Source organism: Kribbella sp. NPDC020701 (assembly GCF_055562215.1).
The window spans coordinates 109,602-167,070 of the sequence record NZ_JBVHFT010000015.1 but is presented as its reverse complement, the minus strand read 5'-3'; the positions used below and the strand labels follow the sequence as shown (position 1 = coordinate 167,070).

Genomic DNA, 57,469 nt, shown 5'->3' with positions numbered 1-57,469 from the left:
CGACAGCCACTAGCGGCCTGAGATCGGCTCAACCTGTGGCGGTTCCCTGGTCGCACGAGCAATGGCTGGGGTCGTCTTCGTCGTGTGTGGTGGTTGGTGGCACGGGGTGGGTGCCTTTGTGGCCGACGTGGAATCGGAATCCGTGTGGGCTGGTCCATTCGATGGCGCCGGTGGGCAGGCGTCGGCATCGCCAGCCGCCGAAGGTTTTGGCGCGGTGGTGGAGCCGTCCTTGCGGTATGAGGTTGTCGGGGCGGGTCTGCCCCGGTGGGTCCGGTTCGCCCGGTGAGCCTGGTACGTCGGGTGGGCGGGATGGTTCTGGTGGGTTTGTGTGGTCGAAGGGGGTGATGTGGTCTTGGTCCATGCCGGTGGTGGCCTCGCCGGCGCCGTAGGGGAACGTGTCGACGGGGTGGCGGAGCCGGACCCGTTCGCGGATCCGGTCGGGGATCTCGTAGCTGTGGACGCTGACCTGGTCGTGCAGGTCGATCACGGGCTTGACGACGATGTGGTCGTGGCCGAGCAGTTCGGTCAGCTGGCTCGCCAGTTGTGGTCCGAGTTCTTCGACCCGCACGACGCCGTTGCCGGTGAACAGTGTCTTGTCGGTGAGGTGCACGTACAGGGTATGGCGGTTGCGGCGGCCGCTGTCTGCGCCGATGCCGTTGCGGTAGGCCTGCTGCTTGATCGCGGCGAGCCGGGCCGGCAGCGCGCCGGCCAGCATCCGCCGCGTGAACGCGTCCTCGCCAGCTCCCCGATCACCCATGGTCCGCTCGCTGGGACCGGTGGGGCGGTTCGCCTCGCTGGACTCGCTGGGCTGACCTGAGTCGGCGGGCTCGCCGCAGTCGCCGGGCTCTCCGGGCTCGGCGGTGTCGGACGCCGGTGCGTGCTGCTCGTCCCGGTCGGCCGAGTCATCGTGGCCGCCGCGGTTGTCTGCGGCCGGGCCGTCGTCGGCATGGACATCGTCAGCAGCATCATCGGCGGCGGACGCGCCGTCAATGGACGTACCGTCAGCGGGTGTGCGGTTGTCCGGGCTCGGGGTGTCTGGTGTGTCTGGGTCGCGGTGGGGTGGTTGGGTGCGGGCCAGGTAGCGGGCGACCTCGAGGAGTTGGTGTGCTGCGGCTGGGTCGGAGATCCAGCCGATCGCCTTCGCGCGGCGCTCATCCAGGCTGTCGGTGTCGCCGAGGGTCTTCAACGCGCGTGCCAGGTCGTCGATCGTTGCATCGAACCGGATCACGTCGCCGGCTGCGGCGCGGACCCAGAACCTTTTGGTGCCATGGTCGTCGGACTGCGCGACGAACACTCCCCGCGCCCGGGCTGCCGCCTCGGCCTGGGCCCTGGCCAGCTCGGGGTTGGCCTCCCAGACGGATGCTGTCACGATGGTCGCCAGCTTGCCCGGTGTCACGGTGTTGACGATCCCGGCCACACGTCGGTCGACGATCGTGCATGCCTCCAGTGACAGCGACAGGCAGGCGTGGGCGACCTTGCAGGCCCGCCACGCGACCGCGTTCCCGGCCAGGACCGCTGCCCAGAGCCTGGGCAGCCGGTGCCGCAACGCCAGCGCCTCCCCGATCAGTGAGGCGGCCGCACCAGTCGACATCCCCATGACCGCACCGAACTCGATCGGCGCGAACTCCGCGACACCGGGACAGCCGTCGCCGCCGTACACATGGATCCGCTCGCTGCCCGGCAGCGGCTCGCTCAAGATGACCGCGTTGCGGTCCGCGAAGGCCAGCGCCGCCTCCAGCGTGCGCACCGCGGCCCGTTCCTGGGTCTGGCCGAAGCCCGACGCCGCAGCCAGCAGGTCTGCGGTAGAGAGCTCTTCCAGATCGCCTTCGAACATGTGTTTGATTCTACGCCAGAGGTCAGTCTGGCTCAAATCGGTAGCACCCCAGAACCCCTTGTCCATAAGGGAAAACCCACCAGAGTTGTCCACGGCGTCTGCAAGTTCCGGGCAGCGATCAAGTGCCTGCGAACGGGTGCCAAGCGCACGCCAGTCGCTACAGGGAACAATGCGGGGCTGGAGTACCGTCTGGGCCTGTGTCACCGCGGCGTCGCTCGAAGCGTGAACGGAATCGTCGGAACCAGTCTCGTCGGCGTACGAAATCAGTCGACGATGTCGGGTTCGCTGAGCCCGACTGGGTCTGGGTGGCCGAGCGGAGGATGTTCGTCGTCGATTTCACGCCGGGCGGTGCTCCGATCGGCTACTTCGAGGACGAGATCGACGGCTGGCCGGCGGCCGGCGTGACTTCGCGGTCCGTCAGTCGATAACCTCTTGCCCGCGCGCCATGAAGGGGACGTCAATGCTGGTTCTGCACGGATTCTGGTCGGCTTCGAAGTCCCTCTGCCTGTGGGCCGAGGATTCCGAGCTCACCGTGAAGAGCCCCAGCCAGGCGTTGCGTGCCGCGCGCCCGCATCCGTTCGCTGCTCGCGCGGAGGTGCTCGCCGGGATCCACGCAGGCAAGCAGGACACTGCGGTGCTCCTCTTGCCGTCGTTGCGCAGCGCACCGCTGGACTCGCCGGAGCTGATCCGGATCATGCCGCGACCGGCACGACAGACGGAACCGGTTCTGCTGCCGTGGACGGTCCCCGTGGTGGTCCTCGACGCGGCGTCAGCGCTGTCCCTGCTCGACCAGCAGGATCCGGTCGTTCGGTACGGCGCGTCGATCGGGTACCTCGCTGATCTGGCGAGGTTCGCGCGCAGCCTGGTCGATCGCGGTCGGGTGCTGCCGGCGATCGCGCGGGACACGCACGGGGCGGTGGCGCTTTGGCGCCCGGTTCTGCGGGGTTCGGATGTGGTCACGATGCACTCGCTGATTGCTGCGATGCCGCCGATCTGCCGGTCTCAGCCGGGCGAGCACAACGCCCACGACATCGCGACGTCGGCGCTGCACGCGATGGTCGATGCTGCTGTCCGTACGGCGATGCCGGCCGGGATCGCCGTACTGCCGCCGCGCCGCGGCCGCCGGCCGGCACGCCTGCCGGCTACGGAAGCATGGCTGACCGCGTTGACGACCGGGGACGGCAGATTCGATGCGGACCCGGCTGACGTCGACGTACTGGTCGAATCGTTGCGACCCTGGGAGGACGTCGGTCGGGGCGAGACGGGGACCGCCAGGGCGAGTTTTCGGCTGACCGCGATCGAGACCGAGGACACGCCGTATGACGCGGCCGGCTGGCGTCTGGAATTCCTCCTGCAGTCGACAGCCGATCCCAGCCTGTTGGTGCCGGCCTCAGGGGCGTGGCAGGACGCCGGTGGTTTGAGCCGGTGGATCCAGCGCCCGCAGGAGCTTCTGCTGGCCGAGCTTGGCAGGGCGAGCCGGATCTATCCCGAGCTCGTCGCCGGTCTGCGTACGGCGCGTCCGTCCGAGCTGCAGCTGGACACCGAGGGTGCCTACCACTTCCTGTCCACTGCCGCTCCACGATTGGACGAGGCCGGATTCGGCGTCATGCTGCCGTCGTGGTGGGACCGTCGCCGCAAGATCGGGCTCGCGTTGTCGGCGTCCACCCCGGTCGACGGCGTCGTGGCGAAGCAGAGCAAGTTCGGCCGCGACCAGTTGGTCGAGTTCCGCTGGGATCTGGCCGTCGGTGACGACACACTGACCGAGGAAGAGGTCGCCGCTCTTGCCGCGGCGAAGGCGCCACTGGTCAGGCTGCGCGGCCTGTGGGTCGCGGTTGACTCCGAGCAGTTGCGCCGGGGACTGGAGTTCCTGGCGCGCGAACGTACCGGACAGAAGACCGCGGCCGAGATTCTCGCGCTCGCGGCCAGTCATCCCGACGACCTCGACACCCCGCTGGAGGTCTCCACCGTGCGGGCCGATGGATGGTTGGGCGATCTGCTCAGCGGCGCCGCGGCACAGTCGCTGCAACCCGTGCAACCACCCGAAGGCTTCACGGCCACCCTTCGTCCCTACCAGCAGCGCGGGTTGTCGTGGCTCGCTTTCCTGTCGTCGCTGGGACTGGGCAGTTGCCTGGCCGACGACATGGGTCTGGGGAAAACGGTGCAACTGTTGGCGATCGAAGCCCTGCAGCGCGACAAGGGCCCGGCAACCGGACCGACACTGCTGATCTGTCCGATGTCTCTGGTGGGCAACTGGCAGCGGGAGGCGGCCAGGTTCGCCCCGCGTCTACGGGTCTACGCTCACCATGGAGCCGCACGGCTGCGTGGCGATGCACTGCGTGAACGGCTCTCGGACATCGACCTGGTCGTCACGACCTATGCCACCGCAACCCGGGACATCGACGAACTGGCCGGATACCAGTGGCATCGGGTGGTTCTGGACGAGGCACAGGCCGTCAAGAACAGCCTGTCTCAGGGCGCGAAGGCGGTACGGCGGCTCGAGGCCGGGCAGCGGGTCGCGTTGACCGGGACCCCAGTCGAGAACCGGCTCGCCGAGTTGTGGTCCATCATGGATTTCCTCAATCCTGGGCTGCTGGGATCGTCGGAGGTGTTCCGCACCAGGTATGCGATCCCGGTCGAGCGGTACGGTCAGACCGAGCCGGCCGAGCGGCTGCGAGCGATCACCCGGCCCTATGTGCTGCGGCGGCTCAAGACCGACCCGGCGATCATCGACGACCTGCCCGAGAAGATCGAGATCAAGCAGTACTGCCAACTCACGGCCGAACAGGCATCGCTGTACCAGTCGGTCGTGGACGACATGATGGAGAAGATCGAGAATACCGACGGTATCGCGCGGCGCGGCAATGTCCTCGCCGCGATGGCGAAGCTCAAGCAGGTCTGCAACCATCCGGCCCAGTTGTTGCACGACCGGTCGCCGGTCGGCGTCAGGTCCGGGAAGGTCATCCGGCTCGAGGAAATCCTGGAGGAGATCCTCGCCGAGGGAGACCGGGTGCTGTGCTTCACACAGTTCACAGAGTTCGCCGAGATGCTGGTGCCGCACCTGGCGGCGCGATTCGGTCAGGATGTGCTGTACCTGCACGGCGGTACGCCGAAGAAGCGGCGCGACGAGATGGTGGCCAGTTTCCAGTCCGGGGACGGACCGTCGATCTTCCTGCTGTCGTTGAAGGCAGGCGGCACCGGCCTGAATCTCACCGCCGCCAACCATGTCGTGCATCTGGATCGATGGTGGAACCCCGCGGTGGAGAACCAGGCCACCGACCGTGCGTTCCGGATCGGGCAGAAGCGGAACGTGCAGGTGCGCAAGTTCATCTGCACGGGCACCCTCGAGGAGAAGATCGACGACATGATCGAGGAGAAGAAGCGGCTGGCCGATCTCGCCGTCAGCGACGGCGAGGGATGGCTGACCGAGCTGTCCACGCACGACCTCCGCGAGGTCTTCGAACTGTCCGCGGAGGCTGTCGGTGACTGACTGGTATCCGCCGCCTTCCCGGCCGCGTCCGGTGGAGGGCGGGCTGAAGGCCAAGAGCCGCCGTGGAGCGATCGGCCAACGGTGGTGGTCGGAGCGGTTCATCGAGGTGCTCGAGAACATCGGGCTGGGTAACCGGCTCCAGCGCGGACGAAACTACGCCCGTAGGGGTCAGGTGATCTCGATGGATGTTGCTCCGGGGTCGGTGAGCGGCCAAGTGCAGGGCAGCAGGGCCCGGCCGTACCGCGTCCGGATCGGCATCTCCGCCTTCGGTAAGGCGGAGTGGTCACACGCCGAACGTGCGCTGGCGGGCAACGCCTGGTTCGCGGCCAAGTTGCTCGCCGGCGAGATGCCGGAAGACATCGAGGACATGTTCGCCGAACTCGGGCTGTCGCTGTTCCCGGCGAACGCCGAAGAGCTCTCGCTCGATTGCTCGTGCCCTGATCAGGCGGTGCCATGCAAGCATCTGGCCGCGACGTTCTACCTCCTCGCCGAATCCTTTGACGACGACCCGTTCGCGATCCTCGCCTGGCGAGGGCGGGATCGTGAGGATCTGCTGGCCAACATCCAGGCGGCCCGCGCCGACGGACCACCGGCCGCCGACCGCGGTGAAGACCCGGGCCGGGCACTCGCGGAGTGCCTCGACACGTACTTCGACCGGCAGGCCGACGCACCCGCCTCCAGCCCACCGGTCACCACGGGCGCGCTGCTCGAACAGTTGCCTGAGGTCGATGTCGCCGTACGCGGACGGCCACTGACGGACCTGCTACGCCCCGCATACCTCGCACTCGGTAGTCGCAGCGACTACGGGACAGCCACCGATTGAAGCCGCATCGGGCGGACCTTGTTCCTGGCAGGTGCGCGTGTCAGGCTGGCGGGGTTTAGCGGTCCGCTGGAAGGGGTCTGCCATGCGGTTTCATCATGATCGGGAGGCTGCGGGGGATCTGACCTTCAGTGACGTGTTCCTGGTGCCGAATCGGTCCGGGGTCGCGTCGCGGCTGGACGTGGATCTGTCGACGACTGACGGCACTGGGACGTCGATTCCCGTCGTCGCGGCGAATATGACAGCGGTGTCGGGGCGCCGGATGGCGGAGACGATCGCGCGGTGTGGCGGGCTGGCGGTGATTCCGCAGGACATCCCGGTCGACGTGGTGGCCGAGGTGGTTGCCTGGATCAAGGAACGGCATCCGGTGCACGACACCGCGCTCGTGCTGCCGCCGACCGGGACCGTCGGTGAAGCGCTGAACCTGTTGCCCAAGCGCGGTCATGGTGCGGTGATCGTGGTGGATCATGGCCGGCCGGTCGGCGTGGTGACCGAGGCGGACTGCTCCGGTGTCGATCGGTTCACCCAGCTGGACGGGATCATGTCCCGCGAGCTGCTGACGTTACCGGCCGGCATGGACGCGGAGGCGGCGTTCGACCTGCTGCACGACGGCCGGCATCGGCTCGCGCCCGTGGTGGATGCGGACGGCACGATCGTCGGCATCCTGACCCGCCAGCGCGCGCTCCGGGCCACCCTCTACGAGCCTGCCCTCGATGCGAACGGCAAGCTCCGGGTCGCGGCCGCGATCGGGATCAACGGGGACGCCGCGCAGAAGGCGAAGGCGCTGCTCGATGTCGGCATCGACACCCTCGTGATCGACACCGCGCACGGGCACCAGGAGCGGATGCTCGAGGTCCTCGGGCAGGTCCGCGGTCTCGAGCCCGACGTGCCGATCGTGGCTGGCAACGTCGTCACCGCCGAAGGCGTCAGCGACCTGATCGCGGCCGGCGCGGACATCGTGAAGGTCGGCGTCGGGCCAGGGGCGATGTGCACGACGCGGATGCAGACCGCGGTCGGTCGTCCGCAGTTCTCCGCGGTGCTGGAATGTGCCACCCGGGCGCATGAGCTCGGCAAGCACGTCTGGGCGGACGGCGGCGTGCGGCATCCGCGGGATGTGGCGCTGGCGCTGGCCGCGGGCGCGTCCAGCGTGATGATCGGGTCCTGGTTCGCGGGGACGTACGAGTCGCCGGGGGATCCGCACCGCGACAGCAACGGGCGGATCTACAAGGAGAGTTTCGGGATGGCATCGGCGCGGGCGGTCCGGTCGCGGACGACCGACGACACGCCGTTCCAGCGGGCCCGGAAGAGTTTCTTCGGCGAGGGCATCTCGACTGCGCGGATGTATCTCGACCCCGAACGCCCGAGTGTCGAGGACCTGCTGGACTCGATCGTCTCCGGGATCCGGAGCTCCTGCACGTACGTCGGCGCCGCGAACCTGGCCGAGTTCCACGAACGCGCTGTAATCGGCCTGCAGACCGCCGCGGGGTACGCCGAGGGCAAGCCGCTCGACACGAGTTGGTGACCGAATAGCCCGTCGTACAACGAATTCCGTGCCGAAACGCTTGCGAAAACGACTACATCGTCTCTCATCCCCGGGGTGAGATTGAGGACACAACAATCTCATACGGCGGGCGATAGGCATGCTCCGTGATCGGTGGCACGGTGTAGTCAGCGGGGTGGAGGGGCAGGACGTCCGGAGGAACAGTCGGGGGGTCGAGGATCTCGCAGGGGGCGTGGGATCGATCGACGCGGGGGCTCTCAATCAGACGTCCTGATCGTGGTCGCGGGTGGTGGTGCGGAGTTCGACCGAGGCTTGGGAGGGCGACTCGGGAACTCCGAACCCACCACCCGCGACTGCTGTGCGCCGACGGCTGAGGCGCGTTGGTGCTTGGCAATCCAGGGGGCCTGGCGGCATAGTCGAATGATCGACGAAAAGCTGGGTTTTCTGGGAGCCGGCGTTGTGGAAGGAGACAGGGGTGCCCCGCTGAGGGTCGACGCGGAGACCGCGATCATCCTGCGCGAGGCCTACCACAAGATCGAGGCGCTGTTCCGTGCCGACCACTACGGCCTGTACGACTACGTACGGGTGGTGGCCGGCAAGATTGCACGTGTCGACGCGTTCTTCGTCGGCTTCCTGCAGGGCAGCAACCGGGTCCGCTACCCCTACGCGTACGACGACGGCCGGTACGTCGACCCGGATACGCACATCTTCGGCCCGAACGGCCAGACCTCCTGGCTGATCAAGCGCCGGCAGACGTACCGCTTCGCCTACGACGGCGGTACCGCTTTGCACGCCGGCATCCCGCTCGGTGATGCCGTCCGGCGGTCGGAGGACGTGGTGACGGTACCGATCTTCCGGCCGACGAAGGACGGGCCGGATCAGCTGTTCGGCATGCTGTCGATGCAGAGCTACGCGTCGAACAGCTACGACGACAACGCCATCCGCGCGTTCGAGTGGCTGTGCAGCCTGGTCGAACGGGTGCTGACCCGCGAGGGCGAGGACCGGGAAGCGCTGCGGCGGCTGCCGGCCGGCGACATCGGGCCGAACCTGCTGACGTCGGACCACGTGATGGAGTACCTGTCCCACCGGGTCGCGTCGATCCGGGAGATGGTCGAGGAGGCGATGGACGAGCCGGACGTGGGCGCGTCCGTACAGACTCACCTGGCTCGGATCGTCGACGCCACCGAGCACATCCAGTCCGAGCTGATCGAGATGCTGATGGACACCGACGAGGCTCCGGAGCGCCGGTACACGAGCCTGACCAAGGCCCAGCAGGGCGTCGCGGTCCTGCTCGTCGACGGCCTCGAGAACGACCAGCTCGCCGCCGAGCTCGGCGTCAGCCTGAACACGGTCAAGACCCACCTCAGCGCGATCCTGCGCAAGTACGGCATGGCCAACCGGGCCCAGGTCGCCGACGACATCCGCAGGTACTTGGCGCGGTGATCTCTCGACATACTTAAAACTATGAAGTAACTTCCCGGGTGGCTGTTAATTCCGAATTATCCCACCGCCCCGAGAGTGCAACGGTCTGCAACACAGGGAAGTCGGTGGCGGCGATGGTCCGGTTGTCGCTGCGAGACCGGGCCGGCGAGCGGGTGCTCCCGGCGCTCTACTCGGACAACTACTTCTGGTTGCTACCGGGCGAGAGCCGCTCTGTCACCGTCACGACGCCGAGCTCGGCCTCCGGTCTGAAGCTGGAGGCCGAGCCCTACAACAGCTAGTAGGAGCGGGCCACAAAGGCGGTTAGGCCGCGTTCGTCGTCCTCGGCCGGGAGGGCGCCGTCGGGGCGTTGGAGGCAGCGGACTGAGATGCCTGCTGCGGCCAGGCGGTCCTCGCCTTCCTCGCCGACGACGTCGTACGGCAGGCTGGCCCAGCCGGACGTGGCTGCCTCCTGCGCTTCCTCCACGCTGGCGACGGCTGTGGTCCGCGCAGTCTGCCGCTTCGTCGCTTCCTCGAGCAGGTGCGTCTGGTCCGCCTCGATCGCGGCTACCACGGTCGAGGTCAGGTCAGCCAGGTTCACGGTCGACTTGCCCGAGTCGTGGAGCCGGCGGACCACGGTCGCGACGTTCTGCTCCAGGTCGCGGGGCCCGAGCTCGATCCGGATCGGGGCGCCCTTCAGCTCCCAGTTCACCGCCCGCCGGCCGAACGGCTGGTCGGTCCGGTCGTCGAGCGTGACGCGCAGACCGGCCGCCGTGAGGTCCGCGGCGATCCGTCCGGCCGCCTCGAGCGCCTCGTCCCTGATCGCGAGTACGACGACCTGCGAGGGAGCAACGGCAGGCGGGACCCGTAGGCCGGCATCGTCTCCGTGCACCATGATCAGGCCGCCGACCATGCGCGTGGTGCTGCCCCAGGAGGTGGTCCAGGCGAGCTCGCGCTGTCCGTCGCGAGACAGATAGCCGATGTCGAAAACGCGGGCGAAGTTCTGCCCGAGCTCATGCGACGTACCCATCTGCAGGGCCTTGCCGTCACCGGTCATCGCTTCCAGTGTCATCGTGTTGACCGCACCGGCGAACCGCTCACGCCGAGTCTTCCGTCCGACCACGACCGGGATCGCCAGCAGGTTCACCATCACGTCGCGATAGACGTCGCACAGGATCTTCGTGGCGTACGCGCGGGCTTCCTCAGCGGACGCATGCGCGGTATGCCCCTCCTGCCAGAGGAACTCGGTGGTCCGCAGAAAGAGTCGTGGCCGCAGTTCCCAGCGGACGGCGTTGGCCCACTGGTTCAGGAGCAGGGGCAGGTCGCGGTAGCTCTGGATCCACTTGGCCATGTACTCGCCGATGACCGTCTCCGACGTCGGCCGTACCACTGCCGACTCCTCGAGTTGCTTGCCGCCGGCATGGGTCACCACGGCGAGCTCGGGGCTGAATCCTTCGACGTGCTCGGCCTCGCGGCGCAAGTAGCTCTCCGGGATGAGCAGTGGGAAGTACGCGTTGGCCGCTCCGGCCGCTTTGATCCGCAGATCCATGGCCGACTGCAGCAACTCCCAGATCGCGTACCCGTACGGTCGGATGACCATCGTCCCCCGGACCGGCCCGTTGTCGGCGAGCTCGGCTTTGGCAATCACATCCTGGTACCACCGGGGAAAGTCCGCTGCCTGTGCGGCAAGCACGGATCGGGTCGCTGTCATGTTCGCCAGTGTAGGAACGCGGCTCAGGCACCTGCTACGCATTTGCGGAGGCGCAATCAGCGGATTCTCAGTCGGTGAAGTTCATGCGGTGGCGCACCGGCGTTCACCATCGGGCCGAAAAGTTGGCCCGTATCCCCTCGGATTTGGAGGAAGTCGTGAGAGTACGTCGTGCGCCGGTACTGTCCGCGTGTCTGGCTCTGATCGGGCTCGCGGTCGGGATCCCGTCCGCCGCAGCGGACCGTGGGCCGGACACCTATACCTTCGCCGTGATCGGCGACGTCCCGTACGGACCGGCGCAGATCGCCCGGTTCCCGCAGGTGGTCGACCAGATCAACGCGGACAAGCAGGTCAAGCTGGTCAGCCATCTCGGGGACATCAAGGACGGCTCGTCGGTCTGCAGCGACGAGTATTTCGCGCAGGTCAAGACGCAGTTCGACCGCTTCGCCGACCCGTTCGTCTACACCATCGGCGACAACGAGTGGACCGACTGCCACCGCGCGAACAACGGCGGGTACAACCCGTTGGAGCGGCTGGCGATGGTCCGCCAGGTGTTCTTCCCGCAGCCGGGCCGCACGCTCGGTCAGCACTCGGCGAAGGTCGAGAGCCAGGTCGCCCAGGGCATTCCGGAGGATGTCCGGTTCACTCGCGGCAACGTCGCGTTCGCGGCGTTGCACATTGTCGGCAGCAACAACAGCATGGCGCCATGGACCGGCAAGACGGCTCCGACGCCGGAGCAGTCGGCCGAGGTTCTCAACCGGACGGCGGCCGTCATGCAGAGCATCCACGACACGTTCGCCCAGGCTCGCGACGAGCACAACAAGGCCGTCGTACTGCTGACGCAGGCCGACATGTTCGACCCGAGCGCGGCGACCCCGTCGTTCGCGGACTACTACGCGTTCCAGCCGATCGTGCAGGAGATCGCCCGTGAGGCGGCGAACTTCCGCGGCCCGGTGTACCTCTTCAACGGCGACAGCCACGTGTACAACAGCGACAAGCCGCTCGCGGCCGGCTCGTCGTGGACTGCGTTCTACGGCGTGACCACGCCGGCGGCGAACCTGTCCCGGATCACCGTCGACGGCTCGACCGGTGTGAACAACTACCTGCGGGTCACGATCGACTCCCGCAACCCCGCCGCCCTGAGCTGGACCCGCGTCCCGTTCATGTCGTGACAAGCACGGCGCCCGGCGGCCTTCCTGGCCGCCGGGCGCTCTTGTGCTGGATCAGATCGACGCGAGCGCGTCGTTCCAGGTCTTCGACGGGCGCATGATCGCGGCCGCCTTCGCCGGGTCGGGCTGGTAGTAGCCGCCGAGGTCGACCGGGTTGCCCTGGACGGCGAGCAGTTCGTCCACGATGGTCTGCTCGTTTGCCGTCAGGGTCTCGGCGAGTGGGCCGAACGCCTTCGCGAGGTCGGCGTCGTCGGTCTGCTGGGCCAGCTCCTGCGCCCAGTACAGCGACAGGTAGAAGTGGCTGCCCCGATTGTCGATCCCGCCGACGCGGCGGGTCGGCGACTTGTCCTCGTTCAGGAACGTCGCGGTCGCCCGGTCGAGCGTGTCGGCGAGGACCTGGGCGCGCGCGTTGCCGGTCGACTGGGCCAGGTGCTCGAAGCTCGCCGCCAGCGCGAAGAACTCACCCAGGCTGTCCCAGCGCAGGTAGTTCTCCTTGACCAGCTGCTGCACGTGCTTCGGTGCCGAGCCGCCCGCGCCGGTCTCGAACAGGCCGCCGCCGGCCATCAGCGGGACGACCGACAGCATCTTCGCGCTGGTGCCGAGCTCGAGGATCGGGAACAGGTCGGTCAGGTAGTCACGCAGCACGTTGCCGGTCACCGATATGGTGTTCTCGCCGCGGCGGATCCGCTCCAGCGAGAACTTGATCGCCTCGACCGGAGCGAGGATCTTCAGCTCCAGGCCGTCGGTGTCGTGCTCCGGCAGGTACCCCTTGACCTTCGCGATGATCTGAGCGTCGTGCGCGCGGTTCTCGTCCAGCCAGAACACCGCCGGGTCACCCGTCGCACGGGCCCGGTTGACGGCCAGCTTGACCCAGTCCCGGATCGGGTCGTCCTTGGTCTGGCAGGCGCGGAAGATGTCGCCCGGCTCGACGGCCTGCTCGAGGACGACGGTACCCGCGGTGTCGACCAGCCGGACGGTACCCGCGGCCGCGATCTCGAAGGTCTTGTCGTGCGAGCCGTACTCCTCGGCCTTCTGCGCCATCAGGCCGACGTTCGGCACCGAGCCCATCGTGGCCGGGTCGAAGGCGCCGTGCGCGCGGCAGTCGTCGAGGACGACCTGGTAGATGCCGGCGTAGCTGCTGTCCGGCAGGACGGCGAGGGTGTCGTGCTCAGCGCCGTCCGGTCCCCACATGTGGCCCGACGTACGGATCATGGCCGGCATCGACGCGTCGACGATCACGTCGGACGGCACGTGCAGGTTGGTGATGCCCTTGTCCGAGTCGACCATCGCGATCGCCGGGCCGTCGGCCAGCTCGGCGTCGAACGAGGCCTTGATCGCGTCACCCTCCGGCAGCGCGGCCAGCCCGGACAGGATCCCGCCGAGCCCGTTGTTCGGGGACAGGCCCGCCTTCGCGAGGGTCTCGCCGTACTGCGCGAAGGTCTTCGGGAAGAACGCGCGGACCGCGTGGCCGAACACGATCGGGTCGGAGACCTTCATCATGGTGGCCTTCAGGTGGACCGAGAACAGCACGTCGTCGGCCTTCGCCCGGGCGACCTGCGCGGTCAGGAACTCACGCAGCGCGGCCACGTGCATGACGGAGGCGTCGACGACCTCGCCGGCCAGCACCGGGACCGCGTCCCGCAGCACAGTGGTGGTGCCGTCCGCGGCGACCAGCTCGATCCGCAGCGAACCGTCAGCCTCGATCACGGTCGACTTCTCGGTCGAGCGGAAGTCGTTCTGACCCATGGTGGCGACGTTGGTCTTGGAGTCGGCCGTCCACGCGCCCATCCGGTGCGGGTGGGTCTTCGCGTAGTTCTTCACCGAGGCGGGCGCGCGGCGGTCGGAGTTGCCCTCGCGCAGCACCGGGTTCACCGCGGAGCCCTTGACCTTGTCGTAGCGGGCCTGGGTCGCCCGCTCCTCGTCGGTCTTCGGCTCGTCCGGGTAGTCCGGCAGGGCGTAGCCCTGGGCCTGCAGCTCGGCGATCGCGGCCTTCAGTTGCGGGATCGAGGCCGAGACGTTCGGCAGCTTGATGATGTTCGCCGCCGGGGTCCTGGCCAGCTCGCCGAGCTCGGACAGCGCGTCCGCGATCCGCTGGTCTTCCTCGAGGTACTCCGGGAAGAGGGCGATGATGCGGCCGGCGAGTGAGATGTCCCGGGTCTCCACCCCGACACCGGCCTGACCGGCGTACGCCTGGATCACGGGGAGGAACGAGTACGTGGCCAGCGCCGGAGCCTCGTCGGTGTGGGTGTAGATGATCGTCGAGTCAGTCACAGGCCCCACCCTAATGGGCGTTCCCACCGCTCCGGCGGCCGCGTGGGCAGGCTCACGCTCCTTCCCCGGACCGGGGCGTCAGCGAACGTCGAGGTCGTCGGGATGGGCGAGTGTGATGCCGGTCGCGACGGTGACCGCGCTGGTAAAGGCCAGGGTGTCGATCGGGGAGGCGGCGGCGACGGTCGCGCCGGCCAGTGAACCCAGCCCCTTCGCGCCGTCCCAGGTGCAGTCCACGAACACCGCGCCGCGCGCCTTGACCTGGGAGAACTCGGCTCCGGACAGGTCACAGCTCCGGAACACCGCCCCGGTCAGGTCGGCGGAGACGAAGTCCGCGTTCTGCAGCCGGCAGTCGCTGAACTCGACCTTCACGAACTTCGCGAACCGGAACGAGCCGAAGTCCAGCACGCTGTCCCGGATCGTGGCGTGCTGCAGGCTCATCCCCGGGCCGGCGAACCCGGTCAGCCGGGACGACGTGATCGCCAGCCGGGTTACCACCGCGTCGGACCAGCGGGCGTTCGCGATGTCGCACTGGGTCAGCGCGGTGTCGACCAGGATCAGCTTGTCCAGGTCCGAACCGGCGAGCTTGCACCGGGTCAGCCGGCAGCCGCTCAGCTCGAGGTGCTCGGCCTCCAGATCGCTCAGATCCACGTCCTCCAGAGCGAGATCGAGCAGCCGCTCCTCGTCGGCGATGTCGTCCGGGTCCGGCGACGCGGAGTCGAGGGTGGCGCGCAGCCGCGGCGCAGCGATCTTCATGGAGCGACCGTAACCGGAGACTCGGACAGTTCAGCGGGAGCGGACGTAGTGGGCAGCGGCGCCGATCAGGGCCGAATGCTCGGTGTCCTGCGTGGCGGAGACAGGGAAGTCGAAGACGGACTCGACCAGGTCGAAGGCTCCGGAGATCGAGCCACCGAGGACGGTCCTGGTCACGCCGAATCGATCGATCCACGGCGTGAGGGCCGATGCGAGGTGGGTGAAGGCGGTCTCGAGGACCCCCTGTGCGACGTGGTCTCCGGTTCGGGCGAGGTCGGCGACCTCCTTGACCCCTGGGACCGGGTCCGGATACGCGCGCAGGATCGCCCGGGCGGAGATCGAGTCCTCCAGCGGGTTCCCGTCGTACGACGTCTTGTAGAGCTCACCGCCCGGCGGCACGGACTCGCCCTCGCGGACCACACGACCGTCGGCGAGGAACGCCGTACCGATGCCGGTGCCGATGGTGACGCCGACGCAGCGCTCGACCTCGCGGACCTCGCCCGCGGTCCACTCACCGACCGCGAAGGCCTCGGCGTCGTTCATGAACATCAGGCGATCCAGGACGAGCTCGGCACCCAGACTCTCACCGAGGTTGAAGCCGTACAGCTGATCGAATTTGCCTTGGTTGCGGTACCAGGCCACGCCGGTCGCGAAGTCGAACGGCCCGGGCAGGGCCACCGCCAGACCGCTTGCCAGCGGCAACTTCCGGGCCACCGCCGCGAGCTGCCCGACCACCGCCTCGGGCGCCTCTTGCGACTCGAGCTTGACCCGATCGACCACTGTTACGTCCCACCCACCCGGCGACACGACCGCCGCGGTCACGTGGCTGCCCCCGACCTCCAGTACCGCTACGTCCATGCGGCCCATCATCTACTACGGCAGCTCACCACCTGCCGACGACGCCTCCAGCAGGCGAACGCCCTGTGCCGGACTACTTACTTGGTGTGTGGGGATGTACTGCGCTTCACCGAGGGAACCACTCAGCGCTCCTGACCGTAGAGTGACTGGAGCGAGGGGACAGTCATGCCGGTCGAGAGCAGTGCGACGTCCGTGGTTGCGGCGCTGAGCGTCGCGGTCGCGGTGGTCGGTCACGCGCTCGTCGGCGGCAGAGCGGTTCCGTTCGGCGTCGTGCCACCGCTGGCCGCACTGGCCGGTGTGTGCTGGCTGCTCGGCGAGTACCTCGCCGGGGAACGGTTCCTCACGGCCCTTGTCCTCGCCGGCGTGCAGCTGTTCGTCCACGTGACGCTCGACGCGGCGCATCCGCCGATGCACCACGGGATGGTGATGCCGTCCGGGATCGGCGGCAGTCTGATGATGACCGCAGCCCACCTGTCCGTGCTGCTCGCTGGGGTCCTCGCGATCACCGGGGCTCACCGCTGGGTCTACCGCATCCTGCGGATCCTGGCCCGTTTCCTGCCCCAACTGCCGGTCCTGCCTGCGGTACGGCGTACGTCGCCCGCCCGGGTCGCCCACACGCCGGCGCCCCGGCTCGTCGGGGCATGGCTGACCTCGAACGTCTGTCTGCGAGGACCTCCGGTCACCCGAGTGATCCCAGCTCGCTGACCGGCTCCGGCCGGGTTCCCCGTAAGACCGTGAAAGGTTCTCTCATGCCCAAGAGATTCGTCCTGCGCGCCGGCGCGATCGTCGCGGCGTCCGCGCTCGTCCTGGTCGGAGCCGCCACCTCGGCGTCGGCCCATGTCACCGTGTCCTCGCCGGACGCCAAGCCCGGTGGGTACGCGAAGCTCGTGTTCCGCGTCCCGACCGAGTCCGACAACACCAGCACGACCAAGCTCGTCGTATCGCTGCCCAAGGACCACCCGTTCGCGCATGTCGGTGCGCAGGTGAAGGACGGGTGGAAGGTCGAGAAGAAGACCGAGAAGCTGCCCGCGGCGGTCAAGGTCGGCGACGTCACGCTGACCCAGGCGATCACCACGATCACCTGGACCGCCACCGCGGGCGGGATCCCGCCGAACGACTTCGACGAGTTCGCCCTGTCGGTCGGCAAGTTGCCTGAGGGCGTGGACGCGCTGAGCTTCCCCGCCGACCAGACCTACAGCGACGGTGAGGTGGTCAAGTGGGCCGACGTCGCCAAGGACGGCGCTGTCGAGCCGGAGCACCCGGCGCCGACCCTGAAGCTGGCCGCCGCGATCACTCCGGTCGCGGCCACCACCTCGGAGACCAAGGACTCAACCGACTCGTTGGCTCGCTGGCTCGGCGGCGCCGGACTGCTGGTCGGACTGCTCGGTCTCGCCTTCGGCCTGCGACCGCGGAAGGCGGCGGCTGGTACGGCGGACTCCGGGAAGGCACAGTCGTAGTCGTGCGCCGCTTGATCGCAGTACTGGTGGCGTCGCTGCTCGCTCTGGTGGTTTCCACCGGAGTGGCGGCGGCGCACGCCAAACTCGAGTCGATGACACCTGTCGACGGGTCGTCGATGGCCGCGCCGCCGACCAAGGTGGTGCTGACCTTCAACGAGCCGGTCGGCAGCAACGGCACCCAGGTGCAGGTGAAGTCCCCGAGCGGTACGAACGTCGCCAGCGGGGACGTGCAGGTGGTCGACAACACGGTGACTCAGCCGGTCGGCGCGATGATCGAGGCCGGCCGGTACGAGGTCGACGCCCGCGTGGTGTCGGCCGACGGCCACCCGATCACAGTGACCGGGTCCTTCACCGTCACCCACGCCGGTCACCCCGCCACCCAGCCCGCCGGTACGCCGACCGCCCAGGAGGACAGCAGCTCGAACACGGTCACCATCGTCGCCATGTGCCTGGTCATGCTGGTCGTGGTCGCTTTGGCGGTTGTGATCGTCCGCCGCCGCCCGGCCTCGCAATGAGCGAGGTGCCGGTGGGAGCCGAAACCTCGGCAGGCAGTCCGTTCCGTGGCAGGGGCCGGCTGGTGGCGGCCGGGATGGTTGCCGCCGGCATCGTCGTGATGGTGGTGGCATTGCTCGCTGCGGGCGGTGCGCCGAAGCCGTTGCCGGCCGGACTCCTCGGTGCCGGAATGCCTTTGTCCTGGTCGGTTCCGATCCTGCGGTTCGTCGCTGACGCGGCCGCCATAGCGACCGGCGGCGCGCTGCTGGCCGTCGTCCTGTTCCTGCCGGCCACCGACGGGAAGCTCGGCACGAAGGCGTTGCGGGCCTGCCAGGACGCCGCGCTGGCCGCCGGGATCTGGGCCGTGGCGAGCATCGGCGGGCTGGTCACGACGGCCGCGGTGATCCTCGGTATCCCGCTGTCGCATCTGGCCGAGCATGCCTCCCCGGCCGGCCAACTGAGCCAGGTGAGAGCGCTCGCGGTGGCCGTCGTACTCACGGCGATCCTGGCCGTCGTCCTCAGCGGATGCCGAACGGTGCGTGGCGCCCGCTGGGCCGTCCTGCTGGCTGCCGCGGCGTTGACGGGTCCATTGCTCACCGGGCACGGCGCGATCGAGAGGACGAGCGTCTGGTCGGTCCTCGCGACCACCTCGCTGGTTGTGCACGTCTTCGCGGCCACGGTGTGGATCGGCGGACTGGCCGGCGTACTGCGGTATGCCCGCTCTCGTGAAGCGGTCGAGTTGTTCAGCGGGCTGGCTCTGGTGTGTGCGGTGACGATGGGGATCACCGGGTTGGTGACCGCGGAGATCCACCTCGGCGGGCGGGAGGACGGGTGGGGGCTGATCACGCAGTGGGTGACGAGCGGATACGGCGCTCTCGTGTTCGCCAAGGCCGTGGCGTTCGCGATCCTCGTCCTGGTCGGCTGGTGGCATCGGCGTACGACGCTGCCGGACCTGGCTACTGGGGATCCGGCGGCGTTCCGGCGACTGGCGGTGGGCGAGTTGCTGATCATGGCCGGGACCGTCGGGCTGGCCGTTGCCCTTTCGCGCACGCCATGAACTGCCGAGTCTCGGACTCGATGACATGTCAACAGATGTCCGTACAATGGGTGAATGGCGGAAGCTGAGTGGCTGGATGTGCGTGAGGCCCGGCTGTGGCAGTCGTACCGCGACACGCATCGCGACCTGATGCGCGCCTTGGAAGCGCGACTGATCGGCAACTCGGGTTTGTCCGGTGCCGACTACGCGCTGATGCACCCGCTGTCCGTCGCGGAGGACGGCGTCCTGCGCACCCGCGACCTGGGCAAGTCGGTCGGCTGGGAGCGGAGCCGGCTGTCCCACCAGGTCAGCCGGATGGAGAAGCGGGGGCTGGTCTGCCGTGAGGAGTGCACGTCGGATGCCCGTGGCTCGATGGTCCGACTCACGCCGCTCGGCCGGAAGGCGATCGAGGCCGCCGCGCCCGATCACGTCGCCGCCGTCCGCAGTTTCTTCTTCGACCACCTGACCGCCGAGGAACAGACCCAGCTGGCCGGTCTTCTCGACCGCATCGCCACCTCCATCCCCGCCGAACCCTGCCTGCCCTCCGACTGCGAGGACTAGTAACTCCCGGTACTCGGGGGTAGGCGCTGGGTGACACGCCGTCACGCAGAGCAGTCGGCGCGCGGGGCCGAAAGAATGAGGTCGTCTCGTTCGGATGCGCGCTGAATTTGACAACGGTTTTCATTATCGGCAGGATTCGTGGCCCCGTGGCGACCTCACCGTGAAGGAAAATGCGGATGTCCGATGCTCTGAACAGGCGTGGATTCCTAGGCTTGGCCGGCGCGCTCGGCGTCGCCGCACTGACCGGTTGCGGTGCCGACGGCCAGCCCGCGGCGCAGCCGAAGCAGGGTGGCCGGCTGCGTGCGGTGTACGCCGGTGGCGGGGCGAAGGAGGTGCTGGATCCGCACGTCCAGAGCCTGTTCGTGGACATCGCGCGGCACAAGGCGATGTACGAGAAGCTCGTCGAGCTCGGACCCGACCTGAAGCCGGTGCCGCGGCTCGCGACCAAGTGGGAACACGACGCGCAGGCGACGACCTGGCGGTTCACACTGCGGGATGCGAGCTTCCACGACGGCGCGAGGCTCACGGCCGAGGACGTGCTGTACAGCCTCGCCCGGATCGCCGATCCGACCGCGCCCGAGCGGGTCGCGCAGTCGTCGCTGGCGACCCTGGACCTGAAGCGCTCCAGGGCGATCGATGCGCAGACGGTCGAGCTCGCGCTGTCCGCGCCGAACGCGGAGTTCGCGGCGCTGCTGGCCGGGATCGGCACGCAGATCGTCCGGGAAGGCTTCAAAGATCCGACCAAGGCGATCGGTACGGGCGCCTTCCGCTTCGTCTCCTTCGACGCCGGCCGGTCGATGGTGGCGAGCCGGTACGACGAGTACTGGGACGAGCCGGCGCGGATCGAGGAGCTGCACGTCTTGTCGGCCGACGCCGAGGCCCGGGCGAACGCCGTACTGGGTGGACAGGCGGAGTATGCGAATGACATGACCGCGACCTTCGCGCGGACCGCGGAGGCCGGGAAGACGGTGCGGATCGTCGCCGCGGAGGCCAGCACGATGCAGGCGTTCGTGATGAAGGTCGACCAGGCGCCGTTCGACAATCCCGACGTACGGATGGCGTTCAAGCTGCTCGCGGACCGGCAGCGGCTGGTCGACGTCGTCCTCGCGGGGCGCGGTGCGGTGGGCAACGACCTGTTCGGCAAGGGGTATCAGTACTACCCGGCCGAGCTGCCGCAGCGGGAGCGCGACGTCGAGCAGGCCAGGTCACTGCTGACCAAGGCCGGGCTGGTGCGGAAGGAGATCGAGCTCTTCACCGCGGATGCGTCGGCCGGGTTCGTCGAGGCGGCGACGCTGTTCGCGGAGCAGGTCGCGGAGGCGGGGGTTCGCTTGAAGGTGACCACCGGCAGTCCGCAGACGTACGCCAAGGACCTGCTGACGAAGGGTGTCATCGGCAACCATCGGTCGGGTGCGATGCCGATCCCGCAGTACATCACCGATCGGCTGCTGAGCAAGTCGCCGTTCAACGTCACGCACTGGCGACGGGCGGCGTTCGACGCCGGCTTCGCGGCCGCGCAGGTGCTCGCGGACCAGGCCGCCCGCTCGGCGGCGTACGGCGAACTGCAGAAGACGCTGCGGGACGACGGCGGCATCATCGCGTGGGGACTGCCCGACTATCTGGTCGCGGTGGCGGCGAAGGTGCAGGGCGTCCAGGCTGTCCCGCCGAACACGCTGGACTCCGGGCGGTTCGACAAGGTGTGGCTGGCCTGAATGCGGTCGTACGCCGCGCAGCGGGCACTTCTCGCTGTCATCCAGTTGGCTGTGCTGTCGGTGCTCGTGTTCACGCTGACGTCACTGCTGCCGGGGGATGCGGCGGACCTGCGCTTCACCGAGACGCTGACGCCGGAGCAGGTCGATCGGATGCGTGTGCAGTTGGGACTCGATCAGCCGGCGCTGGAACGGTTCGGGCACTGGTTCGGCAACGTGCTGACGGGCGAGCTGGGTACGTCGCTGATCAGCGGTGGGCCCGTGGTCGACATCGTCCGCAACTCGGTCGTCGCGACGTTGGTGCTGACACTGGCGACCCTGGCCGTGGTCGTGCCGCTGGCGGTCGCCTTGGGCATCGTGATGGGGACGCGGGAGAACGGTCGGCTGGATCGGGCGATCACGTCGGTGACGCTGGCGCTCTCGGCGATCCCGGACTTCGTGATCGCGGTGGTGTTGGTGGCGGTCTTCGCTCTCAAGTTGGGTTGGTTGCCGGCCACGTGGATCGGTGGTGATCTGCTCGCGTCGCCCGCGCTGCTGGTGCTGCCGGTTGCGGTGCTGCTCGGGCGGACGGTCTGTCTGCTGTCACGGCAGGTCCGGGCCGGGACGATCACAGCCCTTCAGGCGGAGTACGTCGTACAGGCTCGACGGCTCGGGATCCCGCGGCGGCAGTTGCTGCTGCGGCACGTGTTGCCGAACGCGGCGGTTCCTGGGGTGCAGGAGCTGGCGCGGACCGGGGACACGTTGCTGGGCGGGGTCCTCGTGGTCGAGGCGATCTTCGCGATTCCTGGGTTTGCCACCGCGTTGGTGGATGGAGTCGAGACGCGGGACGTGCCGGTGGTGCAGGGGTTGACGTTGGTGCTCGCCGTTGGAGCGTTGGTGATCAACCTCGGGGCCGACCTGGTCTGCAATCGGTTGGTGCCGCGGACGGAGCTGCTGCGATGAGGGGCCGGGTGCCGCTCGTGGTGTCGGCAGCGCTGGTGGCGGTGCCGCTCGTCGTTGCCGTCTTCGGGCCGCTCGTTCGGCTGGATCGCAAGCCGGGGTTGCCGTATGCGGCTGACGGGTTCCTGGGGACGGATGGGCTCGGGCGAGACGTACTGGGGTTGCTGTTGGTCGGTGGCCGGACAGCGTTGGGGATGGCGATCGGTGCGGTGCTGATCGCGTACCTCGTGGGTGGACTGATCGGGCTGGTCGCGGCGTCCACTCGGCATCGCTGGCTGGACGAGGTGCTCATCCGGCCGCTCGACGTACTCCTGCCGTTGCCGTCGTTGCTGGTGATCAGCGTGGTCGCGGTCGGGTGGCGTGCGTCGGCGTTCGCGATCACGGTGGCCGTTGCCATGGTCAACGTTCCGACTGTCGCCCGGTTGGTCCGCGCCGCCGCTCTCGACGCAGCGTCGTCGCCGGTCGTCGAGGCACTGCGGATGCAACGCGAGTCCTGGTTCGCGATTCACGTCGGTTACATCGGTCGCTCGGTCCTCGGTCCGGTGGCCGCCGATGTCGGCACCCGGATCACGCTGGCGGTCTTCCTGGTGGCTTCGGTCAACTTCCTCGGCCTCGGCTTGAGTCCTACCGCACCGGACTGGGCGGTGAGTGTCTCCCGCAACCGGGAGGGCTTGTTGTTGCAGCCGTGGTCCGTGCTGGCTCCGGCGCTTCTGCTGGTCTCGTTCACGCTGGGCTTCAACCTGCTGGCAGATCGGCTGGTCCATCGTTCCCGGCGTCTGGTGGAGGCGACCCGATGAGCCCGCTGGTCAGTGTCCGCGGGCTCGCGGCCACCGCGGGGACAGCGGTGTTGGTGGATGACATTTCCTTTGACGTTGCCGCGGGGGAGGTGACCGCTCTGGTCGGGGCCTCCGGGTCGGGGAAGACGACGTCGGCCCTGGCCCTGCTGGGAGAGCACGGCGATGGCGTCCAGCTCGACGGGTACGCCGACGTCGACGGCGAGGTGGTTGTCGACGGCAACGGACCGACCGCGGCGGCGGCTCGGGTTCGCGGGAGGGTGGTGGCCTACATGCCTCAGCATCCGGGGAGCGCGCTCAATCCGGCGCGGCGGATCGGGGTGACGTTGCGGGAGTTGGCCCGGCTGCATCATCCGGCGGACGACGGGGTCGTGCGGGAGGCTCTGCGGGCTGCCCAGCTGGACGGGAGGACGTTGCGGCGGTTTCCGCATCAGTTTTCGGGTGGGCAGCGGCAACGGGTCGCGTTGGCCCAGGCGTTGACGTGTCGGCCGAAGGTACTGGTGCTTGATGAGCCGAGTACCGGACTGGACTCGATCACCCGGCTGCAGCTGGTGACCGAACTGCGAGAGCTGGCCGCGGGTGGGCTGGGGATCTTGTTGCTGAGTCACGATCTCGACCTCGTCCGCGCACTCGCCGCTCGCGTCGTGGTGCTGTCGGCCGGCCGGGTGATCGCCTCGGGCGGTACCGACGTACTCCCCGCCGCACCGGAGCTCGCCGCGGCGGGAACCAAGGCGCCCGGGCAACCGTTGCTTCAGGCAATGAACCTGTCAGCGTCGCTGCGGCCCCGCGGCCGGGATCTCGTCCTGCACGAAGTCGGCCTAACAGTCCGCGCCGGCATCTGCCTCGGCGTCGTCGGGCGGTCCGGCAGCGGTAAGACCACGCTCGCACGCTGCCTGGCCGGCCTGCACGAGCGCTTCACCGGCCGCGTGCTGCTGGACGACGAACCGCTGCCGGTCCTCCGCAAGCGTTCGCGTGAACAGCATCGCCGGATCCAGTACGTCTGGCAGGAGGTCCGTGGCTCGTTCGACGAACGCCGCCCGGTCGATCGGCAGGTCGCCCGCACCGCCCAGCGTCTGCGTGGTCTCGAGCCTGGTCAGGCTCACGCCGAGGCCGTCGCCACCCTGGCCCGCCTCGGCGTCTCCGCGATCACCGCGGCCCGTCCGCCGAGCCGCCTGTCCGGTGGCGAGCTGCAGCGCGCGGCCCTGGCCCGGGCAGTCCTCGCGCATCCCGACGTACTGATCTGCGACGAGATCACCACGGCTCTCGACGACCACGGTACGGCGCTCGTCGTCGAGCTGCTGACCGAGCTCAAGGACCGCGGTACGGCGCTGATCTGGATCGGCCACGACCTCGGGCTGGTCGCGGCCGTCGCGGACCAGGTCCTGGTGATCGACGGCGGCCGGGTGGTCGAGCAAGGACCACCGACGGCCGTGATGACCGACCCGCACCACGACCTGACCCGGCGGCTGGTGAGGGCCGCCCACCTGGGTCACCAAGATTCTCCGCCCGTGCTCATTCCCGATCTGAGGAGCGAACCGCGCCGATGACGCGACTGCACGACCACTTGGCGGAGGCGATCAAGGACCCGAATCCGATCCGGGTCGGCGACCACCTGATCTGCTTGCGGTTCGAAACGATGAAGGTCCATTCTGCTTTGGGCGCTGTCCGCCACCTGCTGGAGACCGGCGCGGTCCGGCCCGGGGACACGCTGATCGACAGCTCGAGCGGGATCTACGCGCACGCGCTGGCGCTGGCCTGCCACCGGTACGGGATGAAGTGCCACATCGTCGGCTCGACCACGGTCGACCGGACGCTGAAGATCCAGCTCGAGATCCTCGGTGCGACGGTCGAGCAGGTGCCGTCGTCGAACAACCTGCAGCTCGACCAGAACCTCCGGGTCCGGCGGATCGGCGAGATCCTCCGCGACAACCCGACTTACCACTGGATGCAGCAGTACCACGACGACATCCACTACCTCGGGTACGGCGCGGTCGCCGAGCTCGTCGCCGAGGTGGTGCCGGCCGGGCCGCTGTGCCTGGTCGGTGGGGTCGGGACCGGGGCGTCGACCGGCGCGATCGCGGCGGACCTGCGCGAGCGTGGGCGCGACGTGAACCTGGTCGGCGTGCAGCCGTTCGGCAGCATCACGTTCGGGGCCGGGCACACTCAGGATCCGGACATGATCATTGCGGGGATCGGGAGCTCGATCGAGTTCCGCAACGTCCGGCACGAGTTGTACGACCGGTTGCACTGGGTCTCGTTCGACTATGCGATGTCGGCCGCGGTGGACCTGCTGCGGACCTCGGGTGTCTTCGCCGGGCTGTCGGCGGGAGCGGCGTACCTGTCGGCGTTGTGGGAGCACAACTGTGACAGCAGCCGGACGCATGTCTTTCTCGCCGCCGACACCGGGACGCGGTACGTCGAGTCGGCCTTTGCGCGACATGCCGAGGCGCGGCCGATGGACTCGATGCGGCCGCGCGAGATCGACTCCCTGGACCAGCTCGCGGTGCCGTGGTCGGCGATGTCATGGGACCGGCGGGAGTCGGCCTGGGCCCGGCACGAGGAGTTCCCATCTGCGACTCCGTCGCATTAAGCTCAGGCGCGCGACGGGTTCAAGTTATCCGCCCTGCCGTACGCCCCGAAAGGCTGGCCGATCTACCATGACCACTCCCGCATCCGTCGACGAGCTCGTTGCATCAGTTCTCTCCGGCTCCCTTGGTCCTTCGCCGGCCGACTTGGATGTCACCAGTGCGTTCTGGCTCCACCACACCACCCGGCTGCCGGGTGCGGACGTCACCTACCGGAACTACTACGTGCTGCTCCGCGTCGGCGAGGTCTTCGGCGCCTGCTCCTTCGAGTCCGGCGAGCTCGACCCGTCGTACTGCGCAGACACCTCCGGTCGCACCCTCGCCGACGTACTGCAGTCCGACGACCCACTGCCGGTACGCATTGCGGCTCTGGACGCCTACCTGGCCACCGTCGAACCGCATCACGGATCGCCGGCCGCCGAGGAGATCGTCCTCCCCGCCGGTACGCCGGACGTCCGCGCCCGCGCCCGTGACGCGGCGGTCGCGGGACTCCTGGATGTTGCCGAGGGCACCAAGGTCGCGTTGATCGGCGTGGTGAACCCCCTCGTCGACGCGATCACCGCCCGCGGCGGAATCTGCCTCCCCTGCGACTTCAACCTCCACGAGACCGCCTCCGGACTCCCGGTCTCCCGCGACATGACCCAGGTCATCGACGCGGCCGACGCGGTCGTAGCCACCGGAATGACGTTGTCCAACGGCACTTTCGACACACTCGTAACTCGTTGCCGTGAGCAATCGAAGCTCTTGGCCGTCTATGCTCAAACCGGAAGCGCCATCGCCCGCGCCTTCCTCGGCTCCGGCCTCACCGCGCTCTCCGCCGAACCTTTCCCCTTCTCCCAATTCAGCTCCCGCCCCACGAGCCTCTACCGCTACCACTCCAGGAAGAACACATGAGCCCGCGCAACGAAGACTCCACAGCCGTCCCGGCTCCGGCTGCCGTGCTGAGAGCCGGCTCGTCTTCTGTGCCTGGGGATTGGCGGATGGCGCGGCGGTTGTGGCCGTTCTTGGTGGCTTCGGCGGTGAGTTTGATTCCGTTCACGGTGTTCGGGATGTATCTCGTGCCGATCGCGGGGGCGGCGGGTGGGAGCGTGGCGGAGATCGGCGGGCTGCGGGGGCTGGGTGGGTTGGCGGCGTTGATCGTCGGATTCTCCTTGGCGCCGTTGATCGATCGGCTGGCGCGGGAGTTGGTAGCTGCGGGCGGGTTGGCGTTGCTGGGGGTTTCGGCCGCGCTTGGTGCCGTGGGCAACGTATTTGCGCTGGCCGCGTTCTGCTTGCTGATCGGAGCGTCGACCTCGATCCTGGCACCGTCGATCGGGGCGGCTGCGGCGGACCGGTTCAGGTCACCGGCGGCTGCTGGGCGCGCGGCGACGTTGGTGTCGGCGACGACCTCCGCGATGGCGATGCTCGCGGCACCGGTGCTCGCCGTACCAGGGCTGATCTGGGGCTGGCGTGGAAACCTGCTCGCCGCCTCGGCGATCTCGCTCGCCTTGTCGGCCGCCTTCTTCTGGCGCGGTCGCGGACGCAGGGCGCCACTCGCAGCCCAAGGCCAACGGATGAGCTACCTCGCCACCTACCGCGCACTGGCCCGCGTCCCCGGCGCCCTCCCGCTGCTCGCGGTCGCGATGCTCCGGACGGCAGCATTCATGGGCTACCTCGCCTACCTCGCCGCCTTCTACGACGACAAGTTCGACCTCGCCCCGGGATGGTTCGCCCTGATCTGGTCGCTGAGCGGTGCCTCGTTCTTCCTCGGCAACCTGCTGGCCGGCCGCTACATCGCCCTCGAACGCCCGTGGATCAGCCCGGAGAAGATGCTGCTCGCCGGGCTGGGCCTCGCCCTCATCGGCGTCGCAACCTTCTACTTCTCCCCGACCCTGCCGCTCACCCTGCTCCTCACCGCCCTGATGGGCGTCAGCCACGCGACCGTCGCCGCCTGCGTCACGACCCTGCTGGTACGGCGCAGCGGGGACCTCCGCGGCTCGGCCCTCAGCGTCAACGCAGCCGGTATGAGCCTGGGCACCTTCCTCGGCGCCGCACTCGGCGGACTCGGACTCGGCCTCGGCGGCTACCCGGGCACCTCACTCACCTTCGCCTCGATCACTGTGATCGCGATCCTCCTCGCACTCCGCGTTCGGCCCGCCCGCGATCGGGTGACGGCAGCCGCTGCGGTGAGGGGTTGATCCGGGCTTGATCAGGGTCCTCCCCGAGCCGTCTTCGATATATCGTTTGGTCTTATGGAAAACCTGCCCGACCGCCCGCACCCGCACGCGCACCTGCGGGCCTCCGACACCGATCGCGACCAGGTTGTCGACGTACTGCGGGATGCGCTGATGTCGGGGCGGTTGTCGCAGGACGAGCACGCCGAGCGCCTGGACCAGACGCTGCAGGCACGGACCCTGGGCGAGCTCGAGCCGATCACTCGCGACCTCGTCGTACCGGGTCAGGGCCCGCAGCCGGTCGCGGTGCCGGTGCCGGTGGCGTCGAACAGCCCGGTCCCGATCGAGGAACCGGCCAATCCGGCGGAGAGCTTCGACACCATGCTGGCGATCTTCGGCGGCGGCGAGCGGAAGGGCCGCTGGCGGGTGAAGCGCCGGACCAACGCGGTCGCGGTGTTCGGCGGGCACGATCTCGACATGACCGACGCGGTCTTCGAGGGCCGCGAGGTGACGATCTGGGCGTTCGCGGTGTTCGGCGGGATCGATATCACCGTCCCGGAGGGCGTCAGCGTGCGCAACGAGGGCGTCGGTATCTTCGGCGGTTTCGCGGCCCGCGGCAGCGAGGACCCGGACCCGAACGCGCCCGTCGTCGTGGTGAAAGGCTTGGCCTTGTTCGGCGGCGTCGGCGGCCAGTCATCCGCCAAGCGCCACGGCAAGAAGCACAAGGGCAAAGGCCACCACCAGCTCGGCGGTCACTGAGCAATTCGGATGCGGTCCGGCGGGCCGGCTCGTAGCCTGCCGCCATGCCCGATCAGTCGTTCGTCCCAGCTGACTTCGTCGTCCCCACCGAGCTCGTCACGCCGCGGTTCCGGCTGGAGCCGCTCGGCCCGGAGCACAACGCTGCCGACTACGCCGCGTGGACCAGCAGCATCGAGCACATTCGCGCGACCCCTGGCTTCCAGGGCAGCTGGCCGCCGGTCGACGGCATGAGCACCGAGGCGAACCTGGGCGACCTGCAGCGTCACGCGGACGATTTCGCCCAGCGCCGAGGATTCACCTACACCGTGCTCGAGACCGGCAGCGGCGAGGTGATCGGTTGCGTGTACATCTACCCGTCGCGCAAGGACGAGCACGTCACCGATGTTCGTTCGTGGGTCAGCGCCGACCGGGCCGAGGTGGACGTGGATCTGTACGAAGCCGTCAGTACCTGGCTGGCCGATCTCTGGCCGTTCGGGACGATCGACTACGCGTCCCGATGACCTAGATCCAGGACTTGAACCACATTCGGCTGAGCCAGTCGGGGTGGGGGAGGACCTTGTCGGTCAGGACCGGCCAGATGTAGGCGAAGTTCAGCACCACGAGGACGACGAAGGCGCCGACGACCGCGCTGCCGATCAGTCTTCGTGGTGTCGCCGCACCCAGTGCTGCCCGGGCCGGGCCGAGGATCTTGCCAAGCACGAGGGCGAGCGCCATCACCGTGAACGGGATCATCGTCACGGCGTAGAAGAAGAAGATCGGCCGGTCGTCGAACGCGAACCACGGCACCCAGCAGGTGATGTAGCCGACGATGGGTACGCCGAATCTCCAATCGCGCGTACCTATCCACAGCACCAGGGCCGAGATCAGCGCGAGAGCTCCGCCCCACCACAGGATCGGCGTACCGAGAGCGGAGATCACCGACAGGCAGTTCGTCCCGGCCGGCGGGTTGCAGCCCGGCGTACCGGCCTTGATGTCGTTGACCGCGTCGAACCCGATCGGACGCGCGATGATCGGCCAGCCGGCCGGGTTCGAGGCGTACGGGTGGGTGGCGTGCTTGATGTAGTCGCCGGTGTGGAAGGCGAGCACTTCCTGGTGGTAGTGCAGCAGTGACCGGAAATCGTCCGGGACCACCTTCATCACGCCGTGCGCCGGGTTCTTGGACGCGTAGTCGTGGTCGTAGGCGTTGTCGTGCAGCAGCCAGCCGGTCCAGGTCGCGAGGTACGTGATGAGCGCGACCAGGACGATGCTGAAGAACGCCGGGAGGCCGTCGACCAGCGCCGACTTGATGAACGCGAACCGGACGCCGAGCGCGCGCCGGGCGCCCAGGTCCCAGGCGAAGGCCAGGATGCCGAAGCCGGCCAGAACCCAGATCGCGGACCACTTGGTGCCGCACGCGAGGCCGAAGCAGATCCCGGCCAGGATCCGCCAGGGCCGGATCAGCAGCCAGCGGCCGATGGTACGGCGGGCGCCGTCAGGGACCGGGGTATCGAGGGAGTCGGCGTGCCTGCGGCGGGTCCAGTCCCGGTCGGCGATCAGGCAGGAGACCGCGGCGACGATCCAGAACGCCAGGAAGATGTCGAGCAGCGCGACCCGGGACATCACGAAGTGCAGGCCGTCGACGGCCAGCAGCAGACCCGCGATGGCGCCGATCAGGGTCGAGCGGGCCATCCGCCGTACCGTCCGGATCACCAGCAGCACGGTCAGGGTGCCGAACAGGGCCGGCATGAACCGCCAGCCGAACGTGTTCATCCCGAACAGCTGCTCACCGGCGGCGATCATCCACTTGCCGACCTCGGGGTGCACGGTCAGGCTCGGGGTGTCCTTGAAGACGTCCAGGTTGCCGGCCAGGATCGCCTTGTCGGCGGCTCCCTCGGGCTGGTCGATGAACTGCCGCGCGTACCCGAACTTGAGCAGGCTGAACGCGTCCTTGGCGTAGTACGTCTCGTCGAAGACGAACTTCACCGGGTTGCCGAGGTTCCAGAACCGCAGGATCGCGGCCATCGCGGTGATCGCCAGGGTCGCGATCCACCCGCCGTCGAAGTCCCGCGGCATCGGCGGGTACAACCGCTCCTTCAACGGCGGCAGCCGTCTCCCGAGCACGTCGCGCCCGAGCGTCTCCTGCCCCTCGGCAGCGTCGCTCCGCCGCGCAGTCCCATCCTCGATCACAGCAGCCACGCCCGCCATCGTACGGACGCCCCGGTACCACCGCCTCCCCGCGTGGGTTCCAGGCGGCTGGGATGATGGCCCGGTGACCGGGCGATTGGTGTTGGCGGGGAGTCCTATTGGGGATGTTACGGATGCTTCGGCGCGGTTGGGGCGGGTGCTGGCTGAGGCTGATGTGGTGGCCGCGGAGGATACGCGGCGGTTGCGGCGGTTGACGTCCGAGCTGGCGGTGACGTTGAGCGGGCGGGTGGTCAGTTATTTCGAGGGGAATGAGCGGGAGCGGACTCCGGAGCTGCTTCAAGCGCTGACCGAGGGGCAGACCGTGGTGGTGGTGACGGACGCCGGGATGCCGAGCGTTTCGGATCCCGGGTATCGGCTGGTGGCCGCGGCGATCGAGGCTGGTGTGGACATCACGGCCGTTCCGGGGCCGTCTGCGGTGCTGACCGCGCTGGCGCTGAGCGGGCTGCCGGTGGATCGGTTCACGTTCGAGGGGTTCTTGCCGCGGAAGCCGGGGGAGCGGGCGCGGCGGTTGGCGGACCTCGCGGACGAGCCGCGGACGATGGTGTTCTTCGAGGCACCGCACCGGCTGACCGCGTCCCTCGAGGCGATGAGCGAGGCCTTCGGTGCAGAGCGTCGTACGGCGGTCTGCCGCGAGCTCACCAAGACGTACGAAGAGGTCAAACGCGGCCCGGTGGCCGACCTGGTGACCTGGTCCAAGGACGGCGTACGCGGTGAGATCACCGTCGTGGTGGCCGGTGCGGACCCCCACAAGATCCTCACGCCGGAGGAGCTGGCCGCCGAGGTCGCCACCGACGAGGAGGCGGGCACTGCGCGTAAGCAGGCGATCGCCGACGTCGCCAAGCGCTTCAACGTCCCGAAACGAACGGTGTACGACGCCGTCCTGGCCGCGCGGAAATCGGGCTGACGCGGGGCATTACCCTTTACGCATGTTCGAGAAGGCCTATTACGTCACCACCCCGATCTACTACGTCACGGCTCCGCCGCACATCGGCAGCGCCTACACGACGGTGGCCGGGGACGTCCTGACCCGTTGGCACGCCCAGCGGGGCGAGCGCAAGTGGTACCTGACCGGTACCGACGAGCACGGCGAGAAGGTGATGCGCAGCGCGGAGGCGCAGGGCATGTCTCCGCAGGCCTGGACGGACAAGCTGGTCGAGGAGTCCTGGAAGCCGGCCTGGGTCGACGTCGACATCGCGTACGACGACTTCATCCGGACCACCGAGCAGCGGCACACCGAGCGGGTCCGCGAGTTCTGGCAGACGCTGTACGACAAGGGCGACGTCTACAAGGGCGAGTACGAGGGCCTGTACTGCGTCGGCTGCGAGGAGTTCAAGCTCCCCGCGGACATCCGCACCGACGAGGACGGCACGCAGCGGTGCATGATCCACGGCACCGAGCTGGAGACGGTCTCGGAGACGAACTACTTCTTCCGGCTCTCGGCGTACGCCGACAAGCTGCTGGAGCTGTACGAATCGCAGCCCGACTTCGTCGCCCCGGCCAGCGCCCGCAACGAGGTGATCGCGTTCGTCAAGCAGGGTCTGCAGGACCTGTCGATCACCCGGTCGACCTTCGACTGGGGCATCCCGGTCCCGTGGGACGAGGACCACGTCCTCTACGTCTGGATCGACGCGCTGCTCAACTACGTGACGGCCGCGGGCTACGGCACCGACCCGGAGCGGTTCGAGGAGCTGTGGCCGGTCGACGTGCACCTGGTCGGCAAGGACATCCTTCGGTTCCACGCGGTGATCTGGCCGGCGATGCTGATGGCCGCGGAGGTCGCCGTACCGAAGCAGGTCTTCGCGCACGGCTGGCTGCTGGTCGGCGGCGAGAAGATGAGCAAGTCGAAGCTGACCGCGATCCCGCCGCACGAGATCACCGACCACTTCGGCTCGGACGCGTTCCGGTACTACTTCCTGCGCACGATCCAGTTCGGGTCGGACGGCTCGTTCTCCTGGGAGCACCTGAGCGCGGTCTACACCTCCGAGCTCGCCAACGGCCTGGGCAACCTGGCCAGCCGGATCGCGGCGATGGTCAACAAGTACTTCGACGGTGCGCTGCCGGAGCCGATCGACCACGGACCGGCCGAGCAGGCGCTCGCCGACAAGCTCGCCCAGACGGTGGCAACCGCGGACAAGGCGATCGACACGCTCGCCTTCCAGGACGCGCTCGCCGCGATCAACGACCTGGTCGGCGCGATCAACGGCTACGTCACCGAGCAGGAGCCCTGGAAGGTCGCCAAGGACGAATCCCAGCGGGACCGCCTGGCCACCATCCTCTACAGCTCCGCGGAGGCGTTGCGGGCGGTCGCCGTACTCCACAACCCGACCATGCCCAAAACCGCCGCCAAGCTGTGGGGCCTGCTCGGCGCCGAAGCGAAGCTGGGTGCGCTGGCCGACCAGCGCATCCAGGACACCGGCACCTGGGGCCAACTCCCCGCAGGCTCAGTCCTGACCAAGGGCGAAGCCCTCTTCCCCCGGCTGGAAGAGTCCTGAGATTGGTATCACCGGTGAAAGTATCGCCGGTGATACTGACCGCTCAGGGACTGTCAGACCGCTGTTGCGTGGTAGAGGGCGGCTGCCTGGGTTCTCGTGGTGACGTCTAGTTTGGTGAGGATGTTGGCTACGTGGAACTTCACGGTGGATTCGCTGATGTGCAGGTCGTCGGCGATGGAGCGGTTGCGCTGACCTTGGGCGATGCGTTCGAGGACCTCGAGTTCGCGGGTGCCCAGGGCGGTCAGTGGGGCCGAGGTGATCGGCTGGGGTGTCTCGTGGGCGTGCAGGGTGATCCTGGCGGTCAGGCCCCAGCCGGGGACGGCGTCCAGGTCCAGGTCGTCGTCGTGCAGGCGGAGGCGTTCGGCCAGTTGGCCCAGGTCCAGGACGTCCTCGAGCCGGCCGGGGCCGTCGTCGCGGACGGTGGCGTGGAGGTCCGCATCGGTCCACCGCCAGCCCACGCGGATCCGCCGTACGCGGTCCTGGGTGAGCATCGCGAGGACCACGGACCGGACGGCGACCCGGGCCCGGTGCGCGACGCCGCCGGGGATCAGCCGATCGTTGCCGGGGGCATCCAGCTCGAGTTCCACCGGACCGTGCCGGAGCAGGGCGCGCAGCGAGTCGGCGAGCCGCTCGAAAGCCTTGCCGGCCGGCTCCTCGCCGCTGCACACCCGGTCCCGCTGGGTGTCGGTCCGGAGCTCGGCGAGCCCGTTCAAGGCCAGTTCCACCGCCATCGATCGGGCCGAGGCGTCGTCGATCCGCTGGTTGCGCAGTACGCCGAGGAGCGTGGCGAGCGTCGCCGCATGGGCTTCACCGAGTTCGGCGGCGAGGTCGGCGCGCGCCTCGGCCACCGCCCGGTTCTGCGCCAGTGCACCAGGTTCCCGTTCGAGCGTGAGCCGGTACATGTGCGCCGTGACCAGGTCCCACAACGCCTGGAGTGTCGTGGCCGCGTCCGACGGCGTCTCGTCGTACCGGATGAAGACGACCACAGATCCGCGCGGCGCCCGGTCGCTCGCGACCGCCAGCACCGGGTGCTTCGAGCCGGCGATCGGTACGACGCCTTGCCACGCGTGACCGGCGGTGACGGTGCCGAGCAGCCCGGCCAGGTCGGCGCCCGTGATGGCCTTCGCCAGAGCCGGCTCGCCGTACGCCGTGACCGGGGTGGAGGCGCACTGGGACGCGAGCTGGGCGACCGCGCGGTGCGGGATCAGCTCGGCCGTGGCCGCTGAGAGTCGTTCGAGGAGCTCCGCGGTCGGCCCGTCGATGATCTGCGCCGCAGCGGCCAGCACCTCGTCTGCCGTCTCCATGCCTTCAGCGTACGTCGGTTGATGCGTCCACCCGAGCCAGCCTTTCGGACGGTGGACAACCATCCGTTCGGCCAGTCGGGACTGCCCGTGCACCCGGCAGCATTTGATTAAAGCGACAACCAATCGACGGAGGCAGCGCATGCAAGCGGTGGTATTCACCGAGTTCGGCGGTCCCGAGGTGCTGCGGACCGAGGAAGTGGCCGGGCCGCACGCCGGTCCCGGGCAGGTGCGGGTCCGCGTCCGCGCGGCCGGGGTGAACCCGATCGACTTCAAGATCCGCCGCGGCTGGACCAAGGGGTTCATCGACGTGACGTTCCCGGCCACGCCGGGGATGGAGGTCGCCGGCGTGGTCGACGAGGCCGGCGAGGGTGTGGAGTTCGCGATCGGTGACGAGGTGGTCGGCTGGTCCGCAACCGGCTCGTACGCCGAACACGCGATCGTCGGCAACGTCGCCCGCAAGCCCGCCGGACTGAGCTGGGAGCAGGCCGTCGGACTGCCGGTCGCTGGTGAGACGGCTCAGCGAGTGCTCGATCAGCTGGGTGTGAAAGGCGGCGAGACCGTCCTGATCCACGGTGCCGCGGGTGCGGTCGGCTCGATCGCGGTGCAACTCGCCAAGGCCGCCGGAGCGACGGTTGTCGGTACGGCGTCGCCCGCGAACCACGAGTTCCTCCGGTCCATCGGCGCGGTTCCGGTCGAGTACGGCGACGGCCTGGTCGACCGGGTCCGCGAGGTCGCGCCGCAGGGCGTCGACGCGGTCTTCGACACCGCCGGCCAGGGCGGGCTGAAGGAGTCGATCGAGCTCCGCGGCGGCACCGACCGGATCGTCACGATCGCCGACTTCGGCGCCGCCGAGCTCGGTGTGGCCGCCTCCATGGGCAGCACCGCCGGCCCGGAGGCGATCGCCTCCGCCCTGACCAACCAGCTCCAGGCCGCTGCCGACGGCACCCTGGAGGTCCGCGTCGCCGAAACCTTCGCCCTGGCCGACGCCGCCAAGGCCCAGGAACTCAGCGAATCCGGCCACGCAAAGGGCAAGGTCGTCGTACTCCTCTAGTCGCCCGGACCTCCGGCACTCACCAACCTCGGCTGATCACGTCCCGCCAGGCGTGCGTAGGCGCGTCCGCGGCCGGCAACGACAGGTTGGTGAGTGCCGGCGGTCCGCGATCTAGACAGAGGCGAACCGCGAGGGCGGCGTCGGTACGTCGTCCACTCGCGGGTCCCAGCGGTCGACGAAGTTCACCCCGGCTGGGATCTCGATGCAGTTGGTCGAGGTCCAGCCGCGGGTGAGGGTCGGGAAGTCGGGAACGTCGGGGTGGTAGTGCGGCTTGCCGGTGCCGAGCGCGTCGCGGGCCATCGGCGCGCTGACGGCCTGGTAGCGGAAGTCCGCCGACAACCGCAGCTGCTTGGTGCGGTTCGGCATCGCGCCGTGCACGGTGAGGCTCCCGAACAGCAGCACGTCGCCGGGCTGGTACGACGTCGTCCGCCATTCCGGATGGTTCTCGTCCGCCTCGGCCCGCATCATCCCCGGCCCGTCGGACGCCTTGACCGGCAGTACGCCGAGCCGCGGTGAGCCGGCGAACACCCGCAGGCCACCGATCTCCGGCGGCGCCGCACTGAGCGGCAGCCAGGTGGTCAGCGTGTCGATGCACCCCTGGATGAACCGGTAGTCCTGATGGATCGGAGTCGGGTTGGCCCCCGGCGACGGCGGCGCGATCCGGCAGATGTGCGCCGGGTGGGCGAACGCCTCCTCACCCAGCAGCCGACTTGTCAGGCTGAGCAGCTCGGGCCGCACGGCCAGTTGGTGGAACGCCTCCGTGCTCTGAATCGCGGTGTAAGCCCCGAAGAACCCAGCCGATCCCTCCTCGACAGCCCGCTCCGACGCAATCAACTCCGCGGCCTCGCTACCAGGCGCAAGCCAGTTGCTGTCATACAGAATCCGCGCAAGCCGCTCCCGCACTTCGCCAACCACGTCAGCCGGCAACAGCCCCCGGAAGAACAGGTACCCGTCCCCAGCCAGCCGCGACCGCAGCACAGCCACATCGCCAAGCACCCCGGACGAGTCAGTCAGCTCTTTCATTTGTCATTCCCGATTTTGTCCATGGTGGTGGCGATCGACGCGACGTCGACCTTGTTCAGGTACAGGTCGTTCACGGCCTTGTTGATCTCGGGGGACTTCGCGGTCCAGCCTTCGGCGATCGGCAGGTTCACGGTGCTGCCGGCGGCCGAGTCGAGGAACGGCTGGACGTCGATATCCTTCTTCTTCCAGAACGCCTCGTACCCGGCACCGGCGTCGTTCAGCGCCGGGATGATGTAGCCCGCGTCGCCCATCAGCCGCTGCGCCTTCTCCGAACCGAGGAACGCGACCAGCTTGCCGGCCTCGTCCGGGTGCTTGGTCTTGGCGAACATCGTCTCGGCGAGCCCGTTGATCACCACCGTGCGCCCGGCCGGTCCGGCCGGCATCGCCGCCACTCCGATCGGGAACTTCACCTCCGGCAGCGCGAACGGCAGCAGCGCGTTGTTCGCCGGGAACATCGCGACCTCGCCGCGGTAGAACATCTCGGTCGCCTGCCCGGTCGGTGGGTTCGTCCGGGTGCCGTCCGGCGACACCTTCCACTTGAAGACCAGGTCGCGCGCGAACTGCAGGCCCTCGACCGCCTTCTGGTCGGCGAAGTCGAAGGTGCCGTACGGCTTGTCCATCGCGTGGCCGCCGTTCGAGGCGATCCAGTTCAGCCACTGGGTCTGGCTGTGGTTCCAGGAGCAGAAGCCCCACTGCTTGCCACCGACGGTCAGTTTGCGGGCCACCTCGAGGAAGCTGCCCGAGCCGTCCGGTGCCCAGGTCAGCTCGGCCGGCATCGTGACCCCGGCCTTCGCGAACAGGTTCTTGTTGTACAGCAGCCCGACGATGCCCATGTCCTTCGGCATCCCCAGTTGCTTGTCCTCGAACTTGTACGACTGCACGACGTTCGGGTGGTACGAGTCGAGTTTCAGGCCCGCCTTCGAGATCAGGTCGTCGAGTGGCGCGAGGACGCCCTTGCTCGCGAAGTCCGGGAAGTAGTCGACGGTCAGCCAGAACACGTCCGGCGCCTTGCCGCTCGCCAACTCGGTGGTCAGCTTGGTCCAGTACTGGTCCCAGGGCAGCACCTCCATCCGGACGGTGATGTCCGGGTTCTCGGCGGTGAACGCGGCGAACACGGCCTTGTAGCCGACCTCCTGCTGCTCGTCCCACAGCCGGTACACCAGTTCGACCTTGCCTCCGCCACTCGAGGCGTTGTCGTTCGACGAGCCGCAGCCGGCCAGCGCGAGCACACTGCCGGCACCGATCAGGAACGTCCGCCGGGAAAGGTTTCGAGACATCAGATCCTCCGAAGTTACTTGAGCCCGGTGACCGCGACCGAGCGGACGATGAAGCGCTGGAAGACGATGAAGAGCACCAGCAGCGGCACCAGCGCGACCAGGCTGCCGGCCATCACGGCGTTGTAGTCGACGCCGATCTCGCTCTTGAACAAGGCGATGCCGACCGAGAGCAGCCGTTTGTCCTCGCTGCTGGTGATGATCAGCGGCCAGAGGAAGCTGTTCCAGTTGGCGACCACGGCCAGCGTGGTGACGGTGACGAGGATCGGTTTCGACAGCGGCAGCACGATTGAGAGCAGCGTGCGGAACCGGCCGGCCCCGTCGATCCGGGCCGCGTCCTCGAGGTCGGACGGGATGCTGCGGAAGAACTGCCGGAGCAGGAAGATCGCGTACGGCGTTCCGAGCATCGTCGGCAGCATCAGCCCGGCCCAGGTGTCGACCAGCCCGAGCTTCTGCATCATCAGGTAGAGCGGGATCATCGTGACCACCGGCGGCACCATCAGCGTGGACAGGTAGACCCAGAACAAGGCGTCCCGGCCGGGGAACGACAACCGTGCGAACGCGTACGCCGCCAGGATCGCGAACACCACCTGCCCGGCGGTGATCCCGGCCGTGACGAGCACTGTGTTCATCAGATAACCGCCGAACCCGGACGCGAACAGCCGGTCGAACGCGGCCACGCTCGGCGGTAGCCCCGGCTCCCACGGCAGCGTCTCCGACAGTTGCCCTGGGCCCTTGAACGCGGTGAGCACGGACAGGAAGTACGGGAAGATCGCGAACACGCAGCCGGCCACCAGGACGGCGTACGTGAAGAGGCGCAGTTTCATGCGGACACCTCGTAGGTCGTACGGCGCTCGAAGTACACGAACTGGGAGATCGTGGCGATCAGCACCACCGCGAACAGCAGCACCGAGATCGTCGAGGCGTAGCCGAAGTCGAACTTGCGGAACGCCTCGTCGTAGATCAGGTACGTCGCCACCTCGGTGCTGTCACCGGGTCCGCCCTCGGTCATCACGAAGATCGTGTCGAAGGCCTGGAACGAGCCGATCACGTTGGTGATCAGCACGAACAGCATCGTCGGCCGCAGCAGCGGGAGCGTGATCGCGAAGAAGTGCTTGACCGGGGACGCGCCGTCGAGGGACGAGGCCTCCCGCAACGACTGGGGGATGTTCTGCAGGCCGGCCAGGAAGAACAGCATGTTGTAGCCGGCGAACTGCCAGATGTGCACCGCGGCGACGCTCGGCATCGCCAGCAGCGACGACGAGAGCCAGGCCGGACCGTCGATCCCGAAGAGCCCGAGGAACTGGTTGAGGGCGCCGCGGGCCGGGTCGAAGATCCAGGTCCAGACCAGGCCGAGGGCGACCGGCGTGGCCATCCACGGGATCACCAGTAAGGCCCGGAAGTACTTCATCCAGCGGAGCTTGCGGTCGACCAGCAACGCCAGCAGCAGCGACAGGATCGTCGTCCCCGGCACGCAGATCAGGACGTAGTACAAGGTCACCAGAAGCGAGTGCCAGACGTCGCCGTCGCCGACCAGCTTGCGGTAGTTGGCCAGGCCAACGAACTCCGGTGTCGACAGCAACTTCCAGTCGAACAGGCTGACCACGATCACGATCAGCACCGGAGCGAGCAGGAAGCCGAGGACGCCGACCAGGCTCGGCGCCAACAGCGTGTACGCCGCCAGCGTCTGCCGGTGTGCGCCGGGTCGACGGGTACGCCGGGGCGCCGGCCTAAGCATCGGGATCCTTGAGCGGATGCGGCCGCGGCGAGCTCGGGGTGAGCAGCTCCCGAGTGCGGTCCAGGCCCCAGCGGTCCAGCTCGGCGATCGGGTCGCTGGACATCCGCAACCCGGGTCCGGTCTCGATGTGGTCGGCCCACAGTTCGCGGGCCTGGACGTCGGGCCGCACGATCAGGCAGTCGGAGTCGTTCGCCCACCACCGGCCATGCAAGAACTCCCGCGCCACCGAGGTCGACCGCGCGCCCCGCTGACCCGGCTGACTGATGTCACCGGATGGTGGCTCGACCAGCGGATCGGTGTCGGGGGAGATGCGCATGCAGTCGACCAGCCCGAGACTCGGCAGGATCGGGGCGCCGCAGCCGTGCAGGATCCGGTTCGGCCCGACGGCGTCACGCAGCAGCCGCATCCCGTGCCGGTACGCCGCGATGCCGTCGAGCTGCTCGTGTCGCGGCCCGTCGATCGCGCCGGCGTACACGAAGTCCAGCTTGAAGTGGTCGTAGCCCTGCCGGCACAGCTCGGTGAACACGTCCTGCAGGTGTCGCGCGGCGCCTGGGTGCGTGACGTCCAGGACCAGTTGCTCCTGGCCCCAGTTGGCGCCCGCGGTGATTCCCGGGACGAGCCACTCGGGGTGCCGGCGAGCGGTCTCGCTCTTGCTGCCGACCAGGAACGGTGCCACCCAGATCCCGGCCCGCCGGCCGCTCGAACGGATGTCGGAGGCCAGTCGTACGGTCGATCCGAAGTCTGAGCGTGGCGTCAGCCAATCGCCGATCTCCGCCTGGTACCCCTCGTCGAGCAGAACCAGGTCAACGCTCAGGTCGTGCTGGTCGAACTGCCGGACGTCGGTCATTACGTCCCGCTCGGTGACCTTGCCCCAGTACGCGTACCAACTACACCACGACGGCCCGAACACCCGCACCTCCGGCGCACCGGCCGCGAAGGTGTCGGCCCAGTCGGCGAGAGCCTGGTTCGGGTTGGCCTGGGTGCTCGTGGTCACCGCGATGTCGCCGTCGGCCGTGATGACCAGCCGGTCGTCACGGAGTTCGCACCGGATCGACGGGACCGCGTCGGGGGTGGTCGCGCCGAACACGGTGACCTCGCCGCCGGTCGCAACCGCGAGCAGTCCCTCGCCCTGGAACCGGCCGGCCGTCATGCCCGGGCGGTAGGCCATCACGTGGTGGTTCGGGGCGGTCGGCCGGGGCGGACTCGCACCCAGCCGGTACCAGCCACTCGGGCTCCACGACTGCCAACCGTGCTCGAAGACCAGGGTGCTGTCGTCGTACCCGAGCTCGGTGACGGTGCTGAAGCCCACGGGACCCTCGATTCGCTGAGTGTGCAGAATCTTGCTGCTGTGGAGGTAATCTTGGGCCGTCTGCGAAGGGGAGACCATGACGGAGCCTGCTGACTCTGAGCACGATCTTGCTACCCAGATCCTGATCGAGCTCTACAGCGAGATCCCGCCGCCGAGCAAGCTGGTCACCGGGCACTTCCACAGCGGCGGCGACTATCGGGTCGTCCGCCCGGCTGGCGTGGGCAGCTGGTACCTGCTCTACACCGCCGCCGGCACCGGTCAGTTCCAGATCGGCGGGGACAAGCTGACCCTCGGCCATGGCGATCTCGTCCTGGTCAGCCCTGGCACCGAGCACGACTACGGCACCGTCGGGACGTACTGGGAGTCCTGGTGGGCGCACTTCCAGCCGCGACGCGAGTGGCACGCGTGGTTGTCGTTGCCGCAGGCAATGCCCGGCCTGTCGTACGTACGACTGGCGAGATCGTCGGAGACGGACCGGGTGGTGTCGGCGTTCGGCCGGTTGCACCGCGACGCGCAACGGGCCGGGCTCTCGCCGACCGGTGACACCGAGCTCCACCTGCTGGAGAAGAGCGTTGCGGTCGAGCTGACCATGAACGGGATCGAGGAGGTGCTGCTGACCGCCCTCGCCAGCCTCCGGCGGAACACGCAGCACCTCGACGCCCGGGTTCAGCTGGTCCTCGACGCGATCACCGCCGATCCCGCGCGGCCGCACACCTTGTCGTCACTCGCCGGGCTGGCGCAGATCTCGGTGTCCCGGCTCGCCCACCTGTTCAAGGAGCAGGTGGGCGACTCGATCATGAACGTGGTCGTGGCGCTGCGGCTGCAGCGGGCGACCGAGCTGCTCGGGGCGACGGATATGTCGGTCGCGCAGATCGCCCGCGCGGTCGGGTTCGAGTCGCCGCACTACTTCAGCCGGCAGTTCGGCCGCCGGTTCGGGATGTCCCCGAGCAGCCATCGCAGCGCGGTCAGGAACCCGGAGCTAGAGCTATATTGAGCTCGGTCGCCGCCGCGTAGTCCGCGCCGCCGGCCAGACCGACGAGTCGCACGTAGCGTGCCGTCGTACCCGCTGGGAGGCGTGCGATCTTGGCGTCGACGGTCCCGTCCCAGGTGCCTGTGGCGGCCGAGGTGAAGGTGACACCGTCGCTGCTGACCTGGACGTCGTACGACGAGATCCGGCCGTTCGGGACCGCGGCGTCCTGGCGTGGGGTGTAGACGAGTGCCTCGATCGCTCGCGGCGTCTTGAGATCGAGCGTGATGTACTGCGGCAGCGGTGCGTGCGGGCTCCAGTTCGAGTGCCACATGGTCGAGCAGTTCCCGTCGATGGCTGCCGTAGCGGTGTACGCGGATGAGCCCTGGCTGGTGGCGGTGGCCGTCATCTCCTTCTGTGGCAGGAGATTCAGCGGACCGAACGGCCCGTCGACGGGCGGCGGCGTACCCGGGATCGCGGTCACCCGGCCGAGCGCGGGAGCCTTGAGCGACGGATGCGTCCGCAGGTAGTTCAGGAACACCTCTTGGCCCATCTTCGGCGCCCGGGTGAGCTTGCTGTAGTCCTGGAAGGCCGGATAGCCGTACTGCGCTCCGTGCAACGGCATCGCCGCACTAGTAGCGACGTTGTACGTCTGGTCGAGCTGCAGCGGCCTGCCGTTGATCAGCACCTGCGCAGGATCGACGCGATCGCCCACAGCCTTGCCGAGGTCGTAGCTGTAGTGGACGTTGGCCGAGGTTGCGAGCGAGGACAGCCGTTGACAGCCGTACGCCGGTGGGATCCATTGCTGCTCGAGCGCCGCCTCGATCGCCGAACCCTTCATCGCCAGGGTAGTGATCGGTGAGATCCCGACGACCGGCCAGGCCTCGCCGTACGTCACGGTGCCTGCCTGCAGGCCGGCGGCGATCACGTCGACGCCCAGGTCGGCCGGGACCAGCGCGAAGTCGGCCGCCGCCTGCGACCGGTAGAGGTCCGCGACCAGGTTGCCGGTGCGGCTCTCGGTGGTCGTCGCGAAGTCGAGGTCGCGGTCGAGCTTCGCGAGCGGCTCCGCCTGCCGGGCTGTCCACTTGTCCATCCAGTACTTGACGATCTTCTGGATCTTCGGGTCGGGCGTCAGATCCTTCGTGACCGCGTGGTTGGTCGCCGTGGTCGCGGGCCGGATCACGTCACCCGTCTTCGGATCGAGGGACAGGTTCACCTCGCCGAGTACGCGGCCGTGGTTGCTTGCCTCCAGCACCGGACGCGGTACGCCGTTCGGGTCCGGGATCATGCAGTTCAACGCGGTGTGCCAGTGGCCGCCGAGGATCACGTCGATATCGGGTGACATCGCTCGAGCGGCGTCGAAGATCGGTCCGGCCGGGTTCTTGCACTCGTCGTACAGACCGCCCTGCTGACCGCCCTCATGCATGCTGACCACGATCGCGTTCACACCCTGGGCCTTCAGCTCGGCCGCCGCCCGGTTCGCCGCGTCGACGACGCCCTGGAACTCGAACCCGGACCCGTCGATCGACAGCGTCTCGGTTGGCGTCCCCGGGAACCCGAGCCCGATGAAGCCGATCCGTTGCGACCCCGCCCAGGCGATCCAGTACGGCGGCAGCACCGGCCGCTTCGTCCGTGGGTCGACGATGTTGGCCGCGTGGTAGGCGTAGTCGGTGCCGTGGAAGTTCCGGCCGGTCGAGTCCTTGAAGCAGCTGTCGAAGCCCGGCTTGCCGTAGCAGGCGCCGGTCTGCATCCGGCGCAGGAAGGGGAACTCCCGGTCGAACTCGTGGTTGCCGGCCACGTCGAAGTCCATGCCGAACGCGTTCAGCACCTCGATCGTCGGCTCGTTCGCGAAGGCCTGCGTGTAGTCCGGCCAGCCGCTGAACTGGTCGCCCGCTCCGATCAGGAAGCTGTTCGGCTTCCCGGCGCGTAGCTGGTCCAGGTGTGCCTTCAGATAAGCCGCGCCGCCGACCTGCAACGTCCCCGATGGGCCCGCGATCGTCAGGTTCTCGGTCTCGGACAGGTAGCCGTGCAAGTCGGTCAGGCTCAGCACCTGCACCGGAATCGGCGCCGCGGCCGTGGCCGTTGCGGTAGGCAGCGCGGCACTCCCCACCACCACCCCCAACACTGCTAGAGAGGCGCTGATCATGGACTTTCTGCTCATCGGCTGCTCCTGTCGGTGGGCGGAACCGACACGCAACCTAGTTCGCACCGCCGCGGCCGGGACATCGCTCCATCTGCTGACTTCATACACAATCCAGCTGCGCAACGGCAGTCAGCCTTCTACAGTCGGCCGCATGACTTCCATCCTCGCTGCCGTGGCCTGGCCGTATGCGAACGGTCCCAGGCATATCGGTCACGTGTCCGGCTTCGGCGTACCGTCCGATGTGTTCAGCCGGTACCTGCGGATGGCCGGTCACGACGTACTGATGGTGTCGGGGACGGACGAGCACGGTACGCCGATCCTGGTGCAGGCGGAGCGGGAAGGTGTATCACCGCGGGAGTTGGCGGATCGGTACAACCGGGTGATCGTGGAGGACCTGCAGGGCCTGGGGCTGAGCTACGACCTGTTCACCCGGACCACGACCCGCAACCACTACGCCGTCGCCCAGGAGCTCTTCAAAACCCTTCATCGCAACGGATATCTGGTCAGCCGAACCACCGAGGGCGCGATCTCGCCGTCCACCGGCCGCACGCTGCCCGACCGCTACATCGAGGGCACCTGCCCGATCTGCGGGTACGGCGAGGCGCGCGGGGACCAGTGCGACAACTGCGGTAACCAGCTGGACGCGATCGACCTGATCAGCCCGCACAGCCGGATCAACGGCGAGACGCCGGTGTTCGTGGAGTCGGAGCAGTTCTTCCTGGACCTCCCGGCGCTGGCCGATCAGCTGGGCGCCTGGCTGCAGACCCGCACCGGGTGGCGGCCGAACGTGCTGAAGTTCGCGCTCAACCTGCTCGACGACGTCCGGCCGCGGGCGATGACGCGGGACATCGACTGGGGGATCCCGGTCCCTCTGCCGGGGTGGGAGGACAATCCGAACAAGCGGCTGTACGTATGGTTCGACGCGGTCATCGGCTACCTGTCGGCCAGCGTCGAGTGGGCCCGGCGTACCGGTGACCCGGACGCGTGGCGGAAGTGGTGGACCGACCCGGACGCGCAGTCCTACTACTTCATGGGCAAGGACAACATCACCTTCCACGCCCAGATCTGGCCGGCCGAGCTCCTCGCCTACAACGCGTCGCCCGGGCAGTACGGCGTACTCAATCTGCCGACCGAGGTGGTGAGCAGCGAGTTCCTCACCATGGCGGGCCGGAAGCTCTCGTCGTCCCGGTCGGTGGTGATCTACGTCCGGGACGTGCTGGAGCGGTACGGCCCGGACGCGCTGCGGTACTTCATCTCGGTCGCCGGCCCGGAGACCCAGGACACCGCGTTCACGTGGCCGGAGTTCGTCCGCCGGAACAACGACGAACTGGTCGGGACCTGGGGCAACCTGGTCAACCGGACCGCGTCGATGATCGCCAAGAGCTACGGCGCGATCCCGGCCGCCGCGAACCTGACCACGGCCGACCAAGAGTTGCTGGCCACCAGCCGGAAGGCGTTCGATGCCGTCGGCGATCATCTCCGGCATCAGCGGCTGAAGCTCGGCCTCGGTACGGCGATGCACAACGCGGCCGAGGCGAACCAGTACCTCTCCCAGCAGGCACCGTGGAAGGAGCCGGACCCGGAGCGGAAGGCGACGATCCTGCACGTCGCCGCCCAGGTGGTGGCCGACAGCAACCGGCTGCTCGCCCCGTTCCTGCCGCACTCGGCCCAGCGCGTCCACGAGGCCCTCGGCGGCACCGGCACGTTGCTGCCCCAACCGGAGATCGTCGAAGCCGCCGACCTCGACGGCGGTCCGTCGTACCCGATCATCACCGGCGACTACACGACCCAACCACGCTGGGCGTCCGAGCCCGTCGTACCAGGCACGCCGGTACGTCCGCCCACACCGATCTTCACCAAGCTGGCCCCGGAGGTAGTCGACGAGGAACTGGCGCGGCTCGAGTGACGCTTTTCTACAAGACCATGAGAAGCTGCGGTCGTACGGTCGGGGTATGACTGGTTATTTGGCGACAGCAGAGACCGATATCCAGGCATCGCCCGTGCAGGTGTGGGAGGTGCTGACCGATCCGGAGAAGCTGAAGGAGCTCTGGTTCGGGGCCGAGGTGTCGACGGACTGGAAGCAGGGGAGTTCGATCACCTGGAGTGGTGAGTGGGAGGGGAAGCCGTACGAGGACAAGGGCGAGATCCTCGAGGTCGACCCCGGACGGCTGTTGAAGCTGACGCACTGGAGTCCGCTCACCGGGCAGCCCGACGTACCGGAGAACTACCACACGCTCACCTACACCCTGGACGGCGACGGTCCGGCGACGCACCTGAAGCTCACGCAGGACAACAACGGCAGCGAGGAAGAGGCCGAGCACTCCCAGGGCATGTGGGAGATGCTCGTCGCCAAGGTCAAGGAAGCCGCTGAAACACCCGGTCAGTAACCTGACCGTATGGCGAGAGATGGTGTAGAGGTCGACCGGCCGACCCGGGAGCGGGCTGCGATCGGGGAGGACGGCAGGTCCCGGGACCGGCGGCGGCCGGCGCTGCCCGACCCGCTGCCGATGAGCGTGGTCGACGCGCACTGCCATCTCGACATCGCCGACGGCGAGGACGGCGCGTGGCTGAGCCCGGCCGACGCGATCAAGCTGGCCTCGTCGGTCGGCGTCACCCGGATCGTCCAGGTCGGCTGCGACCTGCCCGGCGCGGTGTGGGCGGTCGAGGCCGCCGAGCAGTACCCGAACCTGATCGCCGGCGTCGCGCTGCACCCGAACGAGGCGCCCAAGCTGAAGGCCGCGGGTGAGCTGGACAGCGCGCTGGCCGAGATCGAGCGGCTGGCGCAGAGCACGGACAAGGTCCGGGTGATCGGCGAGACCGGGCTGGACTACTTCCGTACCGGCGAGGACGGCCGGGCTGCGCAGCACGAGTCGTTCGCCGCTCACATCGAGCTGGCCAAGCGCCTGGACAAGACGCTGATGATCCACGACCGGGACGCGCACGACGACATCCTGCGGATCCTGGATCGCGAGGGAGTGCCGGACCGCCTCGTCATGCACTGCTTCTCCGGTGACACCGAGTTCGCCCGCGAGTGCGTCAACCGGGGTGCGTTCCTCAGCTTCGCCGGGGTGGTGACGTTCAAGAACGCCCTGTCCTTGCGAGACGCGCTGGCCGTGACCCCGCTCGACCGGGTGCTGGTCGAGACGGATGCGCCGTACCTGACCCCGTCCCCGCATCGCGGTCAGCCGAACGCGTCGTACCTGATCCCGCACACGGTCCGGAAGATGGCCGGCGTACTGAACATCTCGGTCGCCGAGCTGTGTGATGCCCTCAACAACAATGCGAACCGGGTCTTCGGCGGATCCTGGTGAAGGTCCTGACCGATGCCGACATCCGGGATCGGTTGACGGCCGCCGACGCAGTCCAGTGGACACGGGAGGCGATCCTCGCCGCGCACACCGGACGGTTGCACACGCCGCCGCGGGTGCACGCGGAGCTGGGTGACGGGAACCTCGTCTTCACCACCGGCGCGTTGACCGGGGAGTGGTACGGGTACCGCTCGTACGACACCTTCCCCACCGATCCGGGCGGTCAGCTGGTCGTCGTCCACGACTGGCACACCGGCGCCGTCCGCGGTGTTGCTGTCGGAAACGAGCTCGGTCCGCGCCGGGTCGGTGCGATCGGCGCGGTCGCGGTCGACGCATTGGCTCGCGCGGACGCCACGACGCTCGGGCTGGTCGGTACGGGCACCCAGGCGTGGACCCAGTTGTGGGCGATCGCCACGGTCCGCGCGCTGGAGTCCATCGCCGTCTTCAGCCGAGATCCGGTACGCCGGGATGCCTTTGCTGCAAGGGTTTCCGAGGAGTTGGGACTGCCTACGATCGGCGTCGGATCGGCCCGGGAGGCGGTCGAGGGGCGAGATCTCGTCGTACTCGCGACGAACAGCCCGGTGCCCGTGATCGAGGCCGACTGGGTCGCGGCGGGGGCCTTTGTGACCACGCTCGGGCCGAAGCTGATCGGGCGGGCAGAGTTCGGGCCGGGCCTGATCGCCCGGGCGGATGTCGCGGTGACGGACTCGATCGAACAGACCCGCGCGTACGACCCACCGTTCGTGCTCGTCGGCACCCCGCAACACGACCGCCTGATCAGCCTGGGCGCCGTCCTCGCCGGCGACGCCCCCGGGCGGACGTCTCCGCAACAGATCACCGCGTTCTGCTCCGTGGGCCTGGCCGGCACCGAGGCCTACCTGCTGGCGCGGCTGGTAGACAGTGGGCATGGAGTTCAGTGAAGTAGTCCGGCGGCGGCGGATGGTGCGGAACTACGACCCGGACCGGCCGGTGCCCGAGGAGATCCGGGAACGGATCCTGGAGAACGGGCTGCGGGCGCCGTCGGGCGGGTTCACGCAGGGGTGGGCGTTCCTGACGCTGGAGGGTGACGATCGGGAGCGGTACTGGCGGATCGCGGCCGAGAACGCGGACGAGAAGTACGTGGGATGGCTCACAGGACTCCGCCGCGCGCCGCTGCTGATCCTGGCCTTCGCGCACAAGGACGCCTACCTCGATCGGTACGCCGCCGCGGACAAGGGCTGGACCGACCGCGACGAGTCCCGCTGGACCGCGCCGTACTGGTACGTCGACACCGGGATGGCGGCCCTGCTGATGCTCCAGACGGTGGTCGACGAAGGCCTGGGTGCGTGCTTTTTCGGGCCTCCGGCGGACAAGGTGGAGCGGTTGCTGAAGGAGTTCGGCGTCCCCGCCGGTTTCGACCTGATCGGGCTGTTGTCGGTCGGCTACCGCGCTCCGGACAAGCGGTCGCCGTCGCTCAAACGAGGCAGGCGCAGTACGGCGGAAGTCGTGCACCGGGGCCAGTGGGGTCATCACCTGGCGTAATTGGCCCACTACACCTTTTTGCGACTCGCCGACGAGGGGATTGGCGCTTTCGGGACATTCTCGTTACTGTCTCGTGATGTTGGCCGGGATCGGGGAAGATCCCGGACAGCACGCCCCTCGGCGTGGACCGTGGTTTCTGAGCCGCCAGCTCAGCGTTCGCGGCCTTCGCCAGTGCTGTCCGAACCCCGTGCCCGGGTAGCCCTACCTGGGAGCGTTAGTGCGTAAGTCCATCATCGTGGCCGTCGGTGCGACGGCTGCGTTTGCCGTCGCGGGCGGCTCCGTGGCCTATGCAGCCAAGAGCAAGACAGTCAGTCTCTCCGTCGACGGCCAGGTGCAGAAGGTGCACACCTTCGGCTCCACCGTGGCGGACGCCCTGAAGGCCGAGAAAGTTCAGGTCGGCGAGCACGACGTCGTCGCCCCGTCGCCGGACACGAAGCTGAAGGACGGCCAGGAGATCGCGGTGCAGTACGGCCGCCAGCTGACCGTCAACGCCGACGGCATCAAGAAGGCTTACTGGACCACGGCCGACAGCGTGAACGAGGCGCTCGCCGATCTGGGTCTGCGCTACGACTCCAGCGCCGTCTTCTCCACCAGCCGTAGCGCGCCGCTCGGCCGCCAGGGCCTGGAGCTCGTCGTGCAGACGCCGAAGACCGTGCAGATCGTGCGCCAGGGCAAGATCGCGACGATCAAGTCCATGGCCCCGACCGTCGGTGCGGCCCTGACCGAGGCGAAGATCGTCTGGGACGCCGACGACCGGATCACCCCCACGGCGGCCACCGTGCTCAAGCCGGGCGTGAACCGGATCGGGTACGTGAAGGTCGACGTCAAGAAGGTCACCAAGAGCGAGGCGATCGCTCACGGCACCGACGAGACCAAGTCGGCCACGCTGGAAGTGGGCACCAAGAAGACGACGACCAAGGGCACCGACGGCGCGAAGTCGGTGACCTACGTGCTCACCTACCTCGACGGCAAGCTGGCGACCACCAAGGTGCTGACCTCGAAGCTGGTCACCGCGCCGGTCGACGAGCAGGTCCTGGTCGGCACCAAGCCGAAGCCGGAGGCGCCGACGCAGGACACCAGCACCCCGCCGGCAACCGGCGACACGAGTGCCTGGGACCGGATCGCCGAGTGCGAGTCGGGCGGCAACTGGTCGATCAACTCCGGTAACGGGTACTACGGCGGCCTGCAGTTCGACCACGGCACCTGGGCCGCCTACGGCGGTACGGCGTACGCCACCAACGCGAACGGCGCGTCCAAGGCGCAGCAGATCGCGATCGCGGAGAAGGTCAAGGCCGACCGCGGTGGCTACGGCGCCTGGCCGGTCTGTGGCCAGCGCGCATAGTGACAGACTGACGGGGTGACCCCGTCTGATTCATCCACTTCCGCCGGACCGAGACTTCTCGGTCCGGCGGAAGTGCGTTCACTGGCCGCCGCGCTCGGGGTCCGCCCGACCAAGCAGCGCGGCCAGAACTTCGTCATCGACCCCAACACGGTCCGCCGGATCGTCCGTGCCGCCGAGCTGGACGACGGTGAGACGGTCCTCGAGGTCGGCCCCGGCCTCGGCTCGCTGACGCTGGCGTTGCTCGCCGACGGACACCCGGTCACCGCGGTCGAGATCGACGCGGTGCTCGCGACGGCGCTGCCCTCGACGATCGCGACGTACGCGCCCAACCAGGCGGGGATGCTGACCGTGGTCGAGGCCGACGCGATGACGGTCGGAGGCGACGAGATCGGGTCGCCGACGGCCTGTGTCGCCAATCTGCCCTACAACGTCGCCGTACCGGTCCTGCTGCACCTGCTGCGGATCTCGCCGTCGCTGCGGCACGGGCTGGTGATGGTGCAGTCCGAGGTGGCCGACCGGCTCGCCGCAGGCCCCGGTTCCCGGACGTACGGCGTACCGTCCGCGAAGGCCGCCTGGTATGCCGAGGTCCGCCGCGCCGGACCGATCGGACGGAATGTGTTCTGGCCGGCGCCGAACGTGGACTCCGGACTGGTCGCGTTCGAGCGGCGCGAACCACCTGAGACCGCAGCGACCCGCGAAGAGGTGTTCGCGGTGATCGAGGCGGCCTTCTCGCAGCGGCGCAAGACCGTTCGGTCCGCGCTGGCCCGCTGGATTCCGGATCGGCAGCGGCTCGACGAGGTGTTCCGGGCCACCGGCATCGACCCGCAGTTGCGCGGCGAGATGCTGTCGATCACCGACTTCGCGGCGCTCGCTGGTGCGGGTAGAGCTTCCTGAGGCACTAGCCTGTGCCCGTGCCACCTTCCTCTGAGGTCACGGTGCGGTCGCCGGCCAAGATCAATCTCGGTCTGTCGGTCGGTCCGCCGCGTCCGGACGGGTATCACCCGGTCGCCACGGTCTACCAGGCCGTTGCCCTGTACGACGATGTCACCGCGGTGCTCCGTGACGACGACAACACGATCTCGGTCGAGATGGTCGGTGATTTCGCGAACGACGTACCGGCCGAGGAGACGAACCTCGCGGTGCGGGCGGCGCGGCTGCTGCAGGCGGAGTACGACGTCGACGACGGCGTCGAGCTGACCATCCGGAAGACGATCCCGGTCGCGGGTGGGATGGCGGGCGGTTCGACCGATGCGGCAGCGACCTTGGTGGCGTGCAACCGGTTGTGGGGGCTGCAGCTGTCCCAGACCGAGTTGCGGCACCATGCGGCCGAGCTGGGCAGCGACGTACCGTTCTGCCTGGTCGGTCACACCGCGCTCGGTCAGGGGCGGGGCGAGCAGGTCACCGAGGTGATGTCGCGCGGGACCTTCCACTGGGTCTTCGCGATCGCCGACGGTGGGCTGTCCACGCCGGCCGTGTATCGCGAACTGGACCGGTTGCGACCGATCCGCCGGGTCGAGCAGCCGCAGGTCCGCCCGGAGCTCCTGTCCGCGCTGCTCTCCGGCCAGCCCGGTGCCCTCGCGGTTGCCCTCAGCAACGACCTCCAGGCGGCCGCGCTGTCGCTGCGCCCCGAACTGGCCGAGACCCTCCAGTTCGGTCTCGACCAGGGCGCCCTCGCCGCCCAGATCTCCGGCTCCGGCCCGACCTGCCTGTTCCTCGCCGCCGACAGCCGCAGCGCCGTCGACCTGGCCGTCGAACTCGCCGAATCCGGCCTCTGCCGCATGGTCCGCCAAGCCGAAGCGCCAGTCCCCGGCGCCCGAATCCTCCCCGCCATCGTCACCCGGTAATGAGGTACTCTTAGTCCAGTGGACTAAGGAGGGCTGATGGGCGAACCAGCTGCTCAGTACAACATTCATGAGGCAAAGACACAGCTGTCCCGGATCGTCGAGCGTGTAGAGCATGGTGAGGAAGTCATCATCAGCCGCGCAGGTCGTCCGGTTGCGAAGGTCGTTCCGCTAGCTACTACTCGTCGGCGGACGGGGTGGGGCTCGCTGGCTGGGCAGATCAGCTGGGCCGACGACTGGGACTCACCTGAGACCAACGAAGAGATCGCGGACGACTTCGGCATGCCGCGTGACTGATGTACCGGGGGCTTCGCGTCTGCTGCTGGACACCCATGTGCTGCTTTGGTGGCTGCGGGGCTCGTCTGATCTGTCAGACGATGTCAAGGAACGGATCAACACCGAGCTCGAGGTGTACGTCAGCTCGGTGTCTGTCTGGGAGCTTTCGATCAAGAAGGTGTCCGGGAAGCTGGAGCTGCCGGATAACCTCGTCGAGTGGATCGAGCGTGGCGGCCTTAGTGAGTTACCTGTCAGTCTGAGACATGCTGACGTGGCGGGTCGGTTGCCGATGATCCATCGGGATCCGTTCGATCGGATGCTGATCGCGCAGGCGCTGGTCGAGAGGCTGACGCTGGTGACCACGGACGGCCTGATCCATCAGTACGACGTACCGACGATCAAGGCCTGATTTCCTCAACCTGCAAGGGATTCCGGCCGATCGGGAATGCGAGCGTTTGAATTCGCCGGGTAATTCGGTCGCGGTTGGGGCGGGCTGCTGTTACGGTCCGGGCAGGTAGTCCATCGAACGAGTGGTAGGAGACCGGGATGCGCCGCGGAGTGATCGACCTCATCGGTACTGATCGCTTCGACGTATTCGCGAGGACTCTTGAACTCTCTGACGATGGGCATTGTGGCGCATGTCGACGCCGGTAAGACCAGCCTGACCGAGCGGCTGCTGTACGCGGCCGGTGTGATCGACCGGGTCGGCCGGGTCGATGACGGGAGCACCCAGACCGACTCGATGGACCTCGAGCGCAAGCGGGGCATCACGATCCGCTCGGCCGTGGTGTCGTTCGAGCTGGGTGACCTGACCGTCAACCTGATCGACACCCCGGGACACTCCGACTTCATCGCCGAAGTCGAGCGCGCGCTGTCCGTGCTGGACGGCGCCGTGCTGGTGATCTCCGCGGTCGAGGGCGTCCAGGTGCAGACCCGCTTGCTGATGCGCACGCTGACCCGGCTGCGCATCCCGACCTGTCTGTTCGTGAACAAGATCGACCGGGTCGGTGCGCGCTACGACGAGCTGCTCGCGGACATCGCGCGGTTGCTGACTCCCGCCGCCGTACCAATGGGGTCGGTCGAGGATCTCGGCCAGCGGTCGGCGCGGTTCCTGCCGTTTCCCCTGCAGAACAAGGCACTCGGCGAATTGCTTGCCGAGCGCAACGACGAGATTCTGGCCGGCTACCTGGATGACAGCCTGTCGGCGGACGACTACGCCGCCGAGCTGCGGCGCCAGGTGGCGGCCGCTCGGGTCCACCCGGTGTACTTCGGCTCCGCGATGACCGGGGACGGAGTCGACGAGCTGATCGCGGGGATCCAGTCGTGGTTGCCGCGGGCATCCGACTCGCCTTCAAGTGCTTTGCGGGCAAGGGTGTTCAAGGTCGAGCGAGCGTCGGCCGGGCAGAAGGTCGCGTCCGCCCGGATCTTCGCCGGCTCGCTCTCGGCCCGCGCGTACGTCGACGTGCACCCGGCGGAAGGTCCGTCGTACCAGGCACGACCGACCGCGGTGGAGTTGTTCGAGCGCGGGGCGCGGCGGACGGTCGAGCGCGCCGAGGCGGGCCAGATCGTGGCGTTGCGAGGGCTGAAGGACATCCGGATCGGCGATCAGCTCGGCGTCCCCGCGCGGGGTGTCGGCCGGCTGTTCTCGCCGCCGACACTCGAGACCGTCGTGAGTGCTCGTGATCGCGTCAAGCTGTTCCAGGCGCTGACCCAGCTCGCCGAGCAGGATCCGCTGATCCGGGTCCGGAAGGCCGACGACATCACCGTCAGCCTGTACGGCGAGGTGCAGAAGGAGGTGATCGCGTCTCTGCTCGAAACGGAGTACGGACTGCAAGTCGCCTTCAGTGAGACCACGCCGATCCATATCGAACGGCTGGACGGGGCCGGAGCGGCGTACCGGGAGATCGGTGCCCCCGACAACCTCTGGGCGGCGGGCGTCGGTTTCCGTGTGTCACCGCTGGCAGAGGGCATTGCGTACAACCTGGAGGTCGAGCTGGGCGGCCTGCCTCGCGCTTTCCATACCGCGATCGAGGAGACGGTCCGCCAGACCCTGCACCAGGGCCTGTACGGCTGGGAGATCCCGAACTGCCGGATCGACCTCACCCACACCGCCTACAGCAGCCCGGTCACGGTCGCGTCGGACTTCCGCCGTCTCGTCCCGCTCGTCCTGATGCAGGCCATCGAGGCCGCCGGCACCACAGTGCTTGAGCCCGTCAACCACTTCGAACTCGACATCCCGCCCGACTCCGTCGCCCGCGTCCTGTCCTTGCTGGCCGAATCCCGGGCTGTGGTGGAGCAGACCACGATCCACTCCACACACGCCCGCTTGGAAGGCGCCATCCCGGCTGCCACGATCCACCCGTTCGAGACCCACCTCCCCGGGCAGACCCACGGCGAAGGCATCCTGACGCCCACGGAAACCACCTACCAGCCCGTCCCCGGGACCCCGCCCACCCGCACCCGAACCGACGGCAATCCGCTCAACCAGAAGCAGTACCTGCTCCACCTCAACCAGGCGTGAACCCGTCAGGCGAAGTGCGCGAGGGTGGCGTGGATCTTCTCCACCGCGGTGGCGGAGTCGGTGAAGTGGGCAGTGACGCAGAGGTGTTCGCGGAGGTGGAGGAGCGGCAGTCGGTCCCGCCAGCCCGGGGCCAAGGGGCGGACCTCCTGGTAGGCGTCGTACAAGGTGTCCGGGATGTTGCCGCAGCCGTGCAGCATCGAGAGCTCGGCTTCGGCCCAGCCGTAGTAGACGGCCGGATCGATCAACGCGGGGTGACCCTCGGGAGTAGGGAGGAGATTGCCGTGCCAAAGGTCGCCGTGCAGGAGGGATGGCGGCTGGCTGGGGACGAGGTCAGGGAGGCGGTTGGCTACTCGTTCGAGGCGGTGGCGATCGTCAACCGACAAGGCGTTGTAGCAGTTGGGAACCTCGAGATAGCGGAGCAGGCGGTGCTCGGCGAAGAAGGCGTGGCCGTCGGTGCTCCACGGGTTCCGCTGGGGGAGCACGCCGAGGTAGTTGTCGTGGTGGTAGCCGAATTTGTCAGCGGTCTCCTGGTGCTGGCGGGCCAGTGCGCGGCCGGCGTCTTCCCAGTAGGCGGGCGACGGGGACGACGTACCGAAGTCGGCGAGGACGATGAAGGTCGGCGTGACGCGGAGCACTTCGGGTACGGCGAATGCGCCGGGCGACCGCAGTGCGTCCAGGCCGTCGGCCTCCCGGGCGTAGAGGTCGGGTGGCAGGTCGGTCTGCGTCTTCACGATCACCGACCGGCCGAGCGACGTACGGACGCGGTAGGTCTTGCTGGCGTAGCCACCTTCCACGGAATCGGCCGAGATGGCCGCACCCAGGGCGAGCCCGTCGAGCCAGGCAGGAGTCAGCACGTGGACGATCCTGGCATGCGTGCTCCGGTCGGCTACCCTGGGGCGCGTTATGGCGGCACCTAACTTGGTCAATCTGGAAGCCGTTTCCAAAGGCTTCGGTACTCGGACACTCCTCGACTCAGTCAGCCTCGGCATCGGCCGGGGTGAGCGCGTCGGCGTGGTCGGGCGAAACGGCGACGGCAAGTCGACGCTTCTCCGGCTCCTCGCCCGGCGGGAGGAGGCGGACAGCGGTCGAATCACCCACAACCGGGACCTGCGGCTCGGGTACCTCGGGCAGAGCGACGATCTCGATCCGGAGCAGACCGTGCTGCACGCGGTCCTCGGAGATGTCGAGACGTACACGTGGGCCGCGGACCCGCGCGCGCGGTCGGTGATGGAGCACTTGCTGGGCGGAGTGGATCACCAAGCGCTGGTCGGCACCCTGAGCGGTGGTGAGCGCCGGCGCGCATCCCTGGCCAGGCTGCTGCTGACCGAGGTCGACCTGCTGATCCTCGACGAGCCCACCAACCACCTCGACATCGAAGCGGTCAACTGGCTCGCCGACCACGTGGTCGACCGGGCCGGTGCGCTCATCGTCGTGACCCACGACCGCTGGTTCCTGGACGCGGTGTGCAACGAGACGTGGGAGGTGCAGGACGGCCGGGTCACGTCGTACGACGGTGGTTACGCGGCCTATGTCCTCGCGAAGGCGGAGCGGGCCCGGAGTGCGCAGGTCACCGAGACCAAGCGGCAGAACCTCCTGAAGAAGGAGCTCGCCTGGCTGCGTCGCGGCGCACCGGCCCGCAGCACCAAGCCGAAGTTCCGGATCGAGGCCGCCAACGCGCTGATCGAGGACGAGCCGGCGCCGCGCGACAAGCTCGCCCTGTCCCAGCTGGCGACCGCCCGCCTCGGCAAGGACGTGTTCGATGTCGAGGACATGAGCCTCAGCTTCGGCGACCGGGTGATGTTCGACCATGTCACGTTCCGGCTCGGTCCGGCGGACCGGATCGGGCTGCTCGGTCCGAACGGTGCCGGCAAGACCACGTTCCTGAAGGTCATGACCGGCCAGCTCGCACCTGACCGCGGCGTGGTCAAGCAGGGCAAGACCGTCCGGATCGCCAACCTGTCGCAGACCCTCGAGGAGATCGACACCTCGGCGACGGTCCTGGAGCACATCACCGCGATTCGTCGTACGGCGGCCCTCGCCGGGCGGGGCGGCGAGCTCACGTCATCGCAACTGCTCGAGCGGTTCGGGTTCACCGGCGACAAGCTGACCACTCGGATCTCGGATCTGTCCGGTGGCGAACGGCGCCGCCTGCAGTTGCTGCGGATCCTGCTGGACGAGCCGAACGTCTTGATCCTCGACGAGCCCACCAACGATCTCGACGTCGAAACGCTGACCGTCCTGGAGGATTTCCTGGACAGCTGGCCCGGCGTTGTCGTCACCGTTACGCACGACCGTTACTTCCTCGAACGGGTCAGTGACATGGTGTATACGATCATGGGCGACGGGCGGGTCCGGCATCTGCCGCGGGGTGTCGATCAGTATCTCGAGGAACTCGTCACCGGAATTCCGCGGCGTACGGCGTCGAATGCGTTGACACCCCAACCGGCCGTGTCCAATGATTTGGCGCCGGCCGAGAATTCCACGGTTGATGATCGTCCGGTGGTTGACGCGGCAGCGGCCCGGGCTGCGAAGAAAGAACTCAACCGGATCGAACGCCAGCTCTCCCGGCTCACCGAGGCGGAGGCGAAGCTGCACGACCAGCTGGCCCTCAGCGCCAGCGACTACGAGCGGCTGGCCGAGCTGGACGCCGAACTGCGCAAGCTCGCCGACGAACGCGGCGAACTCGAAACCGCCTGGTTCGAAGCCGCCGAACGCGCCGAGTGATTCGCAGCGTCCCCAGAAACAAACAACTGAGTCGGGGGGGGGGGGGGGGGGGGGGGGGGGTTTTTTTCGTTGGCGACCCAGCACCCCTTATGGGGGGTACATGCCAACCAGCTTTGTTGGCTCTTCACAAACCAAAACCAACCCACCCACCA

The 57,469-nt window shown here is 68.3% G+C and carries 51 protein-coding genes; 37 read left to right on the top strand and 14 right to left on the bottom strand.

The features are described 5' to 3' along the window. Positions 1-28: 28 nt before the first annotated feature. Positions 29-1,834, bottom strand: a complete 1,806-nt coding sequence (locus tag ACZ3HV_RS31680) for a hypothetical protein (protein WP_465689605.1) — start codon at positions 1,832-1,834, stop codon at positions 29-31. Between the two features lie 305 nt (positions 1,835-2,139). Here ACZ3HV_RS31680 and ACZ3HV_RS31675 point away from each other — a divergent pair, with 305 nt between their 5' ends. From ACZ3HV_RS31675 to ACZ3HV_RS31650, 6 genes are all read left to right on the top strand, one after another. Further along, positions 2,140-2,262, top strand: coding sequence for a hypothetical protein (locus ACZ3HV_RS31675; RefSeq protein WP_465689604.1), 123 nt, complete (start codon positions 2,140-2,142; stop codon positions 2,260-2,262). A gap of 32 nt (positions 2,263-2,294) precedes the next feature. After that, positions 2,295-5,321, top strand: a complete 3,027-nt coding sequence (locus ACZ3HV_RS31670) for a DEAD/DEAH box helicase (RefSeq protein ID WP_465689602.1) — start codon at positions 2,295-2,297, stop codon at positions 5,319-5,321. Then, positions 5,314-6,144, top strand: coding sequence for an SWIM zinc finger family protein (locus tag ACZ3HV_RS31665; RefSeq protein WP_465689600.1), 831 nt, complete (start codon positions 5,314-5,316; stop codon positions 6,142-6,144). The genes ACZ3HV_RS31670 and ACZ3HV_RS31665 overlap by 8 nt, the downstream gene beginning before the upstream one ends. Before the next feature lie 82 nt (positions 6,145-6,226). Beyond that, positions 6,227-7,663: a GuaB1 family IMP dehydrogenase-related protein gene (locus tag ACZ3HV_RS31660; protein ID WP_465689598.1), complete on the top strand. Its 1,437-nt coding sequence runs from the start codon at positions 6,227-6,229 to the stop codon at positions 7,661-7,663. A 438-nt stretch (positions 7,664-8,101) separates the two neighbouring features. Continuing rightward, a complete protein-coding gene (locus ACZ3HV_RS31655) occupies positions 8,102-9,085 on the top strand; it encodes a helix-turn-helix transcriptional regulator (protein WP_465689596.1) in 984 nt (327 codons plus the stop codon). Between the two features lie 38 nt (positions 9,086-9,123). Further along, a complete protein-coding gene (locus ACZ3HV_RS31650; protein WP_465689594.1) occupies positions 9,124-9,363 on the top strand; it encodes a glycoside hydrolase family 2 protein in 240 nt (79 codons plus the stop codon). On the opposite strand, the gene proS is transcribed toward ACZ3HV_RS31650, so the two are convergent. After that, positions 9,360-10,772 carry a proline--tRNA ligase gene (gene proS / locus ACZ3HV_RS31645; RefSeq protein WP_465689592.1) on the bottom strand — a complete coding sequence of 471 codons (1,413 nt, stop codon included), beginning with the start codon at positions 10,770-10,772 and terminating at the stop codon, positions 9,360-9,362. The two genes, ACZ3HV_RS31650 and proS, sit on opposite strands and share 4 nt — an antisense overlap. Positions 10,773-10,927: 155 nt before the next feature. On the opposite strand from proS, the gene ACZ3HV_RS31640 reads away from it, so the two are divergent. Beyond that, a complete protein-coding gene (locus ACZ3HV_RS31640; protein ID WP_465689591.1) occupies positions 10,928-11,941 on the top strand; it encodes a metallophosphoesterase in 1,014 nt (337 codons plus the stop codon). 51 nt (positions 11,942-11,992) lie between these two features. Here ACZ3HV_RS31640 and ACZ3HV_RS31635 read toward each other — a convergent pair whose 3' ends face one another. The 3 genes from ACZ3HV_RS31635 to ACZ3HV_RS31625 form a co-directional block, all read right to left on the bottom strand. Then, positions 11,993-14,209: an NADP-dependent isocitrate dehydrogenase gene (locus ACZ3HV_RS31635; protein ID WP_465689589.1), complete on the bottom strand. Its 2,217-nt coding sequence runs from the start codon at positions 14,207-14,209 to the stop codon at positions 11,993-11,995. A 78-nt stretch (positions 14,210-14,287) separates the two neighbouring features. Next, positions 14,288-14,962 (bottom strand): pentapeptide repeat-containing protein, encoded by a 675-nt coding sequence (locus tag ACZ3HV_RS31630; protein ID WP_465689587.1) that lies wholly within the window; start codon positions 14,960-14,962, stop codon positions 14,288-14,290. Between the two features lie 30 nt (positions 14,963-14,992). Next, positions 14,993-15,817, bottom strand: coding sequence for an ROK family protein (locus ACZ3HV_RS31625; protein ID WP_465689585.1), 825 nt, complete (start codon positions 15,815-15,817; stop codon positions 14,993-14,995). A gap of 165 nt (positions 15,818-15,982) precedes the next feature. On the opposite strand from ACZ3HV_RS31625, the gene ACZ3HV_RS31620 reads away from it, so the two are divergent. The 14 genes from ACZ3HV_RS31620 (at position 15,983) to ACZ3HV_RS31555 (ending at position 28,799) form a co-directional block, all read left to right on the top strand. After that, positions 15,983-16,522 (top strand): hypothetical protein, encoded by a 540-nt coding sequence (locus tag ACZ3HV_RS31620; protein WP_465689583.1) that lies wholly within the window; start codon positions 15,983-15,985, stop codon positions 16,520-16,522. A gap of 44 nt (positions 16,523-16,566) precedes the next feature. Beyond that, positions 16,567-17,274, top strand: a complete 708-nt coding sequence (locus tag ACZ3HV_RS31615; protein ID WP_465689581.1) for a YcnI family copper-binding membrane protein — start codon at positions 16,567-16,569, stop codon at positions 17,272-17,274. A 2-nt stretch (positions 17,275-17,276) separates the two neighbouring features. Beyond that, the gene (locus tag ACZ3HV_RS31610) at positions 17,277-17,789 is read left to right on the top strand and encodes a copper resistance CopC family protein (RefSeq protein WP_465689579.1); all 513 of its coding nucleotides are present in this window, start codon (positions 17,277-17,279) and stop codon (positions 17,787-17,789) included. Positions 17,790-17,800: 11 nt separating this feature from the next. Beyond that, on the top strand, positions 17,801-18,823 hold the full coding sequence (locus ACZ3HV_RS31605) for a CopD family protein (RefSeq protein WP_465689577.1): 1,023 nt from the start codon (positions 17,801-17,803) through the stop codon (positions 18,821-18,823). A 54-nt stretch (positions 18,824-18,877) separates the two neighbouring features. After that, positions 18,878-19,363: a MarR family winged helix-turn-helix transcriptional regulator gene (locus tag ACZ3HV_RS31600; RefSeq protein ID WP_465689575.1), complete on the top strand. Its 486-nt coding sequence runs from the start codon at positions 18,878-18,880 to the stop codon at positions 19,361-19,363. 176 nt (positions 19,364-19,539) lie between these two features. Continuing rightward, complete coding sequence (locus ACZ3HV_RS31595; RefSeq protein WP_465689573.1) at positions 19,540-21,072, top strand: ABC transporter substrate-binding protein; 1,533 nt, start codon at positions 19,540-19,542, stop codon at positions 21,070-21,072. Continuing rightward, complete coding sequence (locus ACZ3HV_RS31590; protein WP_465689571.1) at positions 21,073-22,011, top strand: ABC transporter permease; 939 nt, start codon at positions 21,073-21,075, stop codon at positions 22,009-22,011. Next, complete coding sequence (locus ACZ3HV_RS31585) at positions 22,008-22,805, top strand: ABC transporter permease (RefSeq protein WP_465689569.1); 798 nt, start codon at positions 22,008-22,010, stop codon at positions 22,803-22,805. The genes ACZ3HV_RS31590 and ACZ3HV_RS31585 overlap by 4 nt, the downstream gene beginning before the upstream one ends. Further along, positions 22,802-24,349 carry an ABC transporter ATP-binding protein gene (locus ACZ3HV_RS31580; RefSeq protein ID WP_465689567.1) on the top strand — a complete coding sequence of 516 codons (1,548 nt, stop codon included), beginning with the start codon at positions 22,802-22,804 and terminating at the stop codon, positions 24,347-24,349. Before ACZ3HV_RS31585 ends, ACZ3HV_RS31580 begins: the two co-directional genes overlap by 4 nt. Continuing rightward, positions 24,346-25,392 carry a pyridoxal-phosphate dependent enzyme gene (locus ACZ3HV_RS31575; protein WP_465689565.1) on the top strand — a complete coding sequence of 349 codons (1,047 nt, stop codon included), beginning with the start codon at positions 24,346-24,348 and terminating at the stop codon, positions 25,390-25,392. Before ACZ3HV_RS31580 ends, ACZ3HV_RS31575 begins: the two co-directional genes overlap by 4 nt. Positions 25,393-25,459: 67 nt before the next feature. Continuing rightward, positions 25,460-26,281: a Rossmann-like domain-containing protein gene (locus tag ACZ3HV_RS31570; RefSeq protein WP_465689563.1), complete on the top strand. Its 822-nt coding sequence runs from the start codon at positions 25,460-25,462 to the stop codon at positions 26,279-26,281. 86 nt (positions 26,282-26,367) lie between these two features. Next, positions 26,368-27,564 (top strand): MFS transporter, encoded by a 1,197-nt coding sequence (locus ACZ3HV_RS31565; RefSeq protein WP_465689561.1) that lies wholly within the window; start codon positions 26,368-26,370, stop codon positions 27,562-27,564. A 54-nt stretch (positions 27,565-27,618) separates the two neighbouring features. Then, on the top strand, positions 27,619-28,299 hold the full coding sequence (locus tag ACZ3HV_RS31560; RefSeq protein ID WP_465689559.1) for a DUF1707 SHOCT-like domain-containing protein: 681 nt from the start codon (positions 27,619-27,621) through the stop codon (positions 28,297-28,299). A gap of 44 nt (positions 28,300-28,343) precedes the next feature. Beyond that, the gene (locus tag ACZ3HV_RS31555) at positions 28,344-28,799 is read left to right on the top strand and encodes a GNAT family N-acetyltransferase (RefSeq protein WP_465689557.1); all 456 of its coding nucleotides are present in this window, start codon (positions 28,344-28,346) and stop codon (positions 28,797-28,799) included. A gap of 1 nt (position 28,800) precedes the next feature. Here the strand turns inward: ACZ3HV_RS31555 and ACZ3HV_RS31550 are convergent, their stop codons facing one another. Beyond that, complete coding sequence (locus ACZ3HV_RS31550; protein WP_465689810.1) at positions 28,801-30,351, bottom strand: dolichyl-phosphate-mannose--protein mannosyltransferase; 1,551 nt, start codon at positions 30,349-30,351, stop codon at positions 28,801-28,803. 196 nt (positions 30,352-30,547) lie between these two features. Between ACZ3HV_RS31550 and rsmI the strand changes: the two genes are divergently transcribed. Together rsmI and metG (ACZ3HV_RS31540) are read left to right on the top strand one after the other, a co-directional pair. Further along, positions 30,548-31,387 (top strand): 16S rRNA (cytidine(1402)-2'-O)-methyltransferase, encoded by an 840-nt coding sequence (gene rsmI / locus ACZ3HV_RS31545; RefSeq protein WP_465689555.1) that lies wholly within the window; start codon positions 30,548-30,550, stop codon positions 31,385-31,387. A gap of 22 nt (positions 31,388-31,409) precedes the next feature. Continuing rightward, positions 31,410-32,975: a methionine--tRNA ligase gene (gene metG, locus ACZ3HV_RS31540; RefSeq protein ID WP_465689553.1), complete on the top strand. Its 1,566-nt coding sequence runs from the start codon at positions 31,410-31,412 to the stop codon at positions 32,973-32,975. A 53-nt stretch (positions 32,976-33,028) separates the two neighbouring features. On the opposite strand, the gene ACZ3HV_RS31535 is transcribed toward metG (ACZ3HV_RS31540), so the two are convergent. Further along, positions 33,029-34,279, bottom strand: coding sequence for a LuxR C-terminal-related transcriptional regulator (locus tag ACZ3HV_RS31535; protein ID WP_465689551.1), 1,251 nt, complete (start codon positions 34,277-34,279; stop codon positions 33,029-33,031). A 139-nt stretch (positions 34,280-34,418) separates the two neighbouring features. On the opposite strand from ACZ3HV_RS31535, the gene ACZ3HV_RS31530 reads away from it, so the two are divergent. After that, entirely contained in the window at positions 34,419-35,330 is a 912-nt protein-coding gene (locus tag ACZ3HV_RS31530; RefSeq protein ID WP_465689549.1) for an NADP-dependent oxidoreductase, read from the top strand. Positions 35,331-35,441: 111 nt separating this feature from the next. Here the strand turns inward: ACZ3HV_RS31530 and ACZ3HV_RS31525 are convergent, their stop codons facing one another. From ACZ3HV_RS31525 to ACZ3HV_RS31505, 5 genes are read right to left on the bottom strand one after another with little or no spacing between them, the layout of a single operon-like run. Further along, positions 35,442-36,353: a phytanoyl-CoA dioxygenase family protein gene (locus tag ACZ3HV_RS31525; RefSeq protein WP_465689547.1), complete on the bottom strand. Its 912-nt coding sequence runs from the start codon at positions 36,351-36,353 to the stop codon at positions 35,442-35,444. Further along, positions 36,350-37,630 carry an ABC transporter substrate-binding protein gene (locus ACZ3HV_RS31520; RefSeq protein ID WP_465689545.1) on the bottom strand — a complete coding sequence of 427 codons (1,281 nt, stop codon included), beginning with the start codon at positions 37,628-37,630 and terminating at the stop codon, positions 36,350-36,352. The genes ACZ3HV_RS31525 and ACZ3HV_RS31520 overlap by 4 nt, the downstream gene beginning before the upstream one ends. A gap of 14 nt (positions 37,631-37,644) precedes the next feature. Continuing rightward, positions 37,645-38,454, bottom strand: coding sequence for a carbohydrate ABC transporter permease (locus tag ACZ3HV_RS31515; protein ID WP_465689543.1), 810 nt, complete (start codon positions 38,452-38,454; stop codon positions 37,645-37,647). Then, positions 38,451-39,365, bottom strand: a complete 915-nt coding sequence (locus tag ACZ3HV_RS31510; RefSeq protein ID WP_465689541.1) for a carbohydrate ABC transporter permease — start codon at positions 39,363-39,365, stop codon at positions 38,451-38,453. The genes ACZ3HV_RS31515 and ACZ3HV_RS31510 overlap by 4 nt, the downstream gene beginning before the upstream one ends. Beyond that, complete coding sequence (locus ACZ3HV_RS31505; RefSeq protein ID WP_465689539.1) at positions 39,358-40,674, bottom strand: glycoside hydrolase family 36 protein; 1,317 nt, start codon at positions 40,672-40,674, stop codon at positions 39,358-39,360. The genes ACZ3HV_RS31510 and ACZ3HV_RS31505 overlap by 8 nt, the downstream gene beginning before the upstream one ends. 76 nt (positions 40,675-40,750) lie before the next feature. Between ACZ3HV_RS31505 and ACZ3HV_RS31500 the strand changes: the two genes are divergently transcribed. Continuing rightward, positions 40,751-41,668, top strand: coding sequence for a helix-turn-helix domain-containing protein (locus ACZ3HV_RS31500; protein WP_465689537.1), 918 nt, complete (start codon positions 40,751-40,753; stop codon positions 41,666-41,668). On the opposite strand, the gene ACZ3HV_RS31495 is transcribed toward ACZ3HV_RS31500, so the two are convergent. After that, a complete protein-coding gene (locus ACZ3HV_RS31495; RefSeq protein WP_465689535.1) occupies positions 41,640-43,802 on the bottom strand; it encodes a discoidin domain-containing protein in 2,163 nt (720 codons plus the stop codon). The two genes, ACZ3HV_RS31500 and ACZ3HV_RS31495, sit on opposite strands and share 29 nt — an antisense overlap. A gap of 133 nt (positions 43,803-43,935) precedes the next feature. Here ACZ3HV_RS31495 and metG (ACZ3HV_RS31490) point away from each other — a divergent pair, with 133 nt between their 5' ends. From metG (ACZ3HV_RS31490) to ACZ3HV_RS31440, 11 genes are all read left to right on the top strand, one after another. Then, entirely contained in the window at positions 43,936-45,690 is a 1,755-nt protein-coding gene (metG, locus tag ACZ3HV_RS31490; RefSeq protein WP_465689533.1) for a methionine--tRNA ligase, read from the top strand. A 46-nt stretch (positions 45,691-45,736) separates the two neighbouring features. Next, positions 45,737-46,171, top strand: a complete 435-nt coding sequence (locus tag ACZ3HV_RS31485; protein ID WP_465689531.1) for an SRPBCC domain-containing protein — start codon at positions 45,737-45,739, stop codon at positions 46,169-46,171. A gap of 9 nt (positions 46,172-46,180) precedes the next feature. Beyond that, positions 46,181-47,095, top strand: a complete 915-nt coding sequence (locus ACZ3HV_RS31480) for a TatD family hydrolase (protein ID WP_465689529.1) — start codon at positions 46,181-46,183, stop codon at positions 47,093-47,095. Then, complete coding sequence (locus ACZ3HV_RS31475) at positions 47,092-48,012, top strand: ornithine cyclodeaminase family protein (protein ID WP_465689527.1); 921 nt, start codon at positions 47,092-47,094, stop codon at positions 48,010-48,012. The genes ACZ3HV_RS31480 and ACZ3HV_RS31475 overlap by 4 nt, the downstream gene beginning before the upstream one ends. Further along, positions 47,999-48,613, top strand: a complete 615-nt coding sequence (locus ACZ3HV_RS31470) for a nitroreductase family protein (protein WP_465689525.1) — start codon at positions 47,999-48,001, stop codon at positions 48,611-48,613. Before ACZ3HV_RS31475 ends, ACZ3HV_RS31470 begins: the two co-directional genes overlap by 14 nt. Before the next feature lie 217 nt (positions 48,614-48,830). Then, on the top strand, positions 48,831-49,955 hold the full coding sequence (locus ACZ3HV_RS31465; RefSeq protein ID WP_465689523.1) for a transglycosylase family protein: 1,125 nt from the start codon (positions 48,831-48,833) through the stop codon (positions 49,953-49,955). A 72-nt stretch (positions 49,956-50,027) separates the two neighbouring features. Continuing rightward, on the top strand, positions 50,028-50,849 hold the full coding sequence (gene rsmA / locus ACZ3HV_RS31460; RefSeq protein ID WP_465689521.1) for a 16S rRNA (adenine(1518)-N(6)/adenine(1519)-N(6))-dimethyltransferase RsmA: 822 nt from the start codon (positions 50,028-50,030) through the stop codon (positions 50,847-50,849). 11 nt (positions 50,850-50,860) lie between these two features. Beyond that, positions 50,861-51,799 carry a 4-(cytidine 5'-diphospho)-2-C-methyl-D-erythritol kinase gene (locus tag ACZ3HV_RS31455; RefSeq protein ID WP_465689519.1) on the top strand — a complete coding sequence of 313 codons (939 nt, stop codon included), beginning with the start codon at positions 50,861-50,863 and terminating at the stop codon, positions 51,797-51,799. A gap of 36 nt (positions 51,800-51,835) precedes the next feature. Further along, entirely contained in the window at positions 51,836-52,093 is a 258-nt protein-coding gene (locus tag ACZ3HV_RS31450; protein WP_465689517.1) for a type II toxin-antitoxin system Phd/YefM family antitoxin, read from the top strand. Next, on the top strand, positions 52,086-52,481 hold the full coding sequence (locus ACZ3HV_RS31445; protein WP_465689515.1) for a type II toxin-antitoxin system VapC family toxin: 396 nt from the start codon (positions 52,086-52,088) through the stop codon (positions 52,479-52,481). Before ACZ3HV_RS31450 ends, ACZ3HV_RS31445 begins: the two co-directional genes overlap by 8 nt. Positions 52,482-52,694: 213 nt before the next feature. Beyond that, positions 52,695-54,593, top strand: coding sequence for a GTP-binding protein (locus ACZ3HV_RS31440; RefSeq protein ID WP_465689513.1), 1,899 nt, complete (start codon positions 52,695-52,697; stop codon positions 54,591-54,593). A gap of 5 nt (positions 54,594-54,598) precedes the next feature. On the opposite strand, the gene ACZ3HV_RS31435 is transcribed toward ACZ3HV_RS31440, so the two are convergent. Then, positions 54,599-55,447: a fructosamine kinase family protein gene (locus ACZ3HV_RS31435; protein WP_465689511.1), complete on the bottom strand. Its 849-nt coding sequence runs from the start codon at positions 55,445-55,447 to the stop codon at positions 54,599-54,601. 49 nt (positions 55,448-55,496) lie between these two features. Between ACZ3HV_RS31435 and ACZ3HV_RS31430 the strand changes: the two genes are divergently transcribed. Next, positions 55,497-57,317, top strand: a complete 1,821-nt coding sequence (locus tag ACZ3HV_RS31430; RefSeq protein ID WP_465689509.1) for an ABC-F family ATP-binding cassette domain-containing protein — start codon at positions 55,497-55,499, stop codon at positions 57,315-57,317. Positions 57,318-57,469 lie beyond the last annotated feature (152 nt).

Bases quoted from the DNA above. Each gene is read 5' to 3' on its own strand.
- ACZ3HV_RS31585 (WP_465689569.1), top strand. From the start codon at position 22,008: ATGAGGGGCCGGGTGCCGCTCGTGGTGTCGGCAGCGCTGGTGGCGGTG.
- ACZ3HV_RS31515 (WP_465689543.1), bottom strand. From the start codon at position 38,454: ATGAAACTGCGCCTCTTCACGTACGCCGTCCTGGTGGCCGGCTGCGTG.
- ACZ3HV_RS31565 (WP_465689561.1), top strand. From the start codon at position 26,368: ATGGCGCGGCGGTTGTGGCCGTTCTTGGTGGCTTCGGCGGTGAGTTTG.
- ACZ3HV_RS31620 (WP_465689583.1), top strand. From the start codon at position 15,983: ATGCCGGTCGAGAGCAGTGCGACGTCCGTGGTTGCGGCGCTGAGCGTC.
- ACZ3HV_RS31510 (WP_465689541.1), bottom strand. From the start codon at position 39,365: ATGCTTAGGCCGGCGCCCCGGCGTACCCGTCGACCCGGCGCACACCGG.
- ACZ3HV_RS31550 (WP_465689810.1), bottom strand. From the start codon at position 30,351: ATGCCGCGGGACTTCGACGGCGGGTGGATCGCGACCCTGGCGATCACC.
- ACZ3HV_RS31595 (WP_465689573.1), top strand. From the start codon at position 19,540: ATGTCCGATGCTCTGAACAGGCGTGGATTCCTAGGCTTGGCCGGCGCG.
- ACZ3HV_RS31575 (WP_465689565.1), top strand. From the start codon at position 24,346: ATGACGCGACTGCACGACCACTTGGCGGAGGCGATCAAGGACCCGAAT.
- ACZ3HV_RS31520 (WP_465689545.1), bottom strand. From the start codon at position 37,630: ATGTCTCGAAACCTTTCCCGGCGGACGTTCCTGATCGGTGCCGGCAGT.
- metG (WP_465689553.1), top strand. From the start codon at position 31,410: ATGTTCGAGAAGGCCTATTACGTCACCACCCCGATCTACTACGTCACG.
- ACZ3HV_RS31670 (WP_465689602.1), top strand. From the start codon at position 2,295: ATGCTGGTTCTGCACGGATTCTGGTCGGCTTCGAAGTCCCTCTGCCTG.
- ACZ3HV_RS31480 (WP_465689529.1), top strand. From the start codon at position 46,181: ATGGCGAGAGATGGTGTAGAGGTCGACCGGCCGACCCGGGAGCGGGCT.
- ACZ3HV_RS31470 (WP_465689525.1), top strand. From the start codon at position 47,999: ATGGAGTTCAGTGAAGTAGTCCGGCGGCGGCGGATGGTGCGGAACTAC.
- ACZ3HV_RS31630 (WP_465689587.1), bottom strand. From the start codon at position 14,962: ATGAAGATCGCTGCGCCGCGGCTGCGCGCCACCCTCGACTCCGCGTCG.
- ACZ3HV_RS31680 (WP_465689605.1), bottom strand. From the start codon at position 1,834: ATGTTCGAAGGCGATCTGGAAGAGCTCTCTACCGCAGACCTGCTGGCT.
- ACZ3HV_RS31440 (WP_465689513.1), top strand. From the start codon at position 52,695: ATGGGCATTGTGGCGCATGTCGACGCCGGTAAGACCAGCCTGACCGAG.
- ACZ3HV_RS31500 (WP_465689537.1), top strand. From the start codon at position 40,751: ATGACGGAGCCTGCTGACTCTGAGCACGATCTTGCTACCCAGATCCTG.
- ACZ3HV_RS31590 (WP_465689571.1), top strand. From the start codon at position 21,073: ATGCGGTCGTACGCCGCGCAGCGGGCACTTCTCGCTGTCATCCAGTTG.
- ACZ3HV_RS31560 (WP_465689559.1), top strand. From the start codon at position 27,619: ATGGAAAACCTGCCCGACCGCCCGCACCCGCACGCGCACCTGCGGGCC.
- metG (WP_465689533.1), top strand. From the start codon at position 43,936: ATGACTTCCATCCTCGCTGCCGTGGCCTGGCCGTATGCGAACGGTCCC.
- ACZ3HV_RS31600 (WP_465689575.1), top strand. From the start codon at position 18,878: ATGGCGGAAGCTGAGTGGCTGGATGTGCGTGAGGCCCGGCTGTGGCAG.
- ACZ3HV_RS31535 (WP_465689551.1), bottom strand. From the start codon at position 34,279: ATGGAGACGGCAGACGAGGTGCTGGCCGCTGCGGCGCAGATCATCGAC.
- ACZ3HV_RS31570 (WP_465689563.1), top strand. From the start codon at position 25,460: ATGACCACTCCCGCATCCGTCGACGAGCTCGTTGCATCAGTTCTCTCC.
- ACZ3HV_RS31530 (WP_465689549.1), top strand. From the start codon at position 34,419: ATGCAAGCGGTGGTATTCACCGAGTTCGGCGGTCCCGAGGTGCTGCGG.
- ACZ3HV_RS31580 (WP_465689567.1), top strand. From the start codon at position 22,802: ATGAGCCCGCTGGTCAGTGTCCGCGGGCTCGCGGCCACCGCGGGGACA.
- ACZ3HV_RS31555 (WP_465689557.1), top strand. From the start codon at position 28,344: ATGCCCGATCAGTCGTTCGTCCCAGCTGACTTCGTCGTCCCCACCGAG.
- proS (WP_465689592.1), bottom strand. From the start codon at position 10,772: ATGACAGCGACCCGATCCGTGCTTGCCGCACAGGCAGCGGACTTTCCC.
- ACZ3HV_RS31485 (WP_465689531.1), top strand. From the start codon at position 45,737: ATGACTGGTTATTTGGCGACAGCAGAGACCGATATCCAGGCATCGCCC.
- ACZ3HV_RS31615 (WP_465689581.1), top strand. From the start codon at position 16,567: ATGCCCAAGAGATTCGTCCTGCGCGCCGGCGCGATCGTCGCGGCGTCC.
- ACZ3HV_RS31525 (WP_465689547.1), bottom strand. From the start codon at position 36,353: ATGAAAGAGCTGACTGACTCGTCCGGGGTGCTTGGCGATGTGGCTGTG.
- ACZ3HV_RS31660 (WP_465689598.1), top strand. From the start codon at position 6,227: ATGCGGTTTCATCATGATCGGGAGGCTGCGGGGGATCTGACCTTCAGT.
- ACZ3HV_RS31495 (WP_465689535.1), bottom strand. From the start codon at position 43,802: ATGAGCAGAAAGTCCATGATCAGCGCCTCTCTAGCAGTGTTGGGGGTG.
- ACZ3HV_RS31625 (WP_465689585.1), bottom strand. From the start codon at position 15,817: ATGGACGTAGCGGTACTGGAGGTCGGGGGCAGCCACGTGACCGCGGCG.
- ACZ3HV_RS31430 (WP_465689509.1), top strand. From the start codon at position 55,497: ATGGCGGCACCTAACTTGGTCAATCTGGAAGCCGTTTCCAAAGGCTTC.
- ACZ3HV_RS31450 (WP_465689517.1), top strand. From the start codon at position 51,836: ATGGGCGAACCAGCTGCTCAGTACAACATTCATGAGGCAAAGACACAG.